The 56,298-nt window shown below is 70.7% G+C and carries 53 protein-coding genes (2 of these 53 only partly in view); 31 read left to right on the top strand and 22 right to left on the bottom strand.

Going from position 1 to position 56,298, the window contains the following annotated elements:
- The 4 genes in view from DMB42_RS14815 to DMB42_RS14800 are tightly spaced (at most 15 nt apart) and all read right to left on the bottom strand, a layout consistent with a single transcriptional unit that may run on beyond the window.
- Positions 1–979, bottom strand: partial view of an FAD-binding oxidoreductase gene (locus tag DMB42_RS14815; protein WP_125634770.1) — the 5' portion only. Its footprint begins 365 nt before the window's first position; only the first 979 of its 1,344 coding nucleotides appear in the window; it begins with the start codon at positions 977–979; the stop codon falls past the left edge of the window.
- On the bottom strand, positions 976–2,838 hold the full coding sequence (locus DMB42_RS14810) for an ABC transporter ATP-binding protein (protein WP_221762147.1): 1,863 nt from the start codon (positions 2,836–2,838) through the stop codon (positions 976–978). The genes DMB42_RS14815 and DMB42_RS14810 overlap by 4 nt, the downstream gene beginning before the upstream one ends.
- Positions 2,839–2,843: 5 nt before the next feature.
- Positions 2,844–5,681, bottom strand: a complete 2,838-nt coding sequence (locus DMB42_RS14805; protein ID WP_125634766.1) for a type 2 lanthipeptide synthetase LanM family protein — start codon at positions 5,679–5,681, stop codon at positions 2,844–2,846.
- 15 nt (positions 5,682–5,696) lie between these two features.
- Positions 5,697–5,885 carry a DUF6229 family protein gene (locus DMB42_RS14800; protein WP_125634764.1) on the bottom strand — a complete coding sequence of 63 codons (189 nt, stop codon included), beginning with the start codon at positions 5,883–5,885 and terminating at the stop codon, positions 5,697–5,699.
- Positions 5,886–6,026: 141 nt separating this feature from the next.
- On the opposite strand from DMB42_RS14800, the gene DMB42_RS14795 reads away from it, so the two are divergent.
- Positions 6,027–6,620 (top strand): hypothetical protein, encoded by a 594-nt coding sequence (locus tag DMB42_RS14795; protein WP_221762146.1) that lies wholly within the window; start codon positions 6,027–6,029, stop codon positions 6,618–6,620.
- 32 nt (positions 6,621–6,652) lie between these two features.
- Here the strand turns inward: DMB42_RS14795 and DMB42_RS14790 are convergent, their stop codons facing one another.
- Both DMB42_RS14790 and DMB42_RS14785 read right to left on the bottom strand, forming a co-directional pair.
- Positions 6,653–7,210 (bottom strand): hypothetical protein, encoded by a 558-nt coding sequence (locus DMB42_RS14790; RefSeq protein ID WP_221762145.1) that lies wholly within the window; start codon positions 7,208–7,210, stop codon positions 6,653–6,655.
- Entirely contained in the window at positions 7,207–7,641 is a 435-nt protein-coding gene (locus DMB42_RS14785) for a MarR family winged helix-turn-helix transcriptional regulator (protein WP_125634760.1), read from the bottom strand. The genes DMB42_RS14790 and DMB42_RS14785 overlap by 4 nt, the downstream gene beginning before the upstream one ends.
- 126 nt (positions 7,642–7,767) lie before the next feature.
- On the opposite strand from DMB42_RS14785, the gene DMB42_RS14780 reads away from it, so the two are divergent.
- The 5 genes from DMB42_RS14780 to DMB42_RS14760 all read left to right on the top strand — a co-directional run bounded on the left by DMB42_RS14780 (position 7,768) and on the right by DMB42_RS14760 (position 10,860).
- Complete coding sequence (locus tag DMB42_RS14780; RefSeq protein ID WP_185844657.1) at positions 7,768–8,283, top strand: DUF3592 domain-containing protein; 516 nt, start codon at positions 7,768–7,770, stop codon at positions 8,281–8,283.
- A gap of 345 nt (positions 8,284–8,628) precedes the next feature.
- The gene (locus DMB42_RS14775; RefSeq protein ID WP_125634756.1) at positions 8,629–8,961 is read left to right on the top strand and encodes a hypothetical protein; all 333 of its coding nucleotides are present in this window, start codon (positions 8,629–8,631) and stop codon (positions 8,959–8,961) included.
- A 392-nt stretch (positions 8,962–9,353) separates the two neighbouring features.
- Positions 9,354–9,884 (top strand): hypothetical protein, encoded by a 531-nt coding sequence (locus DMB42_RS14770; RefSeq protein ID WP_125634754.1) that lies wholly within the window; start codon positions 9,354–9,356, stop codon positions 9,882–9,884.
- Between the two features lie 16 nt (positions 9,885–9,900).
- A complete protein-coding gene (locus tag DMB42_RS14765) occupies positions 9,901–10,371 on the top strand; it encodes a hypothetical protein (protein ID WP_125634752.1) in 471 nt (156 codons plus the stop codon).
- Positions 10,372–10,626: 255 nt separating this feature from the next.
- Positions 10,627–10,860 (top strand): hypothetical protein, encoded by a 234-nt coding sequence (locus tag DMB42_RS14760; protein ID WP_125634750.1) that lies wholly within the window; start codon positions 10,627–10,629, stop codon positions 10,858–10,860.
- Between the two features lie 187 nt (positions 10,861–11,047).
- Here DMB42_RS14760 and DMB42_RS14755 read toward each other — a convergent pair whose 3' ends face one another.
- From DMB42_RS14755 to DMB42_RS14745, 3 genes are all read right to left on the bottom strand, one after another.
- Positions 11,048–11,455, bottom strand: a complete 408-nt coding sequence (locus tag DMB42_RS14755) for a hypothetical protein (RefSeq protein ID WP_125634749.1) — start codon at positions 11,453–11,455, stop codon at positions 11,048–11,050.
- Between the two features lie 141 nt (positions 11,456–11,596).
- Positions 11,597–12,301, bottom strand: coding sequence for a hypothetical protein (locus tag DMB42_RS14750; RefSeq protein ID WP_125634747.1), 705 nt, complete (start codon positions 12,299–12,301; stop codon positions 11,597–11,599).
- A gap of 103 nt (positions 12,302–12,404) precedes the next feature.
- Positions 12,405–12,872, bottom strand: coding sequence for a hypothetical protein (locus DMB42_RS14745; RefSeq protein ID WP_125634745.1), 468 nt, complete (start codon positions 12,870–12,872; stop codon positions 12,405–12,407).
- Positions 12,873–13,074: 202 nt separating this feature from the next.
- On the opposite strand from DMB42_RS14745, the gene DMB42_RS14740 reads away from it, so the two are divergent.
- The 3 genes from DMB42_RS14740 (at position 13,075) to DMB42_RS14735 (ending at position 14,521) form a co-directional block, all read left to right on the top strand.
- Positions 13,075–13,884: a GNAT family N-acetyltransferase gene (locus DMB42_RS14740; RefSeq protein ID WP_260477685.1), complete on the top strand. Its 810-nt coding sequence runs from the start codon at positions 13,075–13,077 to the stop codon at positions 13,882–13,884.
- A 174-nt stretch (positions 13,885–14,058) separates the two neighbouring features.
- A complete protein-coding gene (locus DMB42_RS53200; RefSeq protein ID WP_185844656.1) occupies positions 14,059–14,205 on the top strand; it encodes a hypothetical protein in 147 nt (48 codons plus the stop codon).
- Positions 14,183–14,521: a carboxymuconolactone decarboxylase family protein gene (locus DMB42_RS14735; RefSeq protein WP_125634743.1), complete on the top strand. Its 339-nt coding sequence runs from the start codon at positions 14,183–14,185 to the stop codon at positions 14,519–14,521. Before DMB42_RS53200 ends, DMB42_RS14735 begins: the two co-directional genes overlap by 23 nt.
- Positions 14,522–14,546: 25 nt before the next feature.
- On the opposite strand, the gene DMB42_RS14730 is transcribed toward DMB42_RS14735, so the two are convergent.
- On the bottom strand, positions 14,547–15,455 hold the full coding sequence (locus tag DMB42_RS14730) for an LLM class flavin-dependent oxidoreductase (RefSeq protein ID WP_125634741.1): 909 nt from the start codon (positions 15,453–15,455) through the stop codon (positions 14,547–14,549).
- 140 nt (positions 15,456–15,595) lie between these two features.
- Here DMB42_RS14730 and DMB42_RS14725 point away from each other — a divergent pair, with 140 nt between their 5' ends.
- The gene (locus tag DMB42_RS14725; protein WP_260477684.1) at positions 15,596–16,477 is read left to right on the top strand and encodes an AraC family transcriptional regulator; all 882 of its coding nucleotides are present in this window, start codon (positions 15,596–15,598) and stop codon (positions 16,475–16,477) included.
- Positions 16,478–16,735: 258 nt separating this feature from the next.
- Here the strand turns inward: DMB42_RS14725 and DMB42_RS14720 are convergent, their stop codons facing one another.
- Positions 16,736–19,402 carry a LuxR family transcriptional regulator gene (locus DMB42_RS14720; RefSeq protein ID WP_260477683.1) on the bottom strand — a complete coding sequence of 889 codons (2,667 nt, stop codon included), beginning with the start codon at positions 19,400–19,402 and terminating at the stop codon, positions 16,736–16,738.
- A gap of 121 nt (positions 19,403–19,523) precedes the next feature.
- On the opposite strand from DMB42_RS14720, the gene DMB42_RS14715 reads away from it, so the two are divergent.
- The 3 genes from DMB42_RS14715 to DMB42_RS14705 all read left to right on the top strand — a co-directional run bounded on the left by DMB42_RS14715 (position 19,524) and on the right by DMB42_RS14705 (position 22,163).
- Positions 19,524–20,429, top strand: a complete 906-nt coding sequence (locus tag DMB42_RS14715; protein WP_125634737.1) for an MBL fold metallo-hydrolase — start codon at positions 19,524–19,526, stop codon at positions 20,427–20,429.
- 26 nt (positions 20,430–20,455) lie between these two features.
- Positions 20,456–21,889, top strand: a complete 1,434-nt coding sequence (locus tag DMB42_RS14710) for a carboxylesterase/lipase family protein (RefSeq protein WP_260477682.1) — start codon at positions 20,456–20,458, stop codon at positions 21,887–21,889.
- Between the two features lie 76 nt (positions 21,890–21,965).
- Positions 21,966–22,163 carry a transposase gene (locus tag DMB42_RS14705; RefSeq protein ID WP_185844655.1) on the top strand — a complete coding sequence of 66 codons (198 nt, stop codon included), beginning with the start codon at positions 21,966–21,968 and terminating at the stop codon, positions 22,161–22,163.
- Positions 22,164–22,651: 488 nt separating this feature from the next.
- Here the strand turns inward: DMB42_RS14705 and DMB42_RS14700 are convergent, their stop codons facing one another.
- The 4 genes from DMB42_RS14700 to DMB42_RS14685 all read right to left on the bottom strand — a co-directional run bounded on the left by DMB42_RS14700 (position 22,652) and on the right by DMB42_RS14685 (position 27,307).
- The gene (locus tag DMB42_RS14700) at positions 22,652–23,455 is read right to left on the bottom strand and encodes a hypothetical protein (RefSeq protein WP_125634733.1); all 804 of its coding nucleotides are present in this window, start codon (positions 23,453–23,455) and stop codon (positions 22,652–22,654) included.
- 290 nt (positions 23,456–23,745) lie between these two features.
- Positions 23,746–24,003, bottom strand: a complete 258-nt coding sequence (locus DMB42_RS14695) for a hypothetical protein (RefSeq protein WP_125634731.1) — start codon at positions 24,001–24,003, stop codon at positions 23,746–23,748.
- A gap of 937 nt (positions 24,004–24,940) precedes the next feature.
- A complete protein-coding gene (locus DMB42_RS14690; protein ID WP_221762144.1) occupies positions 24,941–25,333 on the bottom strand; it encodes a hypothetical protein in 393 nt (130 codons plus the stop codon).
- A gap of 1,050 nt (positions 25,334–26,383) precedes the next feature.
- Positions 26,384–27,307, bottom strand: coding sequence for an NADP-dependent oxidoreductase (locus tag DMB42_RS14685; protein WP_125634730.1), 924 nt, complete (start codon positions 27,305–27,307; stop codon positions 26,384–26,386).
- A gap of 92 nt (positions 27,308–27,399) precedes the next feature.
- On the opposite strand from DMB42_RS14685, the gene DMB42_RS14680 reads away from it, so the two are divergent.
- Both DMB42_RS14680 and DMB42_RS54200 read left to right on the top strand, forming a co-directional pair.
- Positions 27,400–28,017 (top strand): TetR/AcrR family transcriptional regulator, encoded by a 618-nt coding sequence (locus DMB42_RS14680; protein WP_221762142.1) that lies wholly within the window; start codon positions 27,400–27,402, stop codon positions 28,015–28,017.
- A gap of 315 nt (positions 28,018–28,332) precedes the next feature.
- Positions 28,333–28,977 (top strand): nuclease-related domain-containing protein, encoded by a 645-nt coding sequence (locus tag DMB42_RS54200; RefSeq protein WP_221762141.1) that lies wholly within the window; start codon positions 28,333–28,335, stop codon positions 28,975–28,977.
- Positions 28,978–29,229: 252 nt separating this feature from the next.
- On the opposite strand, the gene DMB42_RS14670 is transcribed toward DMB42_RS54200, so the two are convergent.
- Positions 29,230–30,228, bottom strand: a complete 999-nt coding sequence (locus DMB42_RS14670) for a LacI family DNA-binding transcriptional regulator (protein WP_125634728.1) — start codon at positions 30,226–30,228, stop codon at positions 29,230–29,232.
- A gap of 120 nt (positions 30,229–30,348) precedes the next feature.
- Here DMB42_RS14670 and DMB42_RS14665 point away from each other — a divergent pair, with 120 nt between their 5' ends.
- Genes DMB42_RS14665 through DMB42_RS56355 form a run of 6 tightly spaced genes read left to right on the top strand, consistent with a single transcriptional unit; the run spans position 30,349 to position 37,450 of the window.
- On the top strand, positions 30,349–32,115 hold the full coding sequence (locus tag DMB42_RS14665) for a glycoside hydrolase family 13 protein (RefSeq protein WP_125634726.1): 1,767 nt from the start codon (positions 30,349–30,351) through the stop codon (positions 32,113–32,115).
- Positions 32,112–33,458 (top strand): alpha/beta hydrolase, encoded by a 1,347-nt coding sequence (locus DMB42_RS14660; RefSeq protein WP_125634724.1) that lies wholly within the window; start codon positions 32,112–32,114, stop codon positions 33,456–33,458. Before DMB42_RS14665 ends, DMB42_RS14660 begins: the two co-directional genes overlap by 4 nt.
- Before the next feature lie 11 nt (positions 33,459–33,469).
- Positions 33,470–34,675, top strand: coding sequence for a maltose ABC transporter substrate-binding protein (locus DMB42_RS14655; protein WP_125634722.1), 1,206 nt, complete (start codon positions 33,470–33,472; stop codon positions 34,673–34,675).
- 3 nt (positions 34,676–34,678) lie between these two features.
- Positions 34,679–36,136 (top strand): ABC transporter permease subunit, encoded by a 1,458-nt coding sequence (locus DMB42_RS14650; RefSeq protein ID WP_125634720.1) that lies wholly within the window; start codon positions 34,679–34,681, stop codon positions 36,134–36,136.
- Position 36,137: 1 nt separating this feature from the next.
- Positions 36,138–36,989 carry a sugar ABC transporter permease gene (locus DMB42_RS14645; RefSeq protein ID WP_125634718.1) on the top strand — a complete coding sequence of 284 codons (852 nt, stop codon included), beginning with the start codon at positions 36,138–36,140 and terminating at the stop codon, positions 36,987–36,989.
- 56 nt (positions 36,990–37,045) lie between these two features.
- Positions 37,046–37,450, top strand: a complete 405-nt coding sequence (locus DMB42_RS56355; protein ID WP_125634716.1) for a helix-turn-helix domain-containing protein — start codon at positions 37,046–37,048, stop codon at positions 37,448–37,450.
- Positions 37,451–37,515: 65 nt separating this feature from the next.
- On the opposite strand, the gene DMB42_RS14635 is transcribed toward DMB42_RS56355, so the two are convergent.
- Complete coding sequence (locus DMB42_RS14635) at positions 37,516–38,514, bottom strand: SDR family NAD(P)-dependent oxidoreductase (protein ID WP_125634714.1); 999 nt, start codon at positions 38,512–38,514, stop codon at positions 37,516–37,518.
- A gap of 82 nt (positions 38,515–38,596) precedes the next feature.
- Here DMB42_RS14635 and DMB42_RS14630 point away from each other — a divergent pair, with 82 nt between their 5' ends.
- Positions 38,597–39,199, top strand: coding sequence for a TetR/AcrR family transcriptional regulator (locus DMB42_RS14630; protein WP_125634712.1), 603 nt, complete (start codon positions 38,597–38,599; stop codon positions 39,197–39,199).
- 112 nt (positions 39,200–39,311) lie between these two features.
- A complete protein-coding gene (locus DMB42_RS14625; RefSeq protein ID WP_260477693.1) occupies positions 39,312–39,848 on the top strand; it encodes a hypothetical protein in 537 nt (178 codons plus the stop codon).
- 374 nt (positions 39,849–40,222) lie between these two features.
- On the opposite strand, the gene DMB42_RS14615 is transcribed toward DMB42_RS14625, so the two are convergent.
- Genes DMB42_RS14615 through DMB42_RS14605 form a run of 3 tightly spaced genes read right to left on the bottom strand, consistent with a single transcriptional unit; the run spans position 40,223 to position 43,394 of the window.
- The gene (locus tag DMB42_RS14615; RefSeq protein WP_125634708.1) at positions 40,223–40,975 is read right to left on the bottom strand and encodes an ABC transporter permease subunit; all 753 of its coding nucleotides are present in this window, start codon (positions 40,973–40,975) and stop codon (positions 40,223–40,225) included.
- The gene (locus DMB42_RS14610; protein WP_125634706.1) at positions 40,972–41,931 is read right to left on the bottom strand and encodes an ATP-binding cassette domain-containing protein; all 960 of its coding nucleotides are present in this window, start codon (positions 41,929–41,931) and stop codon (positions 40,972–40,974) included. Before DMB42_RS14610 ends, DMB42_RS14615 begins: the two co-directional genes overlap by 4 nt.
- A complete protein-coding gene (locus DMB42_RS14605) occupies positions 41,928–43,394 on the bottom strand; it encodes an alpha/beta fold hydrolase (RefSeq protein ID WP_185844654.1) in 1,467 nt (488 codons plus the stop codon). The genes DMB42_RS14610 and DMB42_RS14605 overlap by 4 nt, the downstream gene beginning before the upstream one ends.
- Before the next feature lie 166 nt (positions 43,395–43,560).
- Here DMB42_RS14605 and DMB42_RS14600 point away from each other — a divergent pair, with 166 nt between their 5' ends.
- From DMB42_RS14600 to DMB42_RS14590, 3 genes are all read left to right on the top strand, one after another.
- Positions 43,561–44,688 carry a sensor histidine kinase gene (locus DMB42_RS14600; protein WP_185844653.1) on the top strand — a complete coding sequence of 376 codons (1,128 nt, stop codon included), beginning with the start codon at positions 43,561–43,563 and terminating at the stop codon, positions 44,686–44,688.
- A 295-nt stretch (positions 44,689–44,983) separates the two neighbouring features.
- Positions 44,984–45,622, top strand: a complete 639-nt coding sequence (locus DMB42_RS14595) for a response regulator transcription factor (protein WP_125634699.1) — start codon at positions 44,984–44,986, stop codon at positions 45,620–45,622.
- Between the two features lie 386 nt (positions 45,623–46,008).
- The gene (locus DMB42_RS14590) at positions 46,009–46,911 is read left to right on the top strand and encodes an aminoglycoside phosphotransferase family protein (protein WP_125634697.1); all 903 of its coding nucleotides are present in this window, start codon (positions 46,009–46,011) and stop codon (positions 46,909–46,911) included.
- A gap of 859 nt (positions 46,912–47,770) precedes the next feature.
- On the opposite strand, the gene DMB42_RS14585 is transcribed toward DMB42_RS14590, so the two are convergent.
- The gene (locus tag DMB42_RS14585; RefSeq protein WP_125634695.1) at positions 47,771–49,591 is read right to left on the bottom strand and encodes a M4 family metallopeptidase; all 1,821 of its coding nucleotides are present in this window, start codon (positions 49,589–49,591) and stop codon (positions 47,771–47,773) included.
- A 367-nt stretch (positions 49,592–49,958) separates the two neighbouring features.
- Here DMB42_RS14585 and DMB42_RS55980 point away from each other — a divergent pair, with 367 nt between their 5' ends.
- Positions 49,959–51,743, top strand: a complete 1,785-nt coding sequence (locus DMB42_RS55980; RefSeq protein ID WP_125634694.1) for a DUF4132 domain-containing protein — start codon at positions 49,959–49,961, stop codon at positions 51,741–51,743.
- Positions 51,744–52,250: 507 nt separating this feature from the next.
- On the opposite strand, the gene DMB42_RS14565 is transcribed toward DMB42_RS55980, so the two are convergent.
- Complete coding sequence (locus DMB42_RS14565) at positions 52,251–53,720, bottom strand: MFS transporter (RefSeq protein WP_185844652.1); 1,470 nt, start codon at positions 53,718–53,720, stop codon at positions 52,251–52,253.
- A gap of 137 nt (positions 53,721–53,857) precedes the next feature.
- Between DMB42_RS14565 and DMB42_RS14560 the strand changes: the two genes are divergently transcribed.
- The 4 genes from DMB42_RS14560 to DMB42_RS14545 all read left to right on the top strand — a co-directional run.
- Positions 53,858–54,211: a helix-turn-helix transcriptional regulator gene (locus DMB42_RS14560; RefSeq protein ID WP_125634692.1), complete on the top strand. Its 354-nt coding sequence runs from the start codon at positions 53,858–53,860 to the stop codon at positions 54,209–54,211.
- Between the two features lie 91 nt (positions 54,212–54,302).
- Positions 54,303–54,992, top strand: coding sequence for a DUF4097 family beta strand repeat-containing protein (locus DMB42_RS14555; protein ID WP_125634690.1), 690 nt, complete (start codon positions 54,303–54,305; stop codon positions 54,990–54,992).
- 633 nt (positions 54,993–55,625) lie between these two features.
- Positions 55,626–56,039 (top strand): hypothetical protein, encoded by a 414-nt coding sequence (locus DMB42_RS14550; RefSeq protein WP_125634688.1) that lies wholly within the window; start codon positions 55,626–55,628, stop codon positions 56,037–56,039.
- A gap of 160 nt (positions 56,040–56,199) precedes the next feature.
- Positions 56,200–56,298, top strand: partial view of a metalloregulator ArsR/SmtB family transcription factor gene (locus DMB42_RS14545; protein WP_125634686.1) — the start only. It continues 759 nt past the right edge of the window; the window shows 99 of its 858 coding nt (coding positions 1–99); it begins with the start codon at positions 56,200–56,202; the stop codon falls past the right edge of the window.

Raw genomic sequence — 56,298 nt, 5'->3', positions numbered from 1 at the left:
CCAGCCGGTCCAGCAGGTCCTCGACGACCGTACGCGGCAGGAGGCCGTCGAAGAAGCCCGACTTGTTCAGGCGCAGCCCGGGCCGCTCGCCATACGGCAGCTCGGTGACGGGGCCCTGCCCGCCGTCGGCGTAGGAGTGGTGGCAGGCGGCCGCCGCGCCCTCCAGCCGGGTGAGCCGCAGGCGGCCCGGCGGCGCGAGCGCGTCGACGACCTCGGCGGCCCGCTCCTCGGGGGCGGCGACGACGCCGAAGAGGACGGCCTGCGGTGGCTCGTCCGGCTCGTCCCCGGAGATGACGGCGATCTCCAGGTTGACCTCGTCCGGCGCTTCGGGCGCCCAGCGCTGCCAGGCGTCGATGAGGTCGGCGGCCCGCTCGAAGTCGCAGACGGCCTGAACAGCGGTGACCGGCACGATGGGGCGGGTGCGCAGCGTCATCCGGGTGACCACGCCGAAGTTGCCGCCACCGGCCCCGCGCAGCGCCCACAGCAGATCGTCGTCCGCCTCGACGCGCGACCCGTCGGCCAGGACCACCCGCGCCGCGAGCAGGTGGTCGGCGCCGAGCCCGTGCAGGCGGCTGAACACTCCGTATCCGCCGCCCAGGACCGCTCCGGTGACGCCGACCGCCGGGCACCAGCCGCAGGGCACCATGCGCCCGTGCTCGGCCAGGCGCCGGGCCAGCTCGCCGATCCGCACGCCGGGGCCCACCCGCACGCTCTCGGCGCCGACCTCGATCTCGTTCGCCGCGCTGAGATCGACGAGCAGGCCGGTCGTGGAGGAGTGCTCGGCGAAGCTGTGTCCACCGCCGCGCAGGGCGAACGGCATGCCGCGGGCGCGGACGAGCTCAAGGACGCCGACCACGTCCGCCTCGCTGGCGCAGCAGGCCACGGCGGCGGGCAGCTTCTCGGTGAGCGTGCCGAGGAAGGGCTTGCGCCTGGCCTGGTAGCCGGGCTCGCCCGGACGGATCATGCGTGGGCCGGTCATCGACGTGCCGGCTTTCCGGTCTGCAACGCGTACAGCTCGGCGTAGCGTCCCCGCAGCGCCAGCAGTTCCTCGTGGACGCCCTCCTCGGCCACGCGCCCCTGGTGCAGCAGGTAGATGCGATCGGCATGGCGTACGCTGGTCAGCCGGTGCGTGATGAGCAGGATCGTCCGTTCTCCAGCGATCGCGCGGAGGGTCTCGTAGACGGCGTACTCCGCCTTGGCGTCCAGCGGTGCGGTCGGTTCGTCCCAGATCAGCAGGGCGCCGTCCCGGAACAACCCGCGGGCCACGGCCAGGCGTTGCCACTGGCCCGCCGACAGCTCGTGGCCGCCCTTGAAGTGTTTGGACAGCAGGGTGTGCCATCCCGCGGGCATGCCCGCGACGACGTCCTCGGCTGCGGCGAGCGAGGCGGCCTCGCGCAGGGCGTGGTCTTCCGGGTCCGGGCGGTCGTGGCGGCCGATGCGGACGTTGGTCCGGGCGTCGTGCGGCCAGCGGACCGGGTGCTGCGGGACCAGCACGACCTGGTCGGCCAGGGTACGCGGGTCCAGGAGGGCGGTGTCGATCCCGTCCCATCGCATGGTTCCGCTGGTCGGCTGGTAGAGCCCGGCGAGGAGCCTGGCCAGTGTGGTCTTGCCCGAACCGTTCTCGCCGACCAGCGCGATCGTCTGCCCGGCGCGGATGGTCAGGTCGATGTCGCACAGCACGGGAGTTCGCCTGCCGGGGTAGGCGAAGCCCACGCCGCGCAGGGTGACGCACTCTGGGGAACGCGGGACCGGTGCGCCGGACGCCGGTCGTTTCCTGGCGTCGGCGTCGGTGAGGAAGTCCTGGTAGTCGGCCACGTACAGGGACTGTTCGAACAGCTGGTTGGCGGCCTGGGTGAGCTGCCGCAGCGCCGCGGCGGCCACCCTGACGGCGATCACCGCGGTGCCCGCCGCGGCCGGCGCGATCCAGCCGGCGTGCAACATCAGACCGAGTACGGCCAGCACCCCGGCCAGGGCGAGGCCGGCCAGCGCGCGGCCCGCGGTCCTGCCCCGCGCCATGGACACCCCGACCCGGGTCTCCCTCTCCTTCAGCACGTCCGCCACCTGCCGGTACTCGGCCAGCACGTACGGCTCGGCCTGGCAGGCGCGCAGCTCGGCCGCCGGTTCCCGCTCGGTGGACAGCTCGGCGAGCATCTGCACCCGGCGGTTCAGCGTGACCATGCTCCGCATGCCGGCGTACCCGCGCCGCGCGACCGTCAGCACCGCCCAGGCCTCCGGGATCATGCCGGCCACGAGCAGCGGCACCAGCAGGGGGTGCAGGACGGCCAGCCCGGCCACCGCGGCCGTCACTCCGCAGACGGCGCCGAGCAGGTCGATCGTGTTGCCGACCGCGCGGTCGAGGTGGAACAACCCGCGGTCGCGGGCCCGGTGCAGGCCGTCGTAGAAGTCGGCGTCGTCGAAGTCGGCGAGCTGCACGTCCAGGGCGGCGGCGAACAGCCGTTCCTCGGCGGCCCGGCGCAGCGCCGGTTCCAGCCGCGCCCTGGCCAGCTCCACCGCGGCTTCGGCCGCCGCGCGCAGCGCCAGGATCCCGGCGACCAACGCCAGGCCGGGGGCGGCCGCCACGAGCCGGTCGGGCGCGGCGCCTGACGCGAGCAAGTCGTCCAGCACGGCCACGCTCGTCAGCAACCCGGCGGCCGTCGCGGCGCCCGAGGCGAGTTGAAGGACGAGGATGGCGATCGCGGACCGGCGCCCGCTCCGCCAGATGAGCCGCAGCACCGGCACGGTGACCGCCAGCAGTTGCCGCGGCGTGCGGCGGGATCCGTCCGGCTGGTCGAGGTGCCAGTAGGGCGTGACGAGCTCCTCGTCCGCCTTCTCGTCCACGGGGCTCACGCCAGGTCCGGCAGCAGCACGGACGGCAGTGCGCATTCGGGGTGCATGCGGAGCAACTGGTAGGACACTCCGCCCAGGCCGGGCAGCAGGCCCGGCGCGAAGGCGTCCCTGGCCAGGCCGCTGACCGGGCCGTTGGTCTCCAGGCTGCCCAGGATGACGGCGTCCAGCCGGTCCCGCTCGACCGGTGCGACGCCGGCGGCACGGGCCTGCTCGATCGTCTCCCAGCAGCCGAGATCGCCGTGGCAGAGCGTGTGGTTCCAGCCGATCCCGTCGGCCCAGCAGGAGGCGGCGGCGCCCGCGGCCCTGTCGCGCCACAGGGTGCCGCCCTCGCGGGCCAGCCGGTCGGCGGCGACGAGCCCGATCCCGCCGGCGCCGTGGCACCACGCCTTGGCGGCGAAGCCGTCGTTGCGAAGGTCCAGCCAGCCGCGCTGCTCGGCGTCGTAGAGGGTGTCCTCGTAGGCGAAGGCGGCCTCGGCCAGCTCTCTCATGCCCTCGTGGTCACCGGGGGAATCGGCGAGGCGCGCCAGGGCCCAGCCGATGCCGCTCGCGCCGTGCGCCAGCCCCCCGAGTCCCTGCGGGAAGCGGAGGCTCGGCCAGCACACCCCGCCGGGGCGGCGCTCCGCCAGCCCCGCGAGGCGCTTGCCGATCGTACGGGACAGCCGGGCCCAGCTTGCTTCGCCGGTCTCCCGGCTCAGCAGGAGGAGGGGAACGATCGCCCCCGCCATCCCTGACAGCAGGTCGTAGCTGTCGTCGGCCTCGATCGAGTCCGGCAGCAGTCCGGCCAGAACGCGGGCGCGCTGGAGCGCTTCCTCCCCGACGACGCCCAGGGAGCGCAGCAGCAGCCAGCTCCAAACCTGCGAGGCGATCCCGAGGTAGGCGCCGGGAGGCTCCGGCCGCAGGCGTATCCCTTCCCGCCGCCTGGCGGCGTCGCGATCCTCCATGGCGCGGATCGTGCGCAGGACCGCTTCCAGGAGCCCTTCCAGTTCCGCGATCGGCTCGGCCCTGCCGTCCGCGGCTTCCCGGATGTAGGCGCTCAGCAGGATCGCCAGGCCGTGGGCTCCGCCGTACAGGTCGAGCGACAGCGGCTGCACGGCCCAGCCGGTGAGGTCGAGCACGGGCGTGATCCACGTGACCGTGCCGTCCGCACCGCGCACGGCGCTGTCCAGGACCTCGCGGAGGATGCCGGCGGCCGCCGCGCGCCGCCTGGGCTCCAGTCGTTCGGTACGGACGAGGCCGGGCGGGAGCCGTTCGAGGTCCGGCATCCAGCCCTCGTTGAGGTACGCGCTGACCAGAGCCGCCTGAGCCACCGCGCGGTCCAGGCCGTGGTCGCGTTCCCGCCAGCGGGCCACCGCACCGGCGACCAGATCGTCCTCCGGGCCGCACCTGGTGTCGGCGGGGCCGCGGAGCATGCCGACGCGCGGCGTGGTGTCGAACATCGGGATGTCACCGTGGCACAGCTCGTCCACCTCCGCGGCGATGATCGCGGCGTCGCCGGGAGCCCCGGGGACGTTCTCCGACATCTTCGCCAGCAGCCGGGCGGCCTTCGCGCGGGCGTCGGCCTCGTCGTGGAGCGCGGCCGGATGCCACAGCATGCGCGCCAGCTCGGCGTACGACTCGGTGGAGCGCAGCACCGCGCGGACGGGACAGTCGGCGAACGGCGCCAGCAGCGGCTCCAGCTTGCCCGACCGGTCCAGCTCGGTCAGGCGGTCGTCGAGCTCGTCGAGGCCGGCGATGATCAGGTCCCAGTACCGGCCGAGCACCGGCTCCGGGCTGGGATGGTTGGCCGCCGGCGGCAGCGTCACCCGCTCGGTGCCCATCCTGGGGCTGTCGGTGCCCGCGTCGAGGACCACCGGCAGTTCGATCTGCGGCTGCTGGCCCGCCGCCGCCCCCGCCGCCGACATGTCCACGCCTCGCCAGCCCAGGGCCACCCCTCGTCCCGGGAGCAGCCCGATGCCCAGCACCGAGCTGTTGACCAGCTCCACTGCCATGTCGAAGGCCTGGCCGTACCCCGAGGGACGGGCCTTGGCGTGCGGGGCGAACAGGCTCTCACAGTCGACGACCACGGGGTGCGGCCCGGCGGCGATGAGGTTCTCGGCGTGCAGGTCGTTGCCGCCGAGCAGGCGCATGAGCGCCAGCCAGTGGCCCATGCCGCGGTAGAACGCGCCCAGTTCCTCGGCGTCGCCGCAGTGGCGGTGCCCGACGTGCTCGGCCCAGCCGTACCCCTGCCTGGTCACGACGGCGGGCACCCGCATGGTCGAGACGCCGAGGTGCGTGAGCAGGTCGGCAAGCGCCGCGTCCACCGCCAGCGAGCGCGGCTTGTAGACCACCCGTCCGTCCCCGCCGTGCAGCACGACGACCGTCTGCCCGCCCCGGTGGCTGTCGCCGGCGCCGAACTCGACGCGGTCGAGCTCGCCCGACGGCGCTCCTCGAAGGGAGACCAGCATCGCGCGGTCCTCGGCGAAGCGTTCGGCCAAGCGGAACGCGGCGGCGCATCGATTGCGGATGATCGTCGTGAGCCTCGGCATCATGCCGGGGTAGAGCACCGCCAGATCGTTCCAGAATGCCGGTTGCGCCACACTTCGCTGCCACTCCCGCCAGCGGGCGGCGGGGTCGGCGGCGGTCAGGCGCCCGGACAAGCGGGCGGCGTTCACCTCCAGCACCAGCACCCTGGTGATCTTGCGGCGAACCTCCTCCTCGACGGACAGCGCAGCGCCTGACAGGACGGCGCTGCGCTCGGCCGGCGCAAGACCGGTAAGTGCGCGCAGCCGGGCCCCGAGGTCGGTCAGTGCGGGTCCGATCAGCGGGTCCAGCGGAGGGTCGAACTCACCGGCCATGCGCTCCGCCCCTGCTCAGCAGCACTGATAGGTTCTGGAACCCGAGCAGGCGGTCCCGCATCTGCCGGAGCCGCCCGGCCCCGTCATGGTGATCTCCGACTCGACGTACATGCCGGGCATCAGCGGGCCTGCCGGGCTGTCCGGGTCGTCGCCCGCCCTCCAGGCGGCGATGATCTCCTCGGCCCTCTCGAGGGTGACGGTCATGTTCGCTCCCTTCTCGAATCTGGCACCATGATTCGGGGTCGACGCAACGCCTGATAGGCCTCATAACTGCGCACTTGACGACAGATAGTGGATATGAGATAGACAGGCGTGATCACCGTTTCTGCGGTAGATGATGACCAGATGCTCATCGACGGGCTGGCCGCCTGGCTTGCGCACGTTCCCGACGTACGGCTGACCGGATGGGCCGCCTCCGTCGCCGAGCTGCTCAGGACCGAGCCGTCCCCGGCCGTCGTGGTGCTGCTCGAGGCGCGGCTCGCCGACGGCTCCGACCCGGTCGAGAACGTATGCGCGCTGGTCCTGCGGCGGCGGCGGGTGCTCGTGATCAGCGCGATGCCCGGCGGCAGCCTGGCCAGGCGGATGATCGAGGCGGGAGCCGGCGGATACCTCACCAAGAACCACAGGCTGGAGACCCTGCTGTCCAAGGTCAGGGAGCTGGCCGAGGAGAAGATGGCCTGTCCGCCCGGCCCCGCGGCGGACCACACGACCGGGCGGGATTGCGCCCGTCCCGTCCTGTCCCCTCAGGAGCACGCGGTGCTGCTCGCCTACGCCTCCGGAATGACGCTCGCCGCGGCGGCGCGCAGCGCCGGAGTGCGGCCCGGAACCGCCAAGAACTACCTGGAACGTGTCAAGGAGAAGTACCGGAAGGCTGGGCGCCCGGCGTACACGAAGCTGGAGCTCGCGATCCGGCTGAGAGAGGACGGCCTGGCCACCTGACCCTTGTCGCCGTTCGTACGGCACCGCACGTCTCAGTACCGGACGGGCGGCGGCCCCGCACCGAGCTGCCAGCGGAACGGGGCGAGGTCCGGCTCGACCCAGCCGGTCCTGGCCGGGTCGCTTGCCAGCGTCGAGGACCGGTAGAAGCGGGCTAGCAGCTTCTTGTCGAGCAACGCGGGGTTCCGATCGGCGAACGCGTCGAAGTCGGCGGTGTCCGACTCTCCGGCGTGGTGGCCCACCAGCTCGACCCAGGCCCGACTGACGGTGGCGTTGTACTTCTGCGGTGCGCCCGCGTAGCGGGCGGTGCGCTGGATGCCGTCGCTGACCAGGTCGACCGCCGCTGAGGTGCCGTAGCCGCGGACGGCCAGCCAAGTCAGCTGGACGTGCTGGCGATGCCCGAACCGCTCGGCGGTCGCCATCACCTCCCCCATCAACTCGGCGAACGGCGAGGACTCCTCGTCCGTGCCGTTCGCGCCGTGGCCGTCGTGCGGAGGCCGGCGCAGGCGCTCCTGTGGGCCGGTCAGAGTCTTGGGCAGCCCGTTGAGGTGTGCCGCGTGGCCGGAGTGCTGGCCATGGTCGTGTGTGGTCATGACCCTTCCTTGATCAGTGCGTCCAGAACGGCGTAGAAGCCGGCGACCGCTCCGGCGGGCAGGCCCTCCAGCGCGCGGTTCTCGACGTCGGTCAGCGTCTGGGTGATGACGGCGGCCGCCGCGCGCCCGGAGTCGGTCAGTTCGATGAGCACCGAGCGGCGGTCGCCTGCGCGCGTGCCGCGGGTGATGTGACCGCGGCGTTCCAGCCGGTCCAGCACGCTGGTCAGCGTCGTGGGGCGGGCCCCGACCGCGGCCCCCAGTTGGGAGACGGTGCGGCCATGACCGTCGGCGAGGTTGGCCAGTGCGTTGATCTCGGAGGCGGTCAGGTCGAGGTCGACAAGTTCAGTGGAGATCAGGTGCAAGGTGGCGTGGGTGGCGCGCTGCAAGGCCAGCAGCGCCGACCGGTCCAGTGGTACGGATTCGTACTTCACGATTTCGGATATTACGATATCGTGGTATTCATCGCAAGACGCCGGCACCGCGCTCCCCCGCAGCGCCGCGAACCATGCATCGTGTTCGATCGTTGTCCGAGTGTTGCCGATTCCAAGGGGGCCGCGGTGGAGCAAGTCTTCGAGTACCTACCCTTGCTGTTCGTGGGGTTCGGCGCCGTGATCGCGCTGGTGTCGGTCAGGGGGATCGTGAACGGCAGGCGGTTCGTCCGCGGGGCGCGGCGGGTGCCGGGCGTGGTCACCGACGTGGCCACCACGTTCACCGGACGTGGTGAGCATCTGAGGGCGAGCCGGCGTCCGGTGCTGGCCTTCACGACCGTGGAAGGGCGGGAGGTGACCACCGAGTCCTGGGCCGAGTCGCAGCTGGGCATCGGCAGGGAGACCGACGTCCTCTACACCCCTGAGGACCCGACGAAGGCCGCACCCGTCGGCGCCGTCGGCGTCGGCGGCGGTTACGGCGGCATCGTCATCGGGCTCATCGCCGCCGTCGTCGGCCTGGCCCTCTTCGCCGCCCTCTCCGGACATTTCAGCCCGTCCAGCGGCATGGAGAACGGCTGCCGGATCGAGCACGCCGACGGCACCTCCGAGCCCGTCGACTGCCCTCCGGGCCTGGATGTCGACTGACGCGGCCGCCGGCAGCGCCATCGCTCTCCGCCGCAACGAACACCCGGGGTCGTGTGCCGGGGTGTTGTGCAAGGCTCGGAGGTGGTGCTCTTACAAGCTGATCACGCTAGATCCCGACAGACTGCACGTCGGTCACATAACTCGCAACATGGACAGCCTGGGATGCTGTTGCGACCCACACCGCCAGGATGAAGACCACGGGACGCAGATTGGAGCGCCGCGCACATCCAGGCCATCGACGCCCGGCGGGAGGAACTGCGCGCTGAGCCGGCACGACGCCAGGCTGACCACGCACGGGAGCGGAACCGCCTGACCGGCGAGCGCGACCAGGCCGGCCAGGAGCTGGTGGCCCAGCGCTCGGCCTGCGACACGTTCCGCCCTCAACTGGCCGAGACCACCACCGCACGCGTCGCCGCAGCGCGAGCAGACGGCATGCACGAACGGCTGGCCGACCTGCGCGCGCTGCTGGCGGCGGCCGACGTCACACTCCCGGAGATCACCGAGCTGGACGACGGCGCCCTCGGCGTGGCGCTGCCCAACGGCGACGGCGTCGTGCTGCGCGGGGAGCAGATCTCCCTCGACTTCGGAACACACCACCGAGGCTTCGACGCCGACACGGCGCCTGCTGTGGTCGGCGCGCTCCTGGCCATGGCCGCCTATCGCGCCCGCCGCCGATGAGCAGGAGCCCGGCCGAGGGCCCCACGGTCGATCAAGCGGGTCTTCACGACCGAGCTTCCCTGCGGGTGGCCGCCGTCACCGCCGCCCAGGAGCAGCGCCGGAAAGCCCATGGACCCTGTACGCGGCCGACGGCACGAGCCCCGTCGACTCCTTCCTCCAGGACCTCCGCTGAAGGGTCGCCATCACCGCGCCCCCACGACCCACTACCGGAAAGAGGACCACCAACTGGTCGGCGCAACGGGCCAGGGTCCCCGCCCCACTGACCCACACCTACCTGGAGCACTCCCCCGCCCCATCACCCCACCACGTGGAGCCGGGAGGGATGCCTCGCCATTCTCGGAGGGGAAGTTCGCCCTACCTGAATAGGGGAACTCCGGTTCCGAGGTGGGCCGTTGATCGTCAGGACTGCGATATGCCGACAAATCCTGAAAGTGGGTCCCTTGTCGCCGACCGCCCTACGCCTCTCCTGCGTCTCCCTGGCGGCACTCCTCCTCGCCGCAGGATGCTCCGCCTCATCCCCTCCCCCCGGGCAGACCGTCCAGCCCCCGCAGGCATGGAGCGGCGACTCCTCGGCAGACGACACGGAAGACGCAGGAGAGGACCGCGTCGAGGTCTGCGTCCGCAAGGCGACCCGGGTCCGCGCCGCCGACAAGCACTGCGAGAACGACAGATCCGGTTACGGCTGGTACTACCTCCCGCTGTCCCGCCAGATCCCCGCGGTCGGCAAGAAGGCCGCGAAGGGCTCCTTCTTCTCGAACGAGAACTCCGCATGGTTCAGGGCGCGCCCACGCGGTGGCAAGGGCAGCAAGGCGATCGTCGAGCAAGAGCCCCCGAACGTCACCGACGACGACGGCGGTTCGACGCCGTCGTGGAACCGCCGCTGCACGGCCTGTGCCAGGAAGTCCACAGGCCGCCGCCGCTAGGCTCCGAGGTGTTGGAATGCAGCCGGGAAGGGATCCGATCATCAGCAGCGACTTTGCCTCTCCGCCGGCGGACCGGTCACGGCCGGCGCGCCGGCGCGTCACCGAAGCGGCCGTCCTGAGCGACCACGACCAGAGCCCGGCCGAGGTCGCCCAATGGACCTGCCCGCATGGGCGGCATGCCGGCCATGGCTGCGTCGCCTGTTACCACGCCTGTGCCGACGCAGATCCGGCACATCTGCAATGGGAGGTCGCGGCGTGGTTCACCACCGAGCGGCCGATCCCCATCAGGGCGTTGCAGGACGTGCACCGCCACGACCGCGGGCTCACGCTGACCCAGCCGTCGACGCCCCTGGTCTACCTTCTGAGCGCACGGGTGAGAGCCGCCCTGGGCGTGGAGGCGGTGGCGGGAGTGGTGGGGTTCCTGGTGCAGAACCGGCACATCGTCGATGCATTCACCGTGACGGAGATCCGCGCCGTCCACTCCTGAACGCCCCCTGCCGGGCGCCCTCGCCGCGGGAGGTGACAGGTTCAACAGCAGGCAGCGGACAGGGCATCCCAACCAGGAGGGGCAGAAGGCGCTGGCGGGCCACTACGCCCTGATGATCGCCGGTGAGCTCGGGCTGCACCTCAAGGCGTCCGACGGGGCGCCTCCACCGGCCAGGGCGGCGGCGGGTCGCCGGGCGGCACCGGCGGCGGAGGAGGAGGCGGCACCAGCACCCCCAACGTGGGCCCGCGTTCGACCATGACCTACGTCGACATCGACCCGCCGCTGTCCCACCCCACGGACCCCGGCCCCCGTCCCACCCCCGCCGACCCGCAACCCTCCCCCGGGACCCCGGAACCGGCGACCCCGCGATGGACCATCTATCCGGTCGACGCCGCCGCGGTGGCGTTGCCGGCCATCACCGGGATGCGCGCCGGCGAACTGGAGAGTCTTATGGTCGGGCGGGTGGAACACACAGCGGCCACTGGGTGATCGGCTTCCGGCTCAAGGGCGGCGCCGTCGTCGTGGTGCACCACCTGAGGTGCTCATGGCGTTGCTGCGGCCGCTGCTGACCAGCCGCAAGCCGAGCGACCTGCTGCTGCGAGCCGGCGCTCGCCGTTCACCAGGCGGAAGTCGGCGTAGACCTGCGTGTGCGCCGGGTCGCTCGCGATGAGTGGCGTCACCGAGCCGTCGGCGAGCGCGACCCGCAGCAGGCTCGCCGCGTACCGCCGGTCGTCGCGGCCGGCCGGGCGACGGTGCAGGCGAGCCGGGTGCCGCCCGGGGAGAAGGCGGCCGAGGCGACCTTGCCCCGGGCGAGGGTGCGGGTCCGTCCGGTGCGGGTGTCGTAGGTCATCAGGCGGCTGCCGCGGGAGCCGTCGTGGTCGGGGATGATGGCGACGTGCCCGGGTCCGGCGGCGGTCACGACGCCGTACGACTTCTCCGGTTTTGCGAGGTGGACGCGCGCCTGGCCGCCGATCAGCACGTCGAACCCGTCACCGGTCCGTACGGTGCTGACGCTCCGGTCGGCGGCGGTCAGGGTGACCGCCGCCGATTGTAATCTCCGACATTTCCCGAGCTGGAATGACATAACCGTCCTTCGGTAGATCGCGGATTTCGCTCCCAAAGCGTGAACCGCGGCCCATGTCGAAGGCACGTCGTCACAATGTCTGACCGGGACCTGTGGTCGTGGGTGGTCTGGGGGACAACGCCGGTGTGACGGAAACGCCCGTCATGCGCGATCGGCGTCCGGGGCGGATGCTGCGTTCGTGAGAGGGAGACCGGACAGCAGGCGGTCACGGAGGACGTCGCCGCGGATGCCGATCTCGGCGAGGTCGTCGGGGCCGGGGGCGCCGCTGATCAGCAGCTCGGGCACGAGAAGCTCGCCGAGAGGGGCAAGCGGCGACGGATCGGCCAGAGCGCCGACAGGGACGTCGGACAGGTCGAGGTAGGCCGGCGCGAGGATCCGGCCGTGGAGGGTACCGGCGACCAGGTCAGGGCAGAACTCTCTCCAGAAGATCGAGACGGTGGTGCGCAGGTCCCCGTGGATCATCACCAGCTTGTCGGTCCAGTCGCCGACGAACGTCTCGGACGTCACGTGGCCGTGCACGATCAGCTTGGCGTCGCCGGCCAGGTAGATGCTCCTCGTCCGCAGGTTCCCCAGGACGATCAGCGCGGCGGAGCCGTCGTCCACGTCGGTGACGTTCCCGTCGACGACCAGGTCGCCGTCAATGATGTAGCCGGTCGCCGCCTCGGGGGTGTCCTCCCGCCACGGCGTGCGCCCGTGCTCGTCGAGCGGGAGTTCGCCGGTCACCGCGGCGGGGCCGGGCACGAGGATGTACTCCTCCTCGTACAGGTTCTGGTACGTCTCCTTCGGCAGGCCGCGCCGCTCGAACAGGTCAACCGCCTCGTCCCAGGCGAGGCAACTCGATCGCATGCGCGCGACCATAGCAACAAAACACCCCAATACCAGCCGACCCGGGCTCCGGGACGGAGGCGCGGCGCAGGAGACATCACTCGCGCTCGCCCGCAGGGCTGATCTAGCAGGTGTAGCTGTCCACCCGGACGCTGGTGGAGTCGCTGATCTTCTCCCACATGGAGCTCAACCCCCTGCGGTCGCGCGTGTAGTTGTAACCGTCCTTGATGTACTTCATGACACAGCCCGCGTCGACCTTGAAGGCGTCGGTGTCGTAGTAGTACGGAAGGTCATCCGTGGCCTCGCCTCTGGCCAGCCACCACATGGCGTTGCGCATGCTCGACTGGTAGCCGTTTGTTACGCATGGCGGCTTTTCTCCGTAGTACGTGGTCGAGCCCGCTTGCCAGCAATTGGCGACGGTGACGTACTTGCTCGAGCCGAAGTTCCAGACGATCCCTCCGCAGCCGGAGTAGTCGCACGTCCCTGCCGTCTCCACGGCGGATGCGTCGGCCGCTTGTGCTGGGACAGCGATCGCGGCGAACGCCGCTGAGGCCAGCATCGCCGCTCCGGCCCGAAGAAGCGTTTTGATCATGTCGGTTGTTCCTTTCACGGGGCTCATCCACGCCGCAAAGCCTGACGATTTCGCAGGTCAATGGGCTGACGGCTCTCATCCTGGGCGTCCGCGAGATTGTCCGGAACCCCGTTTCGCCGCCGCAGACAAACTGACGGCAGTGACCGCGGGCTCGGCCCGGTCGGCGGCGCTCCACGTCCCCGGGCATGCTGGAATGATCGTCGTGGACACGAATCCGTCGATCGATGAGTCCGGGCTCATGCTCGCGATGGAGCAGAATCTCGCCGAGCACGCCTGCCACCTGCACCGGAACCTGGAAGGCGCGTCCGTCACCGAGACCGGCGACCTGCTGATCGCCGACAGCGGCCTGGGCGACGACACCTTCAACATCGTCGCGGCGGCCCGCTTCACCCCGGACACCGTCCAGGCCCGCATCGCGGAGACCGTCGGCACCCTGGCCGCCACCGGCCGCCCGTTCTCCTGGTGGGTGGGCCCGGCCTCGGCCCCGGCCGACCTTGCCGAGCACCTCAAGGCCGCGGGGCTCGAAGCGTCGGAGACCGAGACGGGCATGTGGAAGGACCTGCGCGCGCCCCTCCCTGAAGCGCACGCCGACGGCCTGGACATCCGCCTGGCGACCACCCCCACCCAGCTCGCCGACTACGCCACGGTTCTGGCTGCCAACTGGAACCCGCCCGCCGCCACCGTGCGCCGGTTCTTCGCCGACACCGCGCCCTGGTCGCTCATCGCCGACTGTCCCGCCCGGTATCTGGTCGGATATGTCGGCGAGCGTCCCGTCTGCTCGGCCGAGGTCTTTCTGTACGCGGGCGTCGCCGGGATCTACAACATCGCCACTCTCGCCACCGCACGTCGCCGCGGTTATGGCGGCGCCATCACCCTGGCCACCCTGCACGCCGCCCGCGACGCGGGCTACGAGACCGCAGTGCTGCAGGCCTCCGCCGACGGCGAGCCCGTCTACCGCCGCCTCGGCTTCACCGCCTGCGGCCACTTCACCGAGTACGCCATCTTGCCCTGACACCTGCCCCGGCGCGCGCAGGATCCTGGGTGAGGTTGTGCCGGAGCCTCGTCACTCGCCGAGATCGTCCAGGCGACCGGGCTCAGCCGTTCCAGCCTGTACGCGACCTTCGGCGGCAAGGCCCAGCCGCAGGCCACCGCGCTGGGCCGCTACCTGGAGCGGCGGTCACGACCGGTGTTCGACGCCCTGGCCGCCGACACCCGCGGTGTGCCGGCCATCACCGCGTTCTTCGAGCGACTGGTGGCGGCCCAGTGCGGCGGCGAGCACGCCCGCGGGGGCTGCCTGGTCACCAACACCGATGAGCGGTTTCCGTACTCATGACGAGAGTGACGCGCCCGAGGCGGCCCGGCCGATGCTGGAGGCGGCCAAGCAGGTGGTGCTGATCACGGCCGGCGTGGCCAATGGTTGTGAGTACTGTGTGGCCGCGCACTCCACCCTCGCCCTGCGCGCCCGGGTGCCGGCCGAGGTGGTCGAGGCATTGCGCGCGGACCGGCCGCTGGCCGACCAGGCGCTGGAGGCGGTACGCCGCCTCACCCATGCCATGGTCGTACGGCGCGGCTGGGTGGACGAGGCCGAGATCGAGGCGTTCCTGGCCGCCAGGCGGACCCCGGTGTCGTCCCGTCGAGCCGGCCCATGACGCCGCGGCGCGGTTCGTCCGGACGTCACCCGCGCAGGAGGGTTCGCACCTCCGCCAGGAGGTCCACCTGCCGCCGCCAGTCGCCGCCCGAGATCCCGACGACCGCGTGGCTCGCCCCGGCCTCGCGGTAGTCGTTCAGTCGTCCGGCGGCCTCCTCGGGGTGGCCGGTGAGAGGGATCGGCAGGACGTCCTCAAGCGGACGGCCGTAACCGGCACTGATCCCGGACGCCACCTGCGCCCGGGACGGGACGTCGGGCCCGGCCCCCAGCGCGGCGGCGCAACCGATGGCGACGACCGGAACGGGACGGCCTGCCTGCCCGGCCAGCTCGGCCAGCCGTCCCCTTCCCTCGGCGACCTCCCGCGAGGAGATCAGCGAGGGGAGCCAGCCGTCGCCCAGCCGCGCCGCCCGCCGGACCGCCGCCTCCGACGCGTTGCCGACCCACACAGGCGGCATGGCCGCGGCCGGGGACAACGTGACCGACGGCTGCCCCGGCTCGTCCGGCAGCCGGGTCTCCTTCCCGGCCAGCAGTTCGGGGAGCAGTTCGAGCGCGGTGTCCGTACGGCGTCCGCGCCGCCCGTACGCCACCCCGGCGGCCGCCCACTGCCCCGGCCCGCCGCCCGAGCCGACGCCCAGCACCCGCCTGCCGCCGGACACGTGCTGCAGGCTCGCGATCTGCTTGGCCGCCCAGGCCAGCGGCCGGATCGCCGGGACGAACACGCTTGCGCCGATCCTGATCCTCGACGTGACGGCGGCGGCGGTGGCCAGTGCGATCGAGGCATCCAGGGTCGGCCCGCCGATGGCCAGGTGATCGCCGTGCCAGACGCCGTCCAACCCGGCGTCCTCCGCGTGCCTGGCGGCCTCCCGCAGGTCGAGGTCCCTCTTGCGCTGCTCGCCGACGCCGGGCAGGATCACACCGATCTCAAAGCTCTCCATGCGGCCGACTATGCAACCTCAGGCGGGCTTGAGGTCAAGCCCGCTCGTGAGCACGCCGTCCGTCATCGTGGAGACCGAACAGGAGTTCCCAGGGAGCGGGCCGGCCGCCGTTTCACGTCGGCGGCTCGTAGCATGTCGGAGTGCGGTCAGCCGAGCGGGTTCACGCCCATGTGCCTCGATGGGAGATCACCGTCCCGTCGCGGCCCGGCCGCCTGCCCGGGGTCATGATGGCGGGGTTCAGCGACCGGGACAACGAGTTTCGCGACCTCACCCTCGTCCCGCACCCCTCGGTCACCCTGCTCCTCGACCTCGGCGACGAGCCGTTCGTCATCCAGGACGACCGCGGCTCGCGGCAGCACGGACGCGTCGTCGCCGGCCTCGCGCCCCGGCAGGTACGGGGATGCGGCCCGACCAGCCGGATGGAATGCCTCCAGATCCGGTTGTCGCCGATGGTCGCGCACGCCGTCCTGGGCGCGTCCGCGGAGCTGGGCGGCACGGTGGTCTCGCTCGACGACCTCTGGGGGCGGGAGTCCGTACGCCTCCAGGAGCGGTTGCGGGCCGCCGGGTCGTGGGAGGACCGGTTCGCGATCGCGGAGGCCGCGCTGGCCAGGCGCGCCGACGCGGGCCGCGCCACCGATCCGGAGGTCACCTTCTCCTGGCGGCGGATGGCGGCGAGCGGGGGGCTGATGCCCGTCGAACGGCTCGCCGCCGAGGCCGGCTGGAGCCGCAAGCGCCTCTGGTCCCGGTTCCGCGCCCAGGTCGGCCTCACCCCGAAGCGGGTGGCCCGGCTGATCCGCTTCGATCTGGCGGCCCACCGGCTCGCCGCCGGTGAACGCGCCGCCGACGTGGCGGCCGAGAGCGGCTACGCCGACCAGTCGCACCTGCACAGGGACGTCATGACCTTCGCGGGGATGACGCCGGCCTCGGTCGCGCTCTCGCCGTTCCTCGCCGTGGACGACGTCGCCTGGCCGCCGGGGCCTGGCGGATCACGGCCGGCCGCCGCTGCCGCAGAGACGACGTGAGGTCGGCCGCCGCTACGCCGTGAGTGCCTCGACTACCTGCTCATCCATGGCGAGCGGCACCTGCGCAAGGTCTGACCGAATACGAGCGCCACTTCAACCAGCATCGCCGTTCCCTCCTCCCTCCAAGCCTCTCAGGTTCGTGGAAGCCGTCGAGAACTCCTTCAGTACCCCTGTCCCTTCGACAACCGCCGAAGACCGTTGGTTGAGAGGATGACGGGTGCGACGTCCTCTCCGCAGCAGCCTGACGACCCGCCGGCGTCACTCAGTAGACGAGGCGCTGTCCTCGATGAGGTCGCGGAGCTGGGAGCGGGCGGTGATGCCCAGCTTGGGGAAGCTGCGGTAGAGGTGGGAGCCGACCGTGCGCGGGGAGAGGAAGAGCTTCTCGCCGATCTCGCGGTTGGTCAGGCCGCCGGCGGCGAGCCTGACGATCTGCTGCTGTTGCGGGGAGAGTTCGGCGAGCGCGTCGGGGGCCGTGGCCGTGACGTCGAGGCCGGCGGCGCGTGATTCGGCGCGGGCGCGCTCGATCCACGGGCGCGCCCCCAGCCGCAGGAACGTCTCCAGCGCCTCGGTGAGCGGCCCGCGCGCCTCCGCGACGCGACGCCGGCGGCGCAGCCATTCGGCGAGGTCGAGCAGGGTTTGGGCGCGTTCGAACGGCCAGTGCTCCAGCACCGGGTCCGCCAGGGCCGCCCGGAAGTGCGGTTCGGCGTCCCCGGGGTCGGCCAGCAGGCCACGGGCCCGGCTGATCAGGGCGTGCAGCCGGGGTGAGGCGTTGCCCGCCAGGTCGGCCGCCGTACGCTCGATGATCGCTGCGGCTTCCGCACGGCGGCCGCAGCGCACCGCGGCGGCGGCCAGATCCGCCAGGGCCGGGTAGGAGGCGTGGTAGTGCACGGGGGCGCCGTCGGCGGTGAAAGCCATGCGGAGCTGGTCGTACGCGATCCCGAAGGCGCCCTCCGCGACGGCCGCGGCGCCGAGCGCGTGGCGGGCGTACACGCGAACCGAGCGGCTCTCCAGCGGATCGACCAGGGTGAGCGCCTCCTCGGCCTGCGCGCGGGCCGTCGCCGCGTCGCCCTGGAACGCCAGCACGGTGGCGTCCACGGCGATCGCGCAGGCCACGGCGTGGTCGAGGCCCGCCGCCCGGCCGGCCTCGATGGTCCGGGCGCAGGACTCGCGGGCCGGCCCCCACCTGCCGCGTTCGACCTGGGCCCAGGCGATCGCGCCGCCCAAGCCCTCCGGCAGCGGGCCCTGCAGCTCCCAGCGGTGTACGGCCTCGTCGAAGGCGTTGACGGCCTGCGGGGTCTCGTCCAGCAGCCACGCCATGATCCCGACGGCGGTGAGACGTTCAGGCTTGGCCCGTGCTTCGGCGGTCAGCTTCGGGAGCAGGCGGAGGAGTTCCGCCCGGCCGGCGAACGGGTCCGACACGGCCCTCACCCAGGCTTGCGTGGTGTCCTCGGGGAGAGGCCGCAGCAGATCCTGGATGCGGCGCCGCTGGGAATCCAGGCCGGAGTAGAAGCGGACAACGGCGGCGCCGGTCAGCAGATCGAGCGCGGCGGCGGGCTGGTGGACCGACAGTTCCTCGGCGGCGTCGGCCAGGCTGGCGAAGACCGCGGTGTGGCGTCCGGTCAGGACCGCCAGCCGACCGGCCTGCACGGCGGCGGAGGCCAGCAGGGTCGCGTCGTCCGTACGTGCGCGTGCCTCGGCGGTCAGCTTCGTGACCCAGGCGAGGTCGCCGGTGAACACGGCCGCCGATGCGGCTTCGACCAGCAGCCGGGCGCTGTCCTCGCGTCGGGGTGCGAGTTCGGCGGCGCGTTGCAGGGCCTTGGCCGCCGCCGCGTGGCCGCCTCGCCGGCGGGCCCGGGTGGCGGTCCGTTCCAGCTCCGCCGACACGGCCGCGTCGGGACCGGGGCTGGCGGCGGCCAGATGCCAGGCCCGGCGGTCCGGTTCGTCCCGCAGCATCGCGGCCAGCGCGAGATGGGCCTCGCGCCGGTCGTCCAGTGAGGCGGCGTGGTACACGGCGGACCGGGCCAGCGGGTGGCGGAACCGCACGTCCAGGCCGTTCCGGCGGACCAGCCCGGCCTGTTCGGCGGGCAGCCAGACCACGTCCCCCGCGTGTGGCGGTCCGGCGGGTTCGGCGCTGTCGGTGGCGGCCAGGAGCAGCAGGGCCCGCGTGGTGGCGGCGGGGAGGCCGTCGAGGCGGGCGGCGAAGATCCGCTCCAGACGGTCGGTGAGCGGGAGCGGACCGGCATCCGGCAGCCGTGTCGCCGTGGTGGCCGCCCTCGTCAGTTCGACCAGGGCCAGCGGGTTGCCGCCCGCCTGGTCGAGGATCCGCGTCCTGGTGTGGCCGGTGGGGCTGTCCGGCTGCAGGTCGAGGAGCCGGTTGGCGGCGGGCCTGTCGAGCGGCCCCAACGCGAGCGCCGGCGCGTGACGGCCGAACCCCGGCAGGTGATCACCGCCGCGCACGCCGATCAGCATCGTGACCGGCTCGCCCGCCAGCCGTCTGGCGGCGAACGACAGCGCGTCCAGGGAGGCCCGATCGAACCACTGCGCGTCGTCCAGCGCCACCAGCACGGGACGATGCTCGCCCAGCGCCGACAGCAGGCTCAGGACGGCGACCCCGATCAGCATGGGATCCGGCGCGGCCGATCCCGCGCCGAACGCGTCCCGCAGCGCCGCCCGCTGCCTGTCCGGCAGCCCGTCCACCTCGTCCGGCACGGGCCGCAGCAGTTGATGCAGGCCGGAGAAGGCCAGGCTGGACTCCGACTCGCTGCCCTCGGCACGCAGGACGCGAGCGCCGCCGGCCGCCGCCTGCCGGGCCGCGTGCTCCAGCAGCGCGGTCTTGCCCGTGCCCACGTCACCGACCAGCAGCAGAACCGGACCGGCCTGAGCAAGGCGTGCCAGCTCCGCGTCACGGCCGATCAGCTCGTTCACGGGTCTCCATTCGATCACGCCCAGGCTACTGGCCGCGCGGGTGCAGTCACGTGACGGATACCGCGCGTGCCCGGCTCGCTCGTACGGTTCCGGAGAACCGCCTCATTCTCAAGGAAGCCCTATGGACACCATCACGCTCGGCCAGGTCACCGTCACCCGGGTCCGGGAATATTTCGGCTCCGTCGACATGACGCCCGGCACGTTTTTCCCCGAAAGCCCGGAAGAGGTGTGGAAACCCTGGCTGACGCCGCATTTCCTGGACGCCTCGACGAACATGGTGAATTCCGCGATCCAGACGTGGCTGCTGCGTAGCGAGGGGAAAACCATTCTGGTCGACACCGGGGTGGGAAATCACAAGGAGCGGCCGTACGCGCCGGTCTGGAGCCGACTGGAAACGGATTTCCTGGCGAACCTCGCCCGCGCCGGCGTCGCGCCGGAGGACGTGGACATCGTCATCAACACACATCTGCACATCGATCACGTCGGCTGGAACACCTACCTGGACGGCCGGAACTGGGTGCCCACTTTCCCGAACGCCACCTATGTGATGCCGAAGGATGACTTCGACTTCTGGAACCCCGAGAACGGCCATCAGCCGCGACTCGGCCGGGGAAACCAGAACGTTTTCGAGGACAGCGTTGCCCCCGTGCACAAGGCCGGGCAGACGCTGCTGTGGGAGAAAGGCCACCAGATCGACGCCGATCTGCGCCTGGACGCGGCCCCCGGGCACACCCCCGGCTCCAGCATGCTGACCCTCACCTCCGGGTCGGATCGCGCGGTGTTCGTCGGTGACATGCTGCACAGCCCGATGCAGATCGTCGAGCCGGACTGCAACAGCTGCTTCTGCGAGGACCCCGCGGGTGCGCGTGCCACCCGCCGCGAGGTGCTGGGCTGGGCGGCCGACAACGGCGCCCTGGTGATCCCGGCCCACCCCGACGGCCACGGCGCCGTGGAGGTGGCCCGCGAGGGGGACACGTTCGCCGTCAAGGGCTGGGCGCCCTTCGACCCGTACACCGAGCGGAGCTGAGACCCAGGATGAGCCACCACCCCATTGTGACCACGACGCGGGGGGCCGTCCGCGGCGTGCGCCAGGGTGCGGCCACCGCTTTCCGCGCCATCCCCTACGCCGCGCCGCCGCGCGGCGCCGGCCGGTTCGCGCCGCCCCGGCCGCACGAGCCGTGGGACGGCGTACGGGACGCCACCGCGCCCGGACCCAACGCGCCCCAGTCCGAGCGCAAACTCGGCAACGTGGACATGTCCCCGTATTTCGGCACCGGCTGGAGCCACGGGGATGACTACCTCACGGTCGACGTCTGGACGCCCGGCGGTGGCGGGCTGCCCGTCATGGTGTTCGTGCACGGCGGCGGATTCGTCGCCGGCTCGACGCGGTCCGCGATGTACGACGGCTCGGCCTTCGCCCGCGACGGCGTCGTCCTGGTCACGCTGAACTACCGGCTCGGCATCGCCGGGTTCCTCGACATCCCCGGCGCGCCCGCCAACCGGGGCCTGCTCGACGTCCTCGCCGCGCTGCGCTGGGTACAGGAGAACATCGCCGCCTTCGGCGGCGACCCGCACAACGTCACCCTCTTCGGCCAGTCGGCCGGGGCGACCATCGTCGGCGGCGCGCTCACCGACACCTCGGGCCTGTTCCGCCGGGCGATCGTCCAGAGCGGCAGCGGCCTGGGCGCGTTCACCACCGAGCAGGCGGCCCGCGTCACCGGGGCGGCGGCCGAGGCCCTGGACATCGAGCCGCACGTGGACGCCTTCGCAGGCGTCGGCGACGAGCGCCTGGTCGAGGCCGCCTCCAAGCTGGCGGGCCTCGACCTGCGAACCGGGACCCACCGCGACCCGCTGATCGGGCTCAGCCCGTTCAGCCTCGTCCTCGACACCCAGCCCGCCGACTCCGTCGCCGCCCACGTCGACCTCCTGATCGGCACCAACACCGAGGAGGGGAACCTGTACCTGGTCCCGGTGGACAAGTACGCCACCTCGACGGACGCGGACGTCCAGGACGCGGCGGCGCGCTCGCACCGGGACCCGGCGCGGCTCGTCGAGACGTACCGCAAGTCACGCCCCGAGGCGTCCTCCGCCGAGCTGCGCTCGGCCATCATGGGCGACGCGCTGTTCGGCGCGGGGACCTGGGCCCTGACCGCCGCGAACCCCGGCGCCACCTACGCCTACGAGTTCGCCTGGCGCTCCAACGCCCTGGACGGTCAGCTCGGCGCCACCCACGCGGTCGAGCTGCCGTTCGTCTTCGACCGCACGAACCTGCCCCGCCTGCGCGGCCCCGCCGCCCTGCTCGGCCCCGACGAGCCGCCCGCGGACCTCGCCGACCGCATGCACCGGACCTGGGTACGGTTCGCCACCACCGGAAACCCCGGCTGGGACCCCTACGACACCGAACGCCGGGCCACGATGCGCATCGACGCCGAGTGGACTCAGCTCGACGACCCCCGAGGCGAGGAACGACGGGCCTGGGCGCCATGACGCAGGCCATCGAACAGGAGAGAGGTGATCTGCCGGACCTGGCTCCCCCAGCCCTCCGTGGCGCGCATCGCGCCGGATGGTCTGGGCCACGGGTGTCAAGCCGGTCATCGCCCGCCGCGGTACCGGACACGGCTCCGGCCTGGGTGTGCATCGTTGGGTGGTCGAGCAGACGATCGCCCTGCTGCACTGGTTCCGCCGCCTGAGCATCCGCTGGGAGATCCGCGACGACATCCACGAAGCCTTCATGGCCCTCGCCGCCGCCCTCATTTGCTGATCAATCTGTTAGGACTTCTGAAGCCGGATATGCCTGGTTGTCTCCGTGGTGCGCTGGGCGACCAGCGTGAGGACATCGTGTCTGCCGACCGAGGAGCCGTCCTGCTGGGTGACATCTCGAGGTACGGGCGGACCGCGCCAATCTCGGGGGCGAAGAACGAGAGGACGGCCATTAGCGGTGAGATGGATCATGGTGCAGATGGTCACGGTGACCCGCGGAACCACTCAAGGTCGCGCTATCGCGCCGGGCCCTCCCGTCACGTTCAGGCCGACGCCGACTCAACGCCGTTGCTCGTGCACACCCGTCCTGACATGCTCGAACATCCATCCATCGTTCCTCGGCCCCGGGTTACGTAGGGCTACCTTGGGGCCGGGGCCGCGTTCGGGAGCGGGTCCGCGCCCAGAACCGCTCCCGCTCCTCGGGTTCTCCGTGCCTGACGTGCAGACGGCCGCTTCTCGCGCGCTGCGCGAGAAGCGGCCGCTGAGCTTCTAGCTGCGGAAACGGCCCTCACGGGCGTAGACGCAGGTGCCGCCGCCGCAGGACGGGTCGGCGTTCCAGCCGTCGTCGTAGGAGACCGCGCGGTGCCGCTTGATCGCGCCCGACTTCACCACGGCCTGGTGGTGCCCCGGCGGCACCACGCCCTCGAAGTGCTTCACGAAGTTGCCGAGGATGTTCCTGTAGTAGATCCGGTGCCGGGCCCAGAGGTTGCTCGTCGAGCTCTGCGGGGTGCAGTTGGCGACGTAGCTCTCGGCCTTGCTCTGCTTGAAGCCGCCGAAGTCGAACGTGCTGTACGACTTGGCCGGCAGACCTGGCACGCCGTCGTCGTGCCAGAGCGTCCAGCCGAAGATCGACCAGGTGCAGGTCGGCGGGCCGGAGCGGACCGCGCTCGCCGGGGCGGTCAGGCCACCCGCCGTGACCGGCTCGCTGGTGATCCTGCGCTGCTGCAGGTCGGCGGGCAGGTCGGCGCCGTGGGCCTCGACGAGACGCCGCGGAACCGCGACGTCGGGCGGGGTGATCTCCAGATAGGTCTCCAGCAGGGTGTCCTCGTCGTCACGGGCGATGAGCGGGGCGCGACCGATCATTCCGGTCTGGACCATCCCGACCTCGTCGGACGGCACGCTGTCGGTGAAGGTCACCGACAGCCCGGTCGTGTAGTCGAGTTGAGCTAAGACGATCTCGCGGTCGGACTCCTCGGTGGCGGCGGGGGCCGCAGCCTTGGCCGTGGCCATGGCAGGGGAGGGGGCGAGAAGCATGGCGGCGGCGATGGCCGCCAGGACTGGGCTGAATCTCATGCGGGCCACGTTAGGAAAGGATCTTTCAGTTGCCTTAAAGGTGAGCTCAGCGCATTCTCATTCTGATTTACGTGCCCCCCTGCTGCTGCAACAACAGGGCGTGGATTTGGCCGGAAAGGCCCTCCACTCGCCGGGTAGCCCCGGTGCATTGCTGCACCGAGGCCCCCTCAGAACCGTGCGGGCCACTCCTCGCGGCACACGGCTCGAGCCCTGGGAGGGCGGTTCGAGAGTTGTGCCCTTTTGTCGTTGGAGTTGGGCGAGGCGGCCCAGTCAGGCGGCACACTGCCGAGCTACGCACGCGGCTGAGCGAACAATCCCGGCTCGGTTTCGATGAGAATGCCCTTGCCGACCAGGCGCTTGAGCTTGGACCGAATGTTCTCGGTGTTCTTGGCCACGATGGGCAGGTCCAGGGCCAGGCAGAGATCACGGGCCCGCATGGGCTGGCCGGCAACAGCGAAGACGGCGAGAATCTGCTGGTAGGCGGGATGGCCGGGCAGCTCGGGAGGGGGTGCGGCTGCCGTGGTGTCGAGCTCGTCGGCGAGAGACATCAGAGTCTTGCGGGTGATCCGCAGATGATCGAGAGCTCCGTCGAGAGCCCGCGTCCGCGAGGACGTCGCCCGCCGGGCAGGCCCACACTGCCGATGGCGGCCCTGCTACCCGAATGGCGAGCACGGAGGCGCGCTGAGCCGCATCCTGCTCAAGGCGGTCCTGGTGTCCGATGCGCCGGGCCGTGATCCCCGCCGGCGTCGACCCGGCCCCTGATGGGACCGGCCGGTGACGGTCGGATTTCGGGAGTTTCGGGAGCCGCTTACGCGCCCGTGCGCGGGCTCGCCCACCAGCTCGGCGAGCACAACCTGGACGACGCCGAGCGCGAGCACCTGGCCGCCCGCCAAAAGCCTGAAGACACCCGAAGGCCGCGTGGCGGCCCGACAAGCACCAGGCAACAAGCGCCCGGCCGCCGGCACTCCGGGGACGAGAACGGCCAGACCAGCCACCGATACGCCAGGATCGCTGACCAGAACCCATGTCGGGCGGGGTCGCCGGTCGCGTGGTCGAGCACCTGCGCAACGACCGGGTTCCGCGCCCCCGCACGGCCGCCGACAGGCCCGGCGTACCGACCGGAAGACAAGAACGATCCACAAGGCGGCCCCTGCTCCTGGGGGTCGCCTTCGCCGCGTCTCCGCCGCCGCGCCGGTCCCGGCGATGTCGCCGGCCGGTGAAACGCAGAAGAGGCCCCGAAGGGCCTCTGGTCTGCCGTCACTGCCGTCGACGCAAAGGTACGAACTGCGCAGGCTGGGCCGATCCCCCAGTCCTGCCACAAGAGCGCCGGGTTCTCCGGATCGGATGCGGCCGTGGCTGGTGCCGGCGTCCAGAGCCGCCGAGACGGCGGCGACGGCGGCGACGGCGGCGACGGCGACGATCGAGATGTCGCCGGACTGGGTGCGGAGCACGACCTTGCCGCCCGCGGCCTCGGCGACTCGGATGTCACCCCGGTGCGGTGCTGATCTCCGCGGGACCGCCCAGCCGCCCGACCTCGACGTCACCGTCGACCGCCGTGAGGCGCAGGCTCGCGGCCTCCTCGATCTTGATCTGGCTGTACGCGCCTTCGAAGGCGACGTCGCCGAGGCGCCCGATGGTCCGCAGTTCGGCGCCGGCCGCCTTGGCCTCGACGCGGGAGCCGGCGGGCAGCTGGACGGTCACCTCGATCGATCCGGACGGGCCGAGGTACTGGTTCTTCGCCGCGGTCGCGATCCGCAGGACGCCGTCGGCGTAGTCGACCGCGGTCTGCTCCGCCGCCTGCACGTCGCGGCTCTTCGAGGCGTTGGCGGGCCGGACCTCGACCGTGGTGTCGGCCCGGTCCTCCGCCACGAACTGCACGCGTCCCGCGGGGATGTCGAGGACGACGCGGACGGGGGCGGCGGTGTCGAACTGCTGAGCGTGCCCCGCACCCTAGCGATCACCTGACGCCGCTACGGGACTGCATCAGACCACCAGACAAGAGCAGCAAGCTCACCCCGGACGCGGTGAACGCCCTACCTGCCGCCGCCCGCGACAGATGGCGACCGCTGCCCCCCGGCACCCCTTACAGCACCGGGTTCCCGGTGACGTCCAGGAAAAGGAAGAACGACCAGATGCCCTTGCTGAGGGTCCGCGGGGTGCGGCAGCTGAGAGGCGAGTACGGCTTGGCGGCCTTCGACGGACTGACCTCCGACGGCAATCGCGAACCGCCACCCCAGCAGCCCTCCGGGAGCTCCGGAGGCTCCTGGGGCACCGGCGCCGGCCCCTGACCACGCGGCAGGCTCCCCTGCCGGCCACCAGCGGCGGCCGGCTCCGCGCCTCATCGCCGCACTCGTGACGGTGCGGGACGCGGGTCGCTTTCGAGCTCGGCGCCGGCGAGGCCGGCGCGGCCGCCGTGGTGGTCCACATACTTCCAGGTCAGCGTCACGCGCTTGAAAGCTCAGCCGGGCCTGCCGTTTATTGACACTCTGGCGCGGTGCGCGTGGATCACCTCGGCGTACTCCCCGACGGGGGCTGCGTCAAAGGGGCGCAACGCCCGCGGCGGCGATCCCGGTGATGGAGAGAACGGAGACAGCGACGCCGGGGACGACGAGGAGAATGAACGCCGGGCATCCTCGTCGAGACGGAACCGGGATTGTTCGCTCAGCCGCGTCCATGGCTCAACCGCGACGCCCCGACCAGCCCGCCCTATCCCACCCAAGCGACGAAAGGGACATCAACTCGCGCAACGCCGTCTCAGATCGAGATCATCGAGGCAACATGATGTGAAGGTCAGCGAACGTGCCTCACCTGACGGAAAAGATCATCACTCTCTGACCTGCGGCAAGAGGTCAGAGAACCCAAGATGGCGACGGGCTCCCGGCCGCTGAGCCGCCTCAGACACTGATCGTCGCAGGAACCTTGGAGGTGTCAGTCAGGAATGAGCACGAGCTTGCCGCGGACGTGGCCGGTTTCACTGGCGCGGTGGGCGGCCGCGGAGTCGGCGAGGCGGTAGGAAGTGAGCGGGACCGTGATCGCGCCGGCGGCTGCAAGCCCCGCGACCTCGGCGAGGATCGCCGGCATGTCGCCGGGCTCCTCCGCGATGAACCGGGCGCCGAGTTGCCCGGCCGAGAAGTCGGCGAGCGTTACGACGCGATCGGGGGCGCCGACCAGGCTGATCAGTTCGGGCAGCGAGCCGTGGCCGGCGGTGTCCAGGACGGCATCGACGCCTCCGGGAGCTATCGCGGCGATGCGCTCGCCGAGGTTGGTGCCGTAGCGGACCGGTGTGGCTCCGAGCGACCGTAGGTAGTTGTGGTTGGTTTCACTGGCCGTCCCGATCACGGTGGCGCCTCGCCGCCTGGCCAGTTGCACCGCGAGTGTTCCGACCCCGCCTGATGCGCCGTCGATGACCAGCGTCTCGCCGGAGGTGAGGTTGAGCATGTCGAGCGCGTGGTGAGCGGTTGTCGCGGCGACGGGTAGTGCGGCCGCAAGCTCCCAGGCGAGCTCCGTCGGCTTGGCGGCGATCCGGTCCACCCGGGCCAGCGCTTTCTCGGCGTAGCTTCCGGCGAGCGCTTTGCCCAGCACCTCGTCGCCGACGGAGAATCCCTGCGTGTCCTCGCCGACGGCCTCGATCATGCCGGCCACGTCGATGCCGGGTACGTGTGGCAGCTCGACGGGCATCACGTCGGCCAGCGCGCCGGAGCGGATCTTCCAATCGATCGGGTTGACGGCGGCGGCGCGGACGCCGATGCGTACTTGCCCGCGTCCTGGCTCCGGCACGGCGAGTTCGAGGAGGTCAAGGACCTCCGCATCCCCATATCGGGAGAACGCAACTGCTTGATAGCTGTCTGGCATCGGAATCTTTCGGGATCGAGGCTGCTTCGAACTAGCGAACCGACGGTTTGTTTCGACTTCGGTAGCATACGAACCGCCGGTTCGATTTTCAAATGGAGACGATCATGCCGCCGACCAAGAAGGCCCGCGCGGACGCGACGAGAAACCGTGCGGCGATCCTCGCCGCGGCCACGTCCCTGTTCGCGCGAGAAGACATCTCGACCGTCTCGGTGCAGGACATCGCGCAGGCGGCGGGTGTCAGCAAGGCGGCGATCTTCCGGCACTTCCGCGACCGCTCGGGCCTCATCCAGGAGATCCTCGAGCCCCGCGCCGCGCAACTGCGCGAAGCGGTTGAGAGCGGTCCCCCACCCCTCGGGCCGGGGGCGCCGCCGGCCGAAGCGCTGGCAACCTACGTCGAGGCGCTGCTCGACTTCGTATGGCGCAACCGGGCCCTCATCCGGGCCTTCGAGTACCTCGGACCAGACGCCTACTACGCCAACGACGCCAGCCGCTTCTGGATCGCGGAGCTGACCCGCCGACTCGCCGCGACCGCCCCCGACATCGACGCCGAGTACCTCGCCTACGCCGTGTTCACGGCACTACGCGCCGACGTCATCGACCATCTCCTGACCGTTCCGGGGATGACCCGCGAGCGCATCAGAACAGGCATCCACACCCTTGCGACGGGCGTCGCTGGGCAAATTCAAGGAGCGTCTGGCCCTGCGGGGTGACATCGACGCGCTGGGGCCGACCGGGATGTGGCTGCAGGGGCGTGCCGAAAGAAGAGTTGCGGGCCGTGGTGTGCCGCCAATTTGTCATCCCGGCGCGTCGTTGTTCGCCCGCATCCCCAGGAGGGAGCAGCGCTGCCGCTACTTCGACACTTCACCACCATCACCCGGATCGGCCCAGGCCGGGCAGCGATCGGAGCCTGACGCCAACTTCGGCGGCCGGGCATTGTGCCGGGCGGGCGTGTGGATGCCGATGGCTACGTCGCCTGCCCTCCGCCGGCTTACGTAGCCGACTGTCCGGAATCTGGTGGGCACCTCATGGTGACCATGGCGTGGAACTGGCATGCGGGACGGGTGGCCGCCCTGGTGATGGCGGCCTTCGATACCGTCCGCAGGTGGCGGGTGCATTCGCCGGCGGCGGCTTGGCGCAAGGGCGCGGTCGGTGAGCGGGCCACCGCACGGCGGTTGCGTTCGCTGGAAGCGGCCGGGTACACAGTGCTGCACGACCGGCGCCTGCCACGCTCGCGAGCCAATCTCGACCACCTCGTGATCGGTCCGTGCGGCGTTGTGGTGGTGGACTCCAAGCGGTGGCGCCGCAAAACGCGGATCTCCAGGCGGCGAGGTCAGGTGTGGATCGGCCGACGCCCTGCGCAGGCGCCGGTGAAGTCGGCTGCCTACGAGGCGCACCGCGTAGCCGAACTGCTACGCGCCGCGGGCTGGAATGTGAACGTCACTGCTGTACTCGCGGTGCATGGTGCGCGTCTGCCGCGTTGGGGTGCAACGCGGTTCATGAACGCGACCAAGCGTAGACAGGACTGGGACGACAGGGCCGCTTCGGGTTCATCCATCGGATGCAGCCAGATACAGCACCGGCCGCGACACCATGCGTTCGAGCACAGTGAAGAACCCCTCGCCGTGCTCCTGCTCCGCAAGGTCGTCTTCCCAGAATCCATGCATGCCTGAGACGTTTCGCTCGAGGTAACAGTCAGTGTCTCGGCGCGGCAGAAGAATCCGCGTCGTTGGAACGAGGACCGTGCAGCAGTCGCAATCCCGTGGACGTGAGAGAGCGTCGTGACGAAAGAGTACGTGGCCCCGGCTTGCCGCCTTCAGAGTTGCTGCCGCACACATCGGTCATGGTTTCGACCGCGCGATGCCACTGGGGCGCCCGCCGGCGCGGGGCCGCGGCGGGCCGCTGCAGGTTCCCAGGTCGCGGGCTTATAGGTCGCGGGCTTTGCCCGTCGAGGACCTGACCACCAGGCGGGGCGCGAAAACGTGATCCACGTGTGGGGCGTGATATCCCTGCAGCGACTGCCACATCGCCGTCGCCACCGCAGCCGCCATCGCCTCCACCGGTTGCTGTACGGTCGTCAGCGCCGGGTCGCCGTCCACCGCCAGGTAGGAGTCGTCGTATCCGACGACTGACACCTCGCCCGGCACCGCCAGCCCGGCCTCGCGGACGGCCGCGACCGCACCCAGCGCCATCAGGTCGCTCCCTGCGATCAGTGCCGTCGCCCCGGCTGCCAGCAGCCGCCGGGCGGCCGCGTGACCGCCGGTCAGCGAGTAGTCCGACTCGACATGCAGCGTGTCGTCCACCGAGCCGAACGAGCGTCGCATCTCCCGCCTCCAGCCTGTCAGGCGGTTCTGCGAGGGCCGCAGATAGCCCTGCCCGCCGGCCAGCCCGATCCGCTCATGGCCGAGTTCGCGCAGATGTGCCACCGCCATCGCCGCGCCCGCCGCCTCGTCGGTGGTGACCGTGGAGACCGGTAGGTCGGGCACCTGGCCGCCTACCAGCACCATGGGGATGCGCTGTTGGTGGAGCTGCCAGTAGAAGCTGTGGTCGGCGGCCGGGTTGGCGTGTCGTCCCGAGATGAGGACCAGGCCCTGGATGCCCCGCCGCACCAGGGCGGAGATGTAGTCGAGCTCGGTCGGGCCCTTGGCGGTGGAGCTGCCGATCAGCGCGGTGACGCCGTGGCCGCCGAGCTTGGCCTCGATGGCGCCTGCCAGCAGTGGGAAGACCGGATTGTCCAACTCGGGGACGATGATGCCGACGAACGGCTCAGCCGCGGGCGCGATCAGGCCGTGTTCCCGCATGCCCCGCAGGACCTTGGCCCGCAGTTCCTCCGAGACGCCGGGCCGGCCGTTGAGCACCCTGCTGACCGTCGCGGCGCTCACTCCCACGCGGGTGGCGATCGTCCGCACGGATGGTCGAGGCATGGGGGGACCCTTCGAGAATCCGGTGAAACATGTTTCGAAGTGTTGCGGCGCTGTTTTCGCGGCTCCTAAGCTCGCGACACATCTGACCAGGTGAACAGCGCATTTTGGAGCATTAACAGCATGGGGCATCGAAGAACACTCTGCAACACCCGGGCGCACCACGACGGGTCGCCGCTGTACGTCAGTGATTCGTCGCCGTCACTCGGTGATCGCGTTCAGGTGTTCGTGCGCACCTCGCTCGACCTGGACGTGCGGCAGGTCCACGTGCGTACCACGCCGGACGGCGAGCCCCGGTTCGCCGAGGCGACGGCCGACCGGGTCACCGGTTCCGAGGTCTGGTGGCGTGCCACGGTCGAGATGGTGAACCCGGAGTGCGGCTACCGTTTCCTGCTGCGGACCGCGACCGGCTCGCTGTGGCTGACCGCTGCTGGGCTGTCGCCGCTGGACGTGCCGGACACCACCGACTTCATGCTGACCGCCTATCCGCCCCCGCCCGCGTGGGCCGCCGACTCGGTCATCTACCAGATCTTCCCCGACCGTTTCGCCCGCTCAGGCAGGGACCATGGGCCCGACCCCGCCTGGGTACGGCGGGCTGACTGGGACGATCCGATCCCCTGGGGCAGGGACGGCGCGTTGCAGCAGATCTACGGCGGAGACCTGTGGGGCGTGGCCGACCGCCTCGACCACATCGCCGACCTGGGTGCGAACCTGCTGTATCTGACGCCGTTCTTCCCCGCCCGTTCCAACCACCGCTACGACGCGACCACTTTCGACAGGGTGGACCCGCTGCTCGGCGGCGACGAGGCGCTGCGCGCGCTGACCGACGCGGCCCACGCCCGCGGCATGCGCGTCATCGGCGACATCACGCTCAACCACTCGGGCGACGGCCACGAATGGTTCGCCGAGGGCAGTCCTGTACGCGAGGACTTCTATTACGTGGACGGGCCCGACTACGCCACCTTCGCCGGCGTCAGGACGCTGCCCAAGTTCGATCATCGCTCCGCCACACTACGCCGCCGCCTCTACGACGGGCCGGGCTCGGTGATCGCCCGCTACCTGCACGAGTTCGGCCTGGACGGCTGGCGGGTGGACGTCGCCCAGTCGGCGGGCCGCCACGGCGGGGTCGAGCTGAACGACCAGGTCGCCAGGCTGACGCGAGCCACAGTGGGCGACGCGCTGCTGCTGGCAGAGCACCAGTTCGACGCCTCCGGCTCACTGCGCGGCACCGGCTGGCACGGCACGATGTCCTACGCCGGTTTCGCCCGGCCCGTCTGGTCATGGCTGGCGCGGGAACGCTCCACGGAGTTCTGGGGCGTGCCCGGCCCGATTCCGCAGTACGGCGGCGCGGACGTGGCGGAGGTGATGCGCCGCTACGCCGCGCTCGTCCCGTGGCGGGCCTACATCCACAATCTGACGCTGCTCGACTCGCACGACACGGCCAGGTTCCGCTCGATCGCCGGGCGCGAGCACCAGCATCTGGGCGCCGCGCTGCTGCTCACGCTGCCGGGTCTGCCGATGATCTTCGCTGGTGACGAGGTCGGGGTCGAGGGGGTGCATCTGGAGGACGGCCGCCGTCCCTTCCCTTGGGACACAGCCCGCTGGGACCACGGCACCCACCGGCTCTACCGCGACCTGGTGGGGCTGCGCCGCTCGTACGAGGCCCTGCGCACAGGCGGCATGCGCTGGCTGCACGCCGACGCCGACACCCTCGTCTACGAGCGGGCCGCGCCGGGGCAAACGCTGCTCGTCCAGATCAGCAGGGCCGCGCACGAACCGTTCCGCGCCCCCGCGGCCGGAGCCAGCCTCACCGGCGGCCCCGACCTACGGCCGGGATCGCCCATGCCCGCCGACGGGCCCGCCTTCCACGTCTGGGAGCTCGAAGCGTGATCGACATTCTGCGCGGCGTCCACTCCGCCGCACTCGGGAACGCGCGTGACGTCTTCGTCTACCTGCCGCCCGGCTACGACCCCGCGGATGGCCCCTACCCGGTGGTGTACCTGCACGACGGGCAGCACGTGTTCGCGGCGGCCGGGCTGGAGCCGAGCTGGCGCCTGGACGAGACGCTGGACACGTTGATCACCGCCGGGACGCTGCCGCCGCTGGTCGCGGTCGGGGTGTCCAACGCGGGCGACGCTCGCGGCGCGGAGTACTCCCACGTCGCGCCCTACCCCCGCGACCCGCACGGCAGGCTCGCCGGGCGGTCCTACGAGGACTTCCTGATCGACGAGTTGATGCCGCTGATCCGCTCGCGGTACGCGGTGACCGGCGCGGCCGAGCGCACGGCGGTCATGGGCTCGTCGATGGGCGGCCTGGTCAGCTACCACCTGGCCTTCCGGCGGCCCGAGGTGTTCGGGCTGGCGGCGATCATGTCGCCGTTCCTGGTGTTCGTCGACCCGCAGACGCTGGAGGAGACGCCCGTCTACCGGCGTTTCACCGAACGGGGGCCGCGCCGGGTGTGGCTGGACATCGGCGGGATGGAGGGCCTGATCACCGTCCACCACGCCCGGGAACTGGCCGAGCAGCTCATCGGGCTCGGCTACCGCCCGGACGCCGAGCTGCGCTACCGGCATGACCCGGCGGCTCCGCATCACGAGAGCGCGTGGGCGACCCGGGCGGCCAGCGCGCTGCTGCACCTGTTCGGGACGGAGGGACCGCCGGTCGAGCTGGCCGCTTTCGCCCCCGACGGGGACGCCGAGGTGGCCGCGGTCGGCCAGGCCGTGGACGTCGCGCCGCTCGCGCTGCGGGCCGACGGCTGCGCGTACTCCGCGCTCGACGTCGGCCTCTCCTGGGATCCCGAGCCCCTGCTCAAGCCGACAGGCGCCGCCCTGCTGACTCCCACCGCGCCCGGCCTCGCGCGGGTGCGTGCCACAACGGGCGGCCTGACCGTCGAACGCGAGCTGTCCGTCGTGGACGGCGAGCCCACCGCGACGCTCGACGTCACGGTCATCACCCCCGCCGGCACCCCAGAAGGCGACACCGTCTACTTTTCCGGCCTGGTCACCACCAGGATCGCGCCCGGCATGCACCACGGCGTCTGGCGGCTGCCCCGGGGGCTCGGGCTCAACGGCTCGGTCGGCAGGGGCTGGCGATGCGATGGGCTGAACTCCGACGGCCTGCCCGTCAGTGAACCGCTCAGGCACGACCGCGACCGCCGCCTGGTCGTCCACGTTTGCGGCTGGAGCGACCCCGCCGCACAGCACGACCCGCACCAAGGCACCGACGGCTCATGAGGAGCACCCACATGCGCACGACCATCTTGGCTGTGACCGGCCTGGCCCTGCTGGCCGCCGGTTGCGCCACCGCCACCCCCGCGACCCCCACCCCCGCCGCGAATGCCGCAGCGGTCCTCACCGTCTGGGCTGACGACAGCCGCGCCAGGCCGCTGCAGGACCTGGCTGCAGCCTTCCAGAAGGCAAGAGGCGTCCAGGTCAAGATCGTGCAGAAGAGCATGGGCGGCCTCCGCGACGACTTCATCTCCCAGGCGCCCAGCGGCCAGGGCCCGGACCTGATCGCCGGGCCGCACGACTGGCTCGGCAAGCTCGTCCAGAACGGCGTCGTCGCCCCGATCGACCTCGGCGCCACCGCATCGGCCTTCCCGAAGCTCGCGCTCGACGCCATGCGCTACGAAGGCCAGACGTACGGCCTGCCGTACGCGATCGAGAGCGTGGCGTTGCTGCGGAACACCAAGCTCGCGCCGAAACGGCCGCAGACGTTCGGCGAGCTGGTCGCCGCCGGCCAGAAGCTGGTCCGTGACGGCAAGGCGGACTTCCCTGTCGGGCTGCCCGTCGACCCCAAGGCAGGCTCGCCCTACCACCTCTACCCGCTGCAGACCTCCTTCGGCTCCAGCGTGTTCGACGGCGGCAAGCTGGGGATCGACGACAAGGGCGGGCTGGCGTTCGCCGCCTACCTGCGCCGGCTGGCCGAAGCCAAGGTGATCTCCACATCGCTGAGCGGCGAGATCGCCACCGACGCCTTCCGCGAGGGCCGCACCCCGTACCTGGTCACCGGGCCGTGGGACGCGCCCGCGCTGGCCAGATCCGGCCTGGCCTTCTCCGTCGAACCGGTGCCCCCGGCGGGCGATCAGCCCGCCCGGCCGTTCGTCGGCGTGCAGGGCTTCTACGTCAGCGCCAAGTCGGCCAACCCGATCCTGGCCAACGACTTCCTGCTCAACTTCCTGGCCACCCCCGACGCGCAACGCGAGCTGTACGCGGCGGGTGGCCGGCCGCCGGCCCTGACCTCCGTACGCGAGGAGCTGCGCGGCGACCTGGTGCTGACCGGATTCGCCGAGGCCGCGCTGGCCGGCAGCCCCGCGCCCAACGTCCCGGCCATGGACGCGGTCTGGGGCGACTGGGGCCTGTCGCAACTGGCGATCATCACCGGGGACGGCGATCCGGCGAAGCTGACCAGGGACGCCGCCGACCGCATCCGAGCGAAGATCGCGAACTGACCGATGATCAGGTACGTGAAGCCGCTGGTGCTGAGCGTGGTGGACGCGTTCGCGGTCTACGGGCTGGTGGCGCTCGCCGGTCAGCGCTCGTGGTGGGCGTTCGCCGCGATGCTGGCGGGCACGCTCGCGATCAACGTCATCTACCTCGGCAAACGGCGCGTCCCCGCAAAGTACCTCGCGCCGGGCGTGGTCCTGCTGCTCCTTTACCAGGTGTACGTCGTCCTCTACACCGGCTACGCGGCCTTCACCAACTACGGCGACGGCCACAACGGCACCAAACAGGACGCGGTGGCCGCGATGCTGGCCGCCAGCGAGGTCAGGGTGCCGGGGTCGCCCGGCCGGCAGGTCCGGATCGTCGAGCGGGGCGGCGAGCTGGGCTTCCTGGTGAGCGGCAGGGTGGGCTCCGCCGCGCAGCCGCTGATCCCGGGGGCGGACCCGGACGGGTGGCGGCCGCTAACGTACGCCGAGGTCGTGGCCCGGCAGGCGGAGATCACCGCGCTGCGCGTGCCGGTGCCGGGCCAGGGCAGCCTGCGCACCTCGGACGCCGTGACGGTGGCGACCTACCGTTCGACGCGTCGCTACGACGAACGCGCGGGCACCGTCACCGACCCCACCGGCACCGTCTATCGTGACGACGGCCGCGGCCGGTTCGTGGCGCCCGACGGGAGGGCGCTCAGTCCCGGCTGGAAGGTGTTCGTCGGACTGGAGAACTTCCGCACGGTCCTCACCGATCCTGGCATCAGGGGCCCGTTCCTCGGCGTGCTCGGCTGGACCTTCGCCTTCGCCGGGCTGTCGGTCGGGCTGATGTTCGCCCTCGGGCTGGGCCTCGCGCTGGTGCTGGACCGGCCGGGACTGCGCGGGCACCGGGCCTACCGCTCCCTGATCGTCTTTCCCTATGCCTTCCCCGCCTTCATGGCGGCCATCCTCTGGCAGGGGCTGCTCAACTCCGACCACGGATTCGTCAACGCCGTCCTGCTCGGCGGCGGGCACGTGCCGTGGCTCACCGACCCCTGGCTGGCCAAGCTCAGCGTGCTCGCCGTCAACGTCTGGATCGGCTTCCCCTATATGTTCCTCATCTGCACCGGCGCGCTGAAGGCCATCCCGCCCGCGCTCACCGAGGCCGCGCAGCTCGACGGCGCGAATCCCTGGCGGGTGCTGCGCCACGTCAAGCTGCCGATGCTGCTGGCCTCGACCGCGCCCGTACTCGTGGCCACCTTCGCCTTCACCTTCAACAACTTCAACGTGATCTACATGCTCACCGGCGGCGGCCCCAGGGACGCGTCCTCACCGGTCGACATCGGCTCCACCGACCTGCTCATCTCGCTGGTCTACAAGCTCGCCTTCGGCGGGAGCGCCAGGAACTACGGCCTGGCCTGCGCGGTGTCCATCCTCATCTTCGCCGTCATCGCGGCGATCTCGCTCGCCGGGTTCCGCAGGGCGCGCCGGCTGGAGGGGAGCTGACATGGGCCGCTGGTTCCTCAGGTACGGGTGGCGCCACGCCGTCGGCGTGGCGGCGATCGCCGTGGCGCTGTTCCCGCTGCTGTTCGTCCTCGCCGCCTCGACCAACCCGAGCGGCACGCTGACCGGCTCGAACGACCTGTTCACCGAGCCGACCCCGGCGCACTACCTGGCGCTCTTCACCGACCCGTTGCACCCCTTCCCGAGCTGGTTCGCCAACTCCATGATCATCGGCCTGACGACGGCCGCCGGGGCGGTCTTCCTCGGCGCGTGCGCCGCCTACGCCTTCTCCAGGTTTACCTTCACCGGACGCAGGGCCGGGCTGCTCGTACTGGTCTTCGTCCAGCTCTTCCCGCAACTCCTGGCCTACGTCGCGATCTTCCTGCTGCTGTCGGCGCTCAAGGACGTCTTTCCGGCCATCGGCCTCGGCAGCAGGCTCGGCCTGGTCATGGTGTACCTGGGCGGGGCGCTGGGCGTGAACACGTACCTGATGAAGGGCTTCTTCGACACCGTCCCCAGGGAGCTGGACGAATCCGCCCAGATCGACGGCGCCTCGCACGCGCAGGTGTTCTTCCGCGTGCTGCTGCCGCTGGTCGCCCCGATCCTGGTGGTCGTCGGACTGTTCTCCTTCGTGGCGACGCTCAACGACTTCGTGATCGCTGGGCTGGTCCTGACCGACCCCGACCAGCAGACGCTCGCCGTCGGCCTGTACCAGCTCGTCTCCGACAAACTCGGCCAGAACTGGGGGCTGTTCGCCGCCGGCGCGCTGGTCGGAGCGCTGCCTGTGCTCGTGTTGTTCCAGTTCTTGCAGCGCTTCATTGTCGGTGGCCTGACCAGCGGCGCGGTCAAGGGCTGAGGCCCGGCACCGGCTCGCCCGCAAGATCGCCTTCGGCAACCGCCGCCGTCCAGCAGATGGAGCGGATCCACATGCTGGAACGGGCGGCCGGCGCCAGGGCGGCCAAGGAAGCCCGCGACCTGCCCATCGGGCGACCGCCTAAGATGACCGCCCAGCAGCGCGCGGCAGTCGCCGCGATGATCGCCTCTGGTATCAGAGCTGAGGACGTCGCCGCCGGGTTCGGCATCGCCAAATCCACCTTGTACCGGGCACTGAGTAGGCAGCGTGAGGAGGCCCAGGCTGCGCTGCTCGCTGACGATCTGCGCCTGAGGACGGGGAAGCACAACGAGCCTCGCTTGTTCAGCCGGAATTTCATCCTGAGGATCGTTAATGGAGAAAGGCGCCTCCGACCTGCGGTGATCGGAGTGCCTAGATTGCGAGATCGCAGAGGACGGATGCATCTCACAGGCGGTCACCCATGAAACAGACCCCCATCCGTCCCCGGACCGCATGACTGAGCACGCGGTCCGGGACGGGGTTCATCGCGTCATGCGGAGGCCGCGTCGGAGTGGACTCCCTGGTCAAGCAGGGCGTTGATCATCTCCTGGAGTTGGTCGCGTCCGATGGTGCCGAGTGCGCCGGACAGGGCCTGGGCAAGCTTGTCGAACGGGTCGTCCATCGGCAGCTCCTTCACCTTCTCCGCCAGTTCCTCCACGCTCCACAGCCCGTCTTTGTGGATGTGGCCGCCGAGGGACCAGCCATGATTGACCGTGACCGTTCCGCCTCGTACCGACAGCACCTGGCCGGTGAGCGGGCAGGCTGCGCCGGCCAGGTAGGCGGCAACAGGTGCGCAGGCGGCCGGGTGCAGTGGGTCGAACCGGCCCGCCGGCGGTTCCTCGCTCATGCCTGGAACGGCGAGAGTGAGGCGGGTCCGGGCCATCGAGGGCGAGATGCAGTTGACCCGTACGCCGTACCGGCCGAGTTCGAGGGCGGCCACGGTGGTCAGCGCCGCGACCCCGGCGTTGCCTGCCGCATAAGAGACCTGCGCGGGCAGCGGGTTGAGCAGCCCGGAGCCGGAGGAGGTGTTGACCACGGCGCGGTCGGCGTGGACCCCTGCCTGATACCGGTCGCGCCAGTGGCGGGCCGCCCAGTGCGTTACCGCGAAGGTGCCCTTCAGCTTGACGGCCACGACGTCGTCGAAGTCCTCCGCCGACAGGTCGGTCAGGCCCATGTTCCGTTCGATGGTCGCGTTGTTGACCACGACGTGCAGGTCGCCGAAGGACTCCAGAGCCGTCTCCACCATGCGGCGGGCGCCGTCCCAGTCGGTGACGCTGTCGGTGTTGGCCACGGCCTGTCCGCCGTGGGCAGTGATCTCTTCGACGACCTTCGCGGCTACGCCGGCGTCGCCCCCCGTGCCGTCGATGGCGACGCCTGGGTCGTTGACAACGACCTTGGCGCCTTCGGCGGCGAAGAACAGCGCCTCTTCCCGCCCGATGCCGCGCCCTGCTCCGGTGATGAGGACGACTCGTCCGTCCAGACTTCCCATGAATGATCTCCCTTCACTGACTGCAGTCTATGTAGTGATTCACAGTATGCATTAATTCAGAAGATGTAATAAACTGCCCTGCGTGGTGGAGAAACACGGACTGCGAGAGCGCAAGAAGCAGCGCACCCGGCAGGCACTGATCGAAGCGGCGGTGCGTCTGTTCGAGGACAAGGGCTACGACCACGTGACGGTGGCCGAGATCGCCGACGCCGCGGAGGTGTCCCCCCGCACCTTCTTCCTCCACTTCCAGGCCAAGGAGGATGTGCTTCTGGCCAATGCCGACGTACGCGTCGATCTGGCGCTGCAGGCGATCGCCGAGCGCCGCGCCGGGGAAGGGCTGTCCGAGGTGCTGGTGCGGGCGATGGACCAGATGATCGCCGATACCTGGGACAGCGACCTCCCCAGCGGGCTCGCGGCACTGCGGGCACGGCTGGCGGCCTCGGTGCCGGCGCTACAGGCCCGGCTGCTTCAGCGATACCTCACTGCGCAGGCCGAACTGGCCCAGGCACTGCAGCGGGCATTCCCCGACAAACTCGACACGATCACCGCCTCCGCCTTGGTCGGCGCGATGGTGGGCGCGATCAGCGCATCCGCACTGACCGCGCTGCAGCGCGGCGACGGACCCAGCGAGGTACGGAACGCCATGCGGCAGGCCATGGCTTTGGTGGCGCAATCCGTCACCTGACCCCGTCCATCCGGCCATGTGCCAAAGCCGTAACTAGCTCGCGCGGGGGAGGCGATTCACCATCACAGGTGATCAATCGTCCTCGAGGCCAGTAGAAGGTACAGGCGTGGCGATGAAACTCTTGCATGTGGCCCCGGCCACCAGCGACACCGCACAACCGGCCCCACGCTGGGCGCTGCGTACCGCCTATGCGCTTCCCTTGCTGCTGCTCCCCACGTGTCTGTGGAGGTTGCCGTTTGCCTTTCACTTCGACATGGGCCAGCTCAACGACGCGCCTGTGTCGCCGTTGTGGATCAGCATCCCCTATGTCTTCGGGCTCAGCGTGCTCACCGAGTTGGCGGCGCTGCTCAGCATCGGTCTGGTGCGCGGCTGGGGCGAGGTGCTCCCGAGCTGGATCCCGGTCATCGGCGGCAGACGTGTGCCGCCCATGGCAGCGGTCGTCCCTGCCGTGGCCGGTGGGCTGCTCTTGACTGCGGTCTCGGTCTGGATGGTGCTCTCCTGGATCGGCGTCTCCGACAGCATCGCGTACGAGAATGGCTGGTGGCAGGCGCTGGCGATGGTGTCCATCACCCCAACGGCGCTGTGGGGCCCGATCTTGCTCGCCCTGGCCTACTCCTACCACCTGCGCCGCCGCCCCGCCCGCGGTTGAGAGGTCCTAACAGAATGATCTTTGTTGTGCTTTGATCTCTCGCTGTAGCCGAGAGAGGAGCACGGGTGGCCAAGCCGAAGCCGTGGGAGGTCAGTGACGAGCTGTGGGCGGTGACGAGCCGCTGTTGCCCCAGCGTCAGCGGCGTTTCCGCCATCCAGGGCGCAAGCGGAATGCGCAGGGCCGACCGGCGCAGGTCGGTCTCACCGGCCCACGATGACGCCCGTCATCGTGGGCCGTGGCGCCCCTCACCCTCTTGCCGCTGGCGGTTACCTCCATGGGCTCCACCAGGGCCGGAGAAGACGGCGCGGTCGCGCGTCACACTCGTTCCCACCATGAACGTGATCGCCGTTCCACTCCATCGCCGTGGGGTCCGGTCAGGCGTCGCGGTGGTTGATCGCCAGGGTTGCCGACAGGAGGGACACCACGACGTAGCCCACCAGGATGACGGCGGCCGTTGAGGGACCGAAAGCTCCGGCGTCGGGTACGGCGGCCAGTTGCCTGACCAGCGACGGAATCGTCAAGGAGCTGATCCAGTCGTTCCACGGAGCCGGGAGGAAGCGCTCGAGCACGGTCGGGGACAGCGGGAGGACGACCAGCGCGATGAGCGCGCCCGGTGTCGACCGCAGGACCGTGGCCAGGCTCAGCCCCATCACCGCGGCGACGGCTGAGCCGGCGCCGGTGGTCAACACCTCGGTCAGAGCCGCATGTTCGGCGAACGAGGCGCCGATCGGACGCCCGGCCACCACCGCCTGTGCGGTGAAGTAGATGGCGAACGCCAGCACCTGGCCCGCGACGGCGGCCACGGCGGACACCACAGCGGCCTTGGCCACGAGGAGCGTCCACCGGCTCCGGATCGTGGTCAGCGTGTGTCTGATCATGCCGGTGGCATACTCGCCGGAGATGGCGAACATGCCCAGCATGCCGAACAGCACAGGCGGAATGTCGGCGCTGAGGCTGAGGCCCGTGCCGACGGGATCGCCGGCGGGGCCGTCGATGTCGAAGTTGCGCGAGATCGAGTACGCGGCGAAGCCCGTGAGCGCAAGAGCAGAGAGCATAGAGGCCAGGACGTAATAGGCGGCTCGGAGCGAGCGTAGCTTGAGCCATTCCGATGCGACGACGTTGATCATTGGGTGATCTCCATGAAGGCTTCCTCCAGTGATGTCCGGCGCGACACCAGTTCGTGAACGGCACAGCCGTTCGCCAGGGCGATGTCGCCGATGACGGCTGTGGTCAGGCCGGTCACCAGCAATTCCTCTTCGGCCCGGGCGTCCCGCACTGGGCTCGTATCGGCTCCAGCCACCGCGGGCCGAGCGAGCACCGGCTCCTCACCGGCGTCGGTGTCCTGAGCGGGGCGTACGGTTGCGCCGGCCGCCATGAGCGCCCTGGACAGGCGGGCCGCGTGGGGCGATCGGACCAGCACGCCGCTGTGGAAGCGGGCCAGCAGGTCCGCCGTCGTGGTGTCCTCGATCAGTCGGCCCCGGCCGATGATGACGAGCCGGTCGGCGGTGAGGGACATCTCGGTCATCAGGTGGCTCGACAGCAGGACGGTACGCCCCTCGGCCGCCAGGGATCTGAGCAGTGTCCTGAGCCAGCGGATCCCGTCGGGATCGAGGCCGTTGACCGGCTCGTCCAGAATGAGCACGCCCGGGTCGCCGAGCAGGGCCGCCGCGAGGCCGAGGCGCTGGCGCATCCCCTGGGAGAACCCGGCGATCCGCTTGCGTGCCGCGCCGGCCAGGCCGACCTCCTCCAGCACCTCCACGACCCTGCGGCGCCCGATCCCGCCCGCATACGCCAGCGCCAAGAGGTGCGCGAACGCGCTGCGCCCGCCCTGCACCTCGGCCGCGTCGAGCATGGCGCCGACCTCATGCATGGGGTCGCGCAGGTCGTGTTTGCGGACGCCGTTGATCAACGCCTGGCCCGACGTGGGCAAGTGGAGGCCGAGGATCATGCGCATGGTGGTGGACTTGCCGGCGCCGTTGTGCCCGAGGAAGCCGGTGACCTGTCCGGGTTTGACGTCGAACGTGAGCCCAGACACCGCGCGGGTGGAGCCGTACAGCTTCGTCAGTTCTGTGACCTCGATCATTTCCCCACCTTCTGGATGATCTCGGCCGGGCAGCGCGTGCCCGGCGCGGGCAATTCCCCCGTGGTCAGGTAGGCATTGACGTGCCGCCGCTGGCAGTTGTTCCTCGCCCACGACGCATGGCCGTCGCCGTGCCACAGGACGCGCGCGGACGGGATCTGCTCGGCCACGTGCGCCTGCCCGAGATAGTTGGTGTTGTTGTCGAGCTCCCCGATCGCGAAGAGGATCGGCGGGGCGTCCTTCACGCGTAACGGGTGCGGCGCCCAGGACGCCCCGCCGCTCCGCCCCCAGCACCGCCCGAGCTCGAAGCGTCCCTCAAGCCAGCCGAACCTCGGCGCGATCTCCCGAAGTCTGGCCTCGATGCCCTGGAACTCCTCGTACGTCGGCAGCTTCGGCATGAAGTCGTTGCACAAGGAGTCTTGGCTCACGGACGTGCCACCCTCATCCGGGAGCAGTTGTTGCAGGAAGTCGCCGGCGTCGCCGTCGAGGGCCTTGCGGATGGCGGTGGCGAGCTGGGGCCAGAGTGCCGGATTCATGCCTTTGATCGCGCCGGCGTACAGCTGCCCCTCGTGCACCGTCCGTCCGGCCGACGCCGGCAGTGGCGCGCGGCGCACCCTGGCAACGAGCTCATCCCATGCCTTGCCGGCGTCCGTGCCGCGGAGGGCGCAGTCGGTGCGGCGGGCGCACCAGTCGCGGAAGCGGGTGAGATGTCGCTCCTGCGTGCGCGCGTAGTTGCGTATCCAGGGCTCGAACTCCTGCTGGGTGTGATCGGCGGTCCCGTCGAAATACATCCGGCTGACCCGCTGCGGGAACAGCTCCAGATACGCCTGGGCGTAGACGGTCCCGTAGGAGTTGCCCGCGTAAATGAGCTTGTCCTGGCCGAGTGAGGCGCGCAGGGTGTCGAGGTCGTGCGCCACGTTCCACGCCGTCATCCCACGCCAGGCCGATTTGGCCGCTTTGCGGCAGCTCGCCTGATGGGCCGCGTTCTTGGCGGCATGGGTGTCCCAGTCCTGCTTCGTCCTGGCCAGGAGCAGTCCGAAGACGGAGGCGTCGGGCTCCGCGCAGCTCACTCTCTTGCTGCTCGCGGGCTCAGCCAGGCCGCGCGGATCGATGGCGATGACGTCGAAGCTCCTCTGCAACTCATCGAGCAGGCTCGGCAGCTCCGGCTGAGCGTCGGGCTGGTTCTTCCGCCTGAGCATCGACGTGCTGGTGCCGGGCCCTCCGAAGTTGATGATCAGAGGCCCGATGCTCTTGCCCGTCGCGGGCAGTTTGGCCACGTGCACCGAGGTTCTGGGCCCGCCCGGGTCGGCCCAGTCCACGGGAACGACCAGCTCGGCGCATCGCAGGCCGTCACCACAGTCCTTCCACGCGAGGTCGTGGGCCTGCGCCGAGGCCAGCGCGATACCGCCGAGCGGCACGGCGAGACAGGCCGCCAGGCACAGGGCGATGAGTCTGCGTCGGTTCATGGCGGCAACGATGCTGTAGACGGGTGGACCCCTGCATCGGAGCCGGATCCGATCTTTTGGATCGGACCAGGGTCGTACGGTACGGGCGTACGCGGGCGGAGTACGACCCTGGTCCGACGGCCCGTGCTCCGATTCGCCTCCGGCCGTTCCTCGATAGCGTCGGGATGTGAATCTGCTCGCCCGGCGGCTTCCGCCCTGGCTGCTCATCCTGGCCGACACCGTGGTCGCGGTGCTGCTCGCGCTGGCGTCCACAGCGAGTCCACCGGAGCTGGCCACGAACGCTGTGACCATGGCGCTCTGCTGGCTGCTCGCGGTGCCTGTGGCGGTGCGGCGGGCATGGCCGGAGCCCGCCTACTACGGTGCGCTCCTGATCGGCATCGCCGTGCTCTCGGTACAGGCCAACCGGCTGATGCCGACCGTGGTGGTGGCCCTGGCCATCTACCCGGTGGCGAGCGACCTCCCGGTGCGGCGATCGGCGATCGCCCTGGTGTCGGGTCTGCTCGTCAACGGAGGCTCTCTGCTGGTCTCGATGCCGGGCCCGGCACACTATTCGAACGGCTGGCCCGACCCCGTCTTCATCCTCGGTGCGGCCTGGCTGGCCCTCGCAGCGAGCTGGAGTCTGGGCACGGCGGCGCGCACCCGCCGCGAGTTCGCCGCCCGCGAGGTCAGGAGGCAGGCCGAGCAGGCGGCGGCCGACGAACGCCTGCGGATCGCGCGTGAGCTGCACGACGTCGTCGCCCATTCGATGAGCGTGATCACTGTCAAGGCGGGAGTGGCGGCCAAGGTCCTGGACAAGCATCCGGAGGAAGGGCGCGAGGCGTTGCGGGTCATCGAGGAGATCGGGCGCGGCTCGCTCACGGAGATGCGCCACATTCTCGGCGTGCTGCGCGCACCCGGCAGCGTGCCCGACAGCACACCGCTCCCCCGGCTCGCCGACCTGCTCGGCGAGGCGCACCGCGCGGCGGAGGCCGGCGTGCAGGTCGATCTGTCGGTGATCGGGACCGTGCCCGACAGCATGGCACCGGCCGTTCACCGCATCCTCCAGGAAGCGATCACCAACGTCGTCAAGCACGCCGCTCCCGCCCACTGCCAGGCCGGCGTGTCGGTCGCCGATGGGAGGTTACGGATCTCCGTCGTCGATGACGGGCCTGGACAGCGGGTGTTACCGGGGCGGTCGGGTGGGCACGGGCTGGCGGGAATGCGCGAACGGGCCCTGCTGTACGGCGGCACCTTCGAGGCCGGCCCGCTGCCAGGAAAAGGGTTCGGCGTGCACGCGTCATGGGAGATCCCTTGATCCGCCTGGGAGTTCCCCCTTCTCGACGGAGGGAGAGGACGTCCCGGACACGTTCCGGCGAAGCGCGGGCGTGCGCGAACGGCAGGCCATTCGACAGAGCGCCGCAGTGGTACGGACGGTTGACGTTCCGGCAGAGCGTCGATGTGGTGCGAGTGGTAGCCCACAGATCGGTCATGATGGACGCGATGACGAAGATCACGAGTGTGAGTCGCAGGAAGCGGAGTCGGCGGGTCCGGACAGGGCGTGCGGGGACCGCGCCGGGCCCGGTCGGGATGGGTGTGGCAGGGGGAGGCTCGTGATCCGGGTGCTCATCGCCGACGATCAGGCGCTCCTGCGCGGCAGTTTCCGCTTGCTGATCGACTCGGAGGACGATCTCACCGTGGTCGGGGAGGCGGGTGACGGGCGGGAGGCGGTGGCGCTCACGCGTACGAAGTCACCCGACGTGGTGCTCATGGACGTCAGAATGCCCGAGATGGACGGCATCACCGCGGCCGGGCAGATCGCCGGGGACACTCGGGTGCTCATCCTGACCACGTTCGACCTCGATGAGTACGTGTATTCCGCGCTGCGGGCGGGTGCCAGCGGATTCCTGCTCAAGGACGCGCCTCCGGACGACCTCCTGAAGGCGATCCGAGTGGTGGCGTCGGGTGAGACGCTGCTCGCGCCGACCGTCACCACCCGACTGATCGCGGAGTTCGTACGGCGGCCGGTCCAGCAGCCGTTTCACGGGCTCGACACGTTGACGGACCGGGAGCGCGAGGTGCTCACCCTCGTCGCCCACGGGCTGTCCAACGCCGAGCTCAGCGTGCAGCTCCAGGTGAGTCCCGGGACCGTGAAGACGCATATCGGCCGTCTGCTGGCCAAGCTCAACGCCCGCGACCGCGCCCAGCTCGTCATCGCCGCCTACGAGGCCCGCCTGGTCACGCCGCGATAGCCGACCGCGCGCCGTGACCGCGGGCGGCGTCAGCGCTCCACCGCGCCGGCCCTCGCACCGGGCATGCGGGGAAGACATCGGGACCGGGCACGCTTGCCGTGGCCCGCGAGCCCGGAGGTCTACCCCCTCCTCGGTCACGCCGCCACCGTAGGGGAGGACGGGCATCTCGCATCCCTCGGGCGGGGCGGAGAAGGAGATGGAGTACCGGCCCAGGAGGTTGAGGTGGGTGTGGCCGGACGGGGACAGCCGGGCGGCGTCTCGTCCTTGACCGGATCGCCTTCAGTGCGCAGCCGGTCGACCGCAGCCGACAGATACAGCGGGATCACAGGGAGATGTTCCGGAAAGCGAGAGCCGCTCCGCCTGCCGACTCGGTACTGTACCTTCGCATGTCGGACACCGAGCTCGAGATCACCGTAGAACTGGTCCGCGACTTGCTGCAGGAGCAACATCCAGACCTTGCAGGGCTGGCTGTCCGCGAGGTGGCGGGCGGCTGGGGCAACCAGATGTGGCGCCTCGGGGACGAGTTGGCCGTGCGCATGCAGCGTATGGACCCCACCCCGGAGCTCCAGCTCAAGGAGCGGCGGTGGCTACCGGTGCTGGCCCCGCGTCTGCCGCTTCCGGTGCCGACCCCGGTGCGGTTCGGCGAACCGTCCGAGCGTTTCCCCAAGCATTGGACCGTGATGACGTGGGTTCCCGGCGAGCCGCTGGACCACGGCTCGATCAGCCGTGGCGTCGACGCGGCCGACACGCTGGCGGGCTTCCTCCGGGCGCTTCATGTGGAGGCGCCCGCCGAGGCCCCGGGCAGTCCGGACCTCGGCGCTCATCCCAAGCGGTGCACGAGTGGCTTCGAGCGGTTCTTGCAGGCCATTGACCCTGACGCCGTCGGTGATGTCGGCGCCGTCCGGGCTGTGTGGGCCGATGCCGTCGCGGCTCCCGAGTGGGAGGGCCCGCCGGTGTGGGTGCATGGCGACCTTCATCCCGCGAATGTCGTCGTCTCGGACGGGACGCTGTCGGGCGTGATCGATTTCGGTGCCCTGTTCGCCGGTGATCCGGCATGGGACCTCGCCGCCGCGTGGGTGCTGCTCCCCGCGGGCGCGGCCGGACGGTTCTTCGAGGCGTACGCGTACGCGGATGAGGCGGCGATCCGGCGCGCCCGCGGACTGGCCGCCATGAAGAGCCTTTTCCTGATGCTCATGGGGCAGAACGGAGATCGGGGCCTTCCCGGCGGGAAACCGAACTGGGGACCTGCGGGCCGGGCGGCACTTGATCGTGTTCTGAAGGGCGTTTGACGCCCACTCCTTGACCGCGCTCGTGGCCGGCGTCGGTGCCGAGGTGACGCTGCTGCCGCCCGTACGCCGCCGGTGCCACCGGACGCTGGTCGCCGCGCAGCACCGCGCCGGCCACGGCCCCGATGACGACGCGGGTCAGCGCCACCATCGTGTCCGGATACACGTCGATATAGTCGAGCAGCCCCGGCAGTTCGCCCTTGCCGGAGGCGCGAACCTGCTGACGATCTTCCCGCCAGGCGTTCAGCTTCCCCCACAGCGCGACACCTTCGACGATCGCCCCGCCGGCCGCTCCTGCCCCATCGCGACAAACCAGTCCAGCATGGCCCGCCCCATCGTGCCTCGAATTCGGCCCGTTGCGGGGAGCGTCTCATCCGGAAATGCACCCCGGTGGCGTGGCCGGCCAACCGAGACGGGAACGTGTCGCTCGGGCCGAAGACTGAGCAAGAACCGCACTCTGCAGCAGCTCGGCCTGGGGCATTGGGGCCTGGAGGCAGCCGATCTTCACTCAGTGCCGCGCCCCGGGCCGGGGCCCGGCGAAGCGGAGGCCGTAGAAGTCGTACGGCGGCGAGCGCAACCAGCGCTGCCCCCGCCGCGCCGGAGGCGACCGGTACTTCAGCGCCGCGCAACACCTTCAACCGGATGCTCGACTGCCTGTTCCACTGCCTGCAGAAACACAAGCCGCATGACGAGCTCACCGCCTTCCCGCCTCGTCCATCGGTGCGACTCAACCAAGCGTCCTGAGCGCCGGGCTGACGCAGGCCCTCGTCATCAATGCCGGGGCCGACGTGCTGCGGGACGAGGGCGAGGCGTACGCCGCCGCCAGGGTGTCCGGTGGAACCCTGGCGGCGGGGTCATCGGCCTATGGAGCCACGGTCAAGGTGAGGGTGGCTGTGCGGTCGAGGGCGACGCCGTCGCCCAGCACTGTGATCGTGTAGGTGCCGGGCACGGTGCTCGCGCCGACCGTGAAGGTCAGCGTGGAGGTGGCGCCGGTGGTGATGCTCGCCGGGCTGAACGAGGCCGTCATGCCCGCCGGAAGCCCCTTGGCCTGCAGCGCGATCTGCTGCGGAGCGCCCGAGACGGTGGCGCTGGTGACGGTGACGCTCACCTGCCGGCCGGGCTGTACGGTCGCCGCAGCGGGGGCGACGTCGACCGAGAAGTCGCATGTGTACGGCTCGCCGCCGTGGGCAGGCACGCGGACGGCGTTCCAGGCGGCTTTGACCGTGTTGTACTCCAGGCACGACCCGGGGAACAGAGCCAGGGCCGCCTGCATCGAGGCTCGGCGGGCCATGGTGTGCGACCAACTGGTGGTCTTGCGCAGCAGCGTGCCCATGTAGATCTGGCCGGCCTTGCGCGCGCCGATCCCGACGATGGTGGAGTAGTTGCAGGTCGGGCTGGGCGGCTGGCCGTTGGTCGGGTTGGTGCCCTCGGCCAGGAGGTAGAACCAGTGGTTCTGGACCCCGGCCCCGATCTGGGGAAACATCGGCGGCACCGCGCTGCTGAAGCAGTCGGGGTCACCGGGGATCAGCGACGGCTTGTACATGTAGCGGAGCGGGCCGCTTCCAACGATGTTGATCTCCTCGCCGACGGTGTAGTCGGGCGGGTCGAAAGCGGCGGGCTGGTTGGCGTACTGCTCGGTCAGCGCGGCGAGGATGTCGCCGGTGGACTCGTTGAGTATGGCCTTCTCGTTGTCGCCGAGGTCGAGTCCGGGCGTGGTGGCGAAGACGATGTGGCCGTACTCGTGCGCCACGACGTCCATCGAGGTGAGCTGGCGCTGGCTGTCGGAAGTGCGGCCGAAGGCGGCGTAGGAGCCGGTCCAATAGGCGTTGATGTCGTTCAGGCCGACGCGGGCGGGGTAGCCGTCGCCGAGTCCGTTGAAGCCGTCGCGTCCCAGCCAGGTCTTGAGCATGTCCCACTCGGTGTCGATCGCGTAGAGCACGTCGACACAGGCCGTCTCGAAGTCGGTGCCGGAGCCGTTGCCCCAGTTGTCGTCGGCCCCGGTGTAGGTCGAGCCGTTCTGGCCGCCGCAGCGCACGCCCCGCCGTACGGGGTCCACCATGGAGAAGGACGCACCGGTCCCGGTGGTGCCGATGGTGACCGGGTTGCCGTTGTAGTAGCTGTTGCCCACCCCCGCCCTGACCTCGTCGGACTTCAAGGCGACCGCGCCGGTCAGCGCGTCGACGAAGACGTGCAGCTTGCTCTGCCTGCCGTCGATGGTGCCGTGGACGGTCACCTCGTAGGCCAGCCGGCCGCGTCCTTGGGCCATGACCACCAGGCGGGGCGTGGTGACCGAGAAGACCTCGGGCAGCTGGCTCCTGGCCACCCGGACCGCGTCGGCGGCGCCGAGCCTGGGTGTGGTGGCCACGTCCAGGGCGCTGTCCTGGGAGACGGACGTGCTCAGGACCTCGCCGGTGGCGGTGCTGACCACGACGAAGTCACCGCCGTAGACGGGCAGCCCCGCGTACGTGCGGGTGTAGGTCGTGTAGCGCAGGCCGCCCTGCCCTTCGATCAGACCTTGGCGTACGTACGTGTCCTTGGGCGAGCTGTGAAGCAGGGAGGGCCTGGCCTTCACCAGGAGGTCGGCGGGATCGCCCTTGGAGGCGTTCGCCGGGACGGGGACCGAAGTGGCCACGAGCACACAGACGGCACTCGTGACCAGGGCTAACACGGCATTGCGTCTCACTGGTGGCTCCCTATGAGCTGGGGGGTGGTGTATGGGGTCACCTGCATTTGAGTTGATGAACCACAAGAGGTCAACATTCTGGTAAATGGCGGATAACTTGCGATTTATCCCCATCGGAACATGCGGCTCATGCCCCCACCGGGTCAATAAGCGCTCCAGCCGCCGTCCACCGGCAGGATCGCGCCCGTCAGGTAGGACGCGTCCGGGCCGGCCGGCAACAAGGCCCCGGCGGTGAGGATGGCCGGCCCGAGGCCGGACGAGCCGCCGGTGACCAGGGCGACCTGACCGGCCAGGTGTGAGCGGAGACGGTCACGACTTTGAGAACACGCACAGCTTCATTCGGACATCGTGCGACTACGATCACCGGGTGACGTTCGCCGGCAATTGGGATCATCTGGAACCGGCTACCAAGGAGGCCTACCGGCGCTTCGACGCCCTCACCGAGCAGGGCCTCGACCCCGGCCCCGGCACCGACTGGCGCCTCTACGGCACCTACGCCCACACCAAGCTCTGGCTCGGCCCGCAGGGCGGCCACGACTACGACGAGCGCGTCCTGCGCCTGGTCCGCACCGTGGCCGGGCGCGCCGTCGACTGGACGCCCGACGACGCCTGGAACCTGGCCGAACGCGCCGGTTACTGGGCCCGCCAGGGCCACACCCGCCACGAGGAGCTCTATCGGATCCCGCTGTCGGCCGCCCACCTGCTCCATCCGCAACAGCGCCGCGAACTGTTCGGCCACCTGACGGACCTCGGAGAGCTCCAGCCGCTCCTGGAGAGCCTGCTCACCGAGGAGGGCCCAGCCGGTGCGGTCAGGAACGTGATCGGGGAGGCCGACCCCTTCGCCACGATGCTGGCCGAGGAGTACGGCCCCCGCCTGGCCGGGATGCTGCCGCTGCTGCGTCACTGGGCCACCGCCGACACACCGGCCCCAGGCGACGGCTGGTTGCCGGTCGTCTGCGACCTGCTCACCCCTGAGGCCATCGCCCTGGTCCACGAGCTGGTCACCCGCCTGGCCGCCTACCGGGGCGGCCCGTTCGTCTGCCACCACGCCGACATCAGCTGGAGCGAGGACCGCTTCCTGAAGGGCCGGACCGTCTCGGTGGCGCGCGGCCTGATCTGGACCTGCGAGGTCATTGACGAACCTTGGGTCCCGTCGCTGCTCGCCGACGCCGCCGTCACCTGCGGCACCGGCCACGATGGCCCCAGCTCCACCTGCCGCAGCGAGACCGTCGCCAACGGGGCTGTCGGCGTGCTGACCCGCCGGGGCGGACCCGAGACAGTCACCCCACTCGCGCTCATTCAGACGCAGGTGCGGGCGGCGTCCGTACAGGAGAATGTCACTCGCGCGCTCGACGCGCTCGCCGACGCGGCCGCGCTGACCCGCGACCAGTTCCTCGACCGCACTCTGCCCGCCGCCGCCACCACGCCCAGAGAGGTCGAGCAGGCGCGCACGGCCGCGCGCTACCGCCTGGAGCAGGCGCTCATCCACCAGCGCGAATGGACCTGGCGTGAGGTCGGCGAGCACCTCCTCGACCACCCCGTCACTGGCCCCGACGCACGCACCCTGGTGTGGCGGATCTCCGGCGGCCCCTCAGGCCTGCCAGTCAGAACGGTCGACGGCTGGGAACTGGCCGGGCGCCGCCCCGAGGGCCCTGTCGCCTTGTGGCACCCGGCCGACGCAAGCGCCGAGGAGGTGGGCGCGTGGCGCGAGAGGGGTCTGGCGCAGCCGTTCGAACAAGTCCTCCGCGAGGTGTACGCGGAAGAGCCGGACCGCGTCGCCGGCCACGTCGTGCGCTACGACCTGGCCCGGACGGAGCTGATCCGGCACGGCTGGACCGGCGTGTCGATCGGCTACTGGGAGCACGACTGTCACGAGGGGCAGGGCGAAGTGGTGCGCGACCTTGCGGACTGGCAGGCCCGCTGGCTCCTGCGCGTCGTCGAGGGCATGTCCGACGAGGGCTGGGACCTGGACGCGCTGTGCGCGACCAACCCGATGACCTTCCACCGCGACGGCCAGGAGGTGCCGGCGGCGTCGGTGCCGCCGCTGGTGCGGTCGGAGATCCTCCGAGAGGCCGACCTCACAGTCGCCGCCGCCTCGGCCGGCCCAGACGCCCAGCACCTGGTCGACCACTACGACGGATATTGGCACTAGAAGTCATACGGCGTCCTTCTCTCGGAGGTGGCCCCAGCCGCCAACTAGCTACATAGCCCTGTTCAGAGAGGTGCCGAGCTGGGGTTTTGCCTCTCAGCTGTGCGTGTTCTCAAAAGTCGTGACCGTCTCCGCTCCCGAGAACACGATCTTCTCGGAAACCGGTTGACCTGCGCAGATCAGCTTAGTTTGGGGCTAGGGACACGTTCGGGAGGAGGAGGCCTCCCGGGAGGGTCACGTCCGGCTCGGCGGACGTCAGCCTGTGGCAGCACACCCGCGGGCGGCCCGGCCGAAGACCAACGGGGAACATCGGCCGGCTGAGGAAGGTGGCGGCTCAGTGGCGCAGCCGGTGCGGGCCCGGGCCCGGCGCGGACGAGCGGATCCTCCGCGCCGGCTGCCGCAGGGCGAGCGCCGGATGGTGGACGCCTTCCTCGCCGCCGCCCGCGACGGCGACTTCGCCGCGCTGGTGTCCATCCTCAACCCCGACGTGACGCTGGCGCCGGGGTGTGGTCAGCCGGTCGCGGGGGACTCCTCCGGCAGTACGGGCGCCAGCGGCTCGGGCGCGCGGCGGGGCAGGGTGAGGGTGATGAGAAGGCCGGCGATCATCGCCGCCGCGGTGAGCAGGACGACCAGGAACTCGCCGTCCGCCGTGGCGGCGCGGAGGGCCTGGCCGGTCCTGCCCTCGGTGCCCACGTCGGCGATGACGGTGAAGACAGCCAGGCCGATGGCGTTGCCGATGTTGAGCGCGGTGGAGGCGATGCCGTTGGCGACACCCTGCTCATGGGCGGGGGTGCCGCCGGCGGCGGCGATCCACATGGCGGTCCAGACGATGCCCTGGCCGAGGCCCGAGACGACGAGGCCGGGGATCAGCAGCCCGTACCCGGCGTCGGCGTCGAAGCCGAGGGCCAGGACGGCGGTCCCCACGACGCCGACGGCGAAGCCGATCAGCAGCGTGGGACGGTTGCCGATCCGGGTGGCCAGGCGTTCGCCGCTCTGGGTGCCGGCGGCGATGGCCAGCGAGGGGATGAGGAAGGCCAAGCCGGTCTGCAGCGCGCTGTAGCCATGGACGCTCTGCAGCAGCACGGTGAGGAAGTACGGCAGGACGCCGAACGTGGCCATGTAGACGAAGGTGACCAGCATGCCGACGGTCAGGCTGCGGTTGCGGAAGAGCCGGAACGGCATGAGCGGGTCCGCGCTGCGCGCCTCGACCAGCGCGAAGATCACCAGCAGTACGGCGGCCAACGCGAACGCGCCCACGACCAGGGGGCTGCCCCAGCCCAGTTCGGGCCCTTCGACCAGGGCGAAGACCAGCAGGGTGGATCCACCGGTGACGGTGAGCGCCCCGGGCATGTCGAACCTGCGCCGTTCCCGCCTGGCCGGGTCCCGCGGGATGACGGCCAGGGCGGCCAGCGCGACGAGCCCGGCCAGGGGGACGTTCACGAAGAAGACGGCGGGCCAGCCGAAGTTCTCGGTGAGGACGCCGCCGAGCAGCGCGCCGATCGTCAGCCCGCTGGCCCCCGCGCCACCCCAGACGGCCAGCGCCCGGTTACGCTGCGGCCCCTCGGCGAACAGGCTGTTGAGCAGCGCCAGCGTCGAGGGCAGCAGCAACGCGCCGCCGATGCCCTGGACCGCGCGGGCGACGATGATGACGACGGAACCGTCGGCCAGGCCACCGGCCAGCGAGGACAGCGCGTACAGGGCCAGGGCGAGCACGAAGACGCGGCGGCGGCCGAACAGGTCGGCCGCCCGGCCGCCGAACAGCAGGAAGCCGCCGGCGAAGACGACGTACGCGCTGACCACGAGTTGCTGGGTCTGGCCGGGGAAGCCCAGGTCGGCGCCGATCTGCGGGAGCGCGACGAAGACGATGTTGAGGTCGAGCGCGTAGATGAGCTGGGCCAGGGCGAGCAACGCCAGGGTCCAGCCGAGTCGCGGCTTGACGCCGTCCGCGAGGGCTGCGGGCAGCGTGGATGGTGTCGACATGGAACGCCCTTCGGAGGGAGCCGGGGAGCGGGCACGCGGAAGCCCGCCGCACGGCAGCGATAGTACGAGGATTTACGTACAGTCGTACTATGCCAGACCGAAGAAGGATTGTTCGACAGTCGCGGTACAGTTGAACCATGGCCTTCCGTCATCCCGACCGTGACCAGATCCGGATCGAAGACGTGCTGTCGGCGCTGGGGAACGGCGTGCGCCTGTCCGTCGTACGCATCCTCGACGCCGGGGGCGAGCACAACTGCACCAGCGTCCTGAACACGCTGGGGATCACCGCGAAGTCGACCATGACGCACCACTGGCGGGTGCTGCGCGACAGCGGCGTCATCTGGCAGCAGCCCTCGGGGCGGGAGAACCTGCTCGTCCTGCGGCGCGACGACCTGGAGGCCCGCTACCCCGGCCTGCTCGACGCCATCCTGTCCGGCGCCCGCGCCGACGACGCCGTCCAAGGCCCCGATCGCACCGGCTCCGCCGCCTGACCATCGAGCTGCCCAGGTGGGGGTTCTCCCGGGGAACCGTCGGGGTCATCCCTGATGCCGGTTGGCCGGAATGTCGGACAAGCTTGACGGCATGAAGATCACTGCGATCGCGGGTGGCCTGCTGGCCTCCGCGGTACTCCTGACCGGGTGCGGCCTGGACGCCATCGGCAAACCGAAGAACGAGGAGACCAGCACGTACCAGGTCAAGGAGAAGGTGCAGCAGCTTCACCTCAGAAGCGGCAGCGGCGACGTGACCGTCACCGAGTCGGACGTGACGTACGTCAGCGTGACCGAGAGGCTCTACTGGAGCAACGAGAAGCCGCAGGCCGAGCACAAGGTGGAGGGCGACAAGCTGTCCGTCTACTACGACTGCCAGAAGTCGTGGGGCACCTGCGGGGTCGAGTACAAGGTGGAAATCCCCAAGGGGCTACAGGTCAACGTGGACACCGGTTCGGGCGACCTGACGCTGAGGTCGCTCACCGGCCCTCTGGACCTCAAGGCCGGCTCCGGCGACATCAAGGGCGACGGCCTGGGCGGCAAGAAGCTCCTCGTGGAGGGAGGATCCGGCCCCGTGACCCTGAAGTACGCGGTCGCGCCGGAAGGCGTCAAGCTGTCGGTCGGCTCAGGCGACGTCGCGCTCACCGTCCCCGACGAGACCTATGACGTGAACGCCAGGACGACCTCCGGTGACGCCAACGTCTCGGTCAAGAAGGACGGCTCCTCACCCCGCAAGCTGTCGCTGACCACGGGTTCCGGAAACATCACCGTCTCGGCCGGGTAACCGCTCTCCCTGCTCACGTCCGAACTCGCCGAGCCGGCCGGTGGCGGGCGCCCTGTCGGCGCTCGGCGGCAAGGGCGCACCCGCCAAGGGGCGACAGCGACCAGACGATCGCCCTGGACGCCCGCCAGGGCCGCCCGGCCCGCTTCACCATCGACGATCCGGCGGCCACCCCGAGGAAGATCGTCGACTTCACCGTCGGGCTCGGCACGTGGTCACTCGCCTGGCGGGCTCCCCTCGACGTCAACCAGGAGTTCTTCGTCACCTCCGGAGTCGCGGCCCAGGGCCGGCCGTACTTCGCACCGAGGTTCGGCGAGGAGGCGGGCGGCGACTTCTCGGCGACACTCCAGCAGGACGTGACACCCCCCGCCACCGCGACCTATTACCGCACTCCCGGGCTCACCTGGGACAGTTCCCTCGAGGTGGGCACGTCCCGGGTGTGGGACGCCGGCAAGGCCGTCAAGCGCGGCACCACCAAGGAGGTGTGGAACGCCGCCGTGGCCGGTCCCTCGTTCGCGCAACCGAACGGGACCCGTACCGGCGATCAGCTCTCCTTCGACGCGAGCCTGCTCTTCGCGGACGGCGCGCAGGGCCGCACTGCCCGAACAGCGGGCGGAGTACACGCTCAGCACGTCGATGCGCAGGCAGGTCCCGCACTCGGTGTTGTCGTCGAGCGTGGAGACGGCCTGGACGTTCACCTCCGGACGCACGCCAGAGGCCAAACCGCTCCCGCTGCTCGCCGTCCGTTACGCGCCGGCGGATCTGGACGCCTTCAGTCGTGCCCGTGCCGGCACGGTGACCAGGGTGCCCGTCCGGGTGGAGCGTAACCTCGGTGCGCCGCAGGCTCAGGTGACCTCGCTCAGGCTGGAGATGTCCTTCGACGATGGCACGAGCTGGCTGCCCGTGCCCGCCGTCCCGGCCGGATCCGGCTGGACCGCCGCCGTGCCCAACCCGCGTACGGCCGGATTCGTCTCCTTGAAGGCGACGGCCACCGACACGTCGGGGACGACCGTCAAGCAGACCGTCATCCGCGCTTACGCCGTCGGCTGACCGACCCGGAATCGTGAAAGGACCTGAGGCCACCGCGGCCCTTTCACGTATTCGCCGCACACCTCGGGGTGGCACCCACCGAATACCGCCGCGCCCAGCTGAGCGACGAGCTGAAGATATGCCTTGACACGAATATTCGTTGCAGTGAATACTTCTCTCCATGGAGGCACTCCTCACCGCGCTGGCCGACCCGGCCCGCTGGCGGCTCGTGACCCTGCTGGCCGAGCAGCCTCGGCCGGTCGGCGTCCTGGCCCAGCTC

Origin of the sequence: Nonomuraea sp. WAC 01424, from assembly GCF_003947315.1 — a bacterium.
In the GTDB taxonomy this organism is placed as follows: Bacteria; Actinomycetota; Actinomycetes; order Streptosporangiales; family Streptosporangiaceae; genus Nonomuraea; species Nonomuraea spiralis.
This window is presented reverse-complemented; position numbering and strand designations above follow the sequence as displayed.

What these genes read in the sequence shown, in the direction of transcription:
- DMB42_RS14805 (WP_125634766.1), bottom strand. Translation starts at nt 5,681, where the DNA reads ATGGCCGGTGAGTTCGACCCTCCGCTGGACCCGCTGATCGGACCCGCA.
- DMB42_RS14745 (WP_125634745.1), bottom strand. Translation starts at nt 12,872, where the DNA reads ATGATCAAAACGCTTCTTCGGGCCGGAGCGGCGATGCTGGCCTCAGCG.
- DMB42_RS14615 (WP_125634708.1), bottom strand. Translation starts at nt 40,975, where the DNA reads ATGATCAACGTCGTCGCATCGGAATGGCTCAAGCTACGCTCGCTCCGA.
- DMB42_RS14665 (WP_125634726.1), top strand. Translation starts at nt 30,349, where the DNA reads ATGGGGCATCGAAGAACACTCTGCAACACCCGGGCGCACCACGACGGG.
- DMB42_RS14655 (WP_125634722.1), top strand. Translation starts at nt 33,470, where the DNA reads ATGCGCACGACCATCTTGGCTGTGACCGGCCTGGCCCTGCTGGCCGCC.
- DMB42_RS14610 (WP_125634706.1), bottom strand. Translation starts at nt 41,931, where the DNA reads ATGATCGAGGTCACAGAACTGACGAAGCTGTACGGCTCCACCCGCGCG.
- DMB42_RS14590 (WP_125634697.1), top strand. Translation starts at nt 46,009, where the DNA reads ATGTCGGACACCGAGCTCGAGATCACCGTAGAACTGGTCCGCGACTTG.
- DMB42_RS14735 (WP_125634743.1), top strand. Translation starts at nt 14,183, where the DNA reads ATGAGCGGTTTCCGTACTCATGACGAGAGTGACGCGCCCGAGGCGGCC.
- DMB42_RS14645 (WP_125634718.1), top strand. Translation starts at nt 36,138, where the DNA reads ATGGGCCGCTGGTTCCTCAGGTACGGGTGGCGCCACGCCGTCGGCGTG.
- DMB42_RS14560 (WP_125634692.1), top strand. Translation starts at nt 53,858, where the DNA reads ATGGCCTTCCGTCATCCCGACCGTGACCAGATCCGGATCGAAGACGTG.
- DMB42_RS56355 (WP_125634716.1), top strand. Translation starts at nt 37,046, where the DNA reads ATGGAGCGGATCCACATGCTGGAACGGGCGGCCGGCGCCAGGGCGGCC.
- DMB42_RS14625 (WP_260477693.1), top strand. Translation starts at nt 39,312, where the DNA reads ATGAAACTCTTGCATGTGGCCCCGGCCACCAGCGACACCGCACAACCG.
- DMB42_RS14715 (WP_125634737.1), top strand. Translation starts at nt 19,524, where the DNA reads ATGGACACCATCACGCTCGGCCAGGTCACCGTCACCCGGGTCCGGGAA.
- DMB42_RS14800 (WP_125634764.1), bottom strand. Translation starts at nt 5,885, where the DNA reads ATGACCGTCACCCTCGAGAGGGCCGAGGAGATCATCGCCGCCTGGAGG.
- DMB42_RS14670 (WP_125634728.1), bottom strand. Translation starts at nt 30,228, where the DNA reads ATGCCTCGACCATCCGTGCGGACGATCGCCACCCGCGTGGGAGTGAGC.
- DMB42_RS14650 (WP_125634720.1), top strand. Translation starts at nt 34,679, where the DNA reads ATGATCAGGTACGTGAAGCCGCTGGTGCTGAGCGTGGTGGACGCGTTC.
- DMB42_RS14605 (WP_185844654.1), bottom strand. Translation starts at nt 43,394, where the DNA reads ATGAACCGACGCAGACTCATCGCCCTGTGCCTGGCGGCCTGTCTCGCC.
- DMB42_RS14700 (WP_125634733.1), bottom strand. Translation starts at nt 23,455, where the DNA reads ATGAGATTCAGCCCAGTCCTGGCGGCCATCGCCGCCGCCATGCTTCTC.
- DMB42_RS14680 (WP_221762142.1), top strand. Translation starts at nt 27,400, where the DNA reads ATGGAGACGATCATGCCGCCGACCAAGAAGGCCCGCGCGGACGCGACG.
- DMB42_RS14765 (WP_125634752.1), top strand. Translation starts at nt 9,901, where the DNA reads ATGCAGCCGGGAAGGGATCCGATCATCAGCAGCGACTTTGCCTCTCCG.
- DMB42_RS14695 (WP_125634731.1), bottom strand. Translation starts at nt 24,003, where the DNA reads ATGTCTCTCGCCGACGAGCTCGACACCACGGCAGCCGCACCCCCTCCC.
- DMB42_RS14795 (WP_221762146.1), top strand. Translation starts at nt 6,027, where the DNA reads ATGCTCATCGACGGGCTGGCCGCCTGGCTTGCGCACGTTCCCGACGTA.
- DMB42_RS14790 (WP_221762145.1), bottom strand. Translation starts at nt 7,210, where the DNA reads ATGACCACACACGACCATGGCCAGCACTCCGGCCACGCGGCACACCTC.
- DMB42_RS14685 (WP_125634730.1), bottom strand. Translation starts at nt 27,307, where the DNA reads ATGCCAGACAGCTATCAAGCAGTTGCGTTCTCCCGATATGGGGATGCG.
- DMB42_RS14705 (WP_185844655.1), top strand. Translation starts at nt 21,966, where the DNA reads ATGGTCTGGGCCACGGGTGTCAAGCCGGTCATCGCCCGCCGCGGTACC.
- DMB42_RS14730 (WP_125634741.1), bottom strand. Translation starts at nt 15,455, where the DNA reads ATGGAGAGCTTTGAGATCGGTGTGATCCTGCCCGGCGTCGGCGAGCAG.
- DMB42_RS14550 (WP_125634688.1), top strand. Translation starts at nt 55,626, where the DNA reads ATGCGCAGGCAGGTCCCGCACTCGGTGTTGTCGTCGAGCGTGGAGACG.
- DMB42_RS54200 (WP_221762141.1), top strand. Translation starts at nt 28,333, where the DNA reads ATGGTGACCATGGCGTGGAACTGGCATGCGGGACGGGTGGCCGCCCTG.
- DMB42_RS14750 (WP_125634747.1), bottom strand. Translation starts at nt 12,301, where the DNA reads ATGCGATCGAGTTGCCTCGCCTGGGACGAGGCGGTTGACCTGTTCGAG.
- DMB42_RS14555 (WP_125634690.1), top strand. Translation starts at nt 54,303, where the DNA reads ATGAAGATCACTGCGATCGCGGGTGGCCTGCTGGCCTCCGCGGTACTC.
- DMB42_RS14635 (WP_125634714.1), bottom strand. Translation starts at nt 38,514, where the DNA reads ATGGGAAGTCTGGACGGACGAGTCGTCCTCATCACCGGAGCAGGGCGC.
- DMB42_RS14760 (WP_125634750.1), top strand. Translation starts at nt 10,627, where the DNA reads ATGACCTACGTCGACATCGACCCGCCGCTGTCCCACCCCACGGACCCC.
- DMB42_RS14565 (WP_185844652.1), bottom strand. Translation starts at nt 53,720, where the DNA reads ATGTCGACACCATCCACGCTGCCCGCAGCCCTCGCGGACGGCGTCAAG.
- DMB42_RS14755 (WP_125634749.1), bottom strand. Translation starts at nt 11,455, where the DNA reads ATGTCATTCCAGCTCGGGAAATGTCGGAGATTACAATCGGCGGCGGTC.